This window comes from uncultured Streptomyces sp., assembly GCF_947488945.1.
Taxonomy (GTDB): Bacteria; Actinomycetota; Actinomycetes; order Streptomycetales; family Streptomycetaceae; genus Streptomyces.
The window spans coordinates 230,687-287,183 of sequence record NZ_CANLBS010000001.1; the positions used below are offsets into that span (position 1 = coordinate 230,687).

General features: G+C 72.6%; 50 protein-coding genes and 1 tRNA gene (2 of these 51 cut by a window edge). 25 read left to right on the forward strand and 26 right to left on the reverse strand.

Features of this window, described 5'->3' with window-relative positions:
* Positions 1 to 231: the end of a DUF6584 family protein gene (locus Q0994_RS00915; protein ID WP_299527588.1), read on the forward strand. The gene continues 282 nt to the left of window position 1, outside the view; only the last 231 of its 513 coding nucleotides appear in the window; its start codon lies off the left edge, out of view; its stop codon occupies positions 229 to 231.
* A gap of 86 nt (positions 232 to 317) precedes the next feature.
* On the opposite strand, the gene Q0994_RS00920 is transcribed toward Q0994_RS00915, so the two are convergent.
* Positions 318 to 701 carry a nuclear transport factor 2 family protein gene (locus tag Q0994_RS00920; RefSeq protein WP_299527590.1) on the reverse strand — a complete coding sequence of 128 codons (384 nt, stop codon included), beginning with the start codon at positions 699 to 701 and terminating at the stop codon, positions 318 to 320.
* Between the two features lie 136 nt (positions 702 to 837).
* Here Q0994_RS00920 and Q0994_RS00925 point away from each other — a divergent pair, with 136 nt between their 5' ends.
* Positions 838 to 1,734 (forward strand): LysR family transcriptional regulator, encoded by an 897-nt coding sequence (locus tag Q0994_RS00925; RefSeq protein WP_299527592.1) that lies wholly within the window; start codon positions 838 to 840, stop codon positions 1,732 to 1,734.
* A 37-nt stretch (positions 1,735 to 1,771) separates the two neighbouring features.
* Here the strand turns inward: Q0994_RS00925 and Q0994_RS00930 are convergent, their stop codons facing one another.
* Positions 1,772 to 2,095 (reverse strand): hypothetical protein, encoded by a 324-nt coding sequence (locus Q0994_RS00930; protein ID WP_299527594.1) that lies wholly within the window; start codon positions 2,093 to 2,095, stop codon positions 1,772 to 1,774.
* Between the two features lie 183 nt (positions 2,096 to 2,278).
* On the opposite strand from Q0994_RS00930, the gene Q0994_RS00935 reads away from it, so the two are divergent.
* Positions 2,279 to 3,118, forward strand: coding sequence for a helix-turn-helix transcriptional regulator (locus tag Q0994_RS00935; RefSeq protein WP_299527596.1), 840 nt, complete (start codon positions 2,279 to 2,281; stop codon positions 3,116 to 3,118).
* Positions 3,090 to 3,314 carry a DUF397 domain-containing protein gene (locus Q0994_RS00940; protein WP_299527598.1) on the forward strand — a complete coding sequence of 75 codons (225 nt, stop codon included), beginning with the start codon at positions 3,090 to 3,092 and terminating at the stop codon, positions 3,312 to 3,314. Before Q0994_RS00935 ends, Q0994_RS00940 begins: the two co-directional genes overlap by 29 nt.
* Before the next feature lie 56 nt (positions 3,315 to 3,370).
* On the opposite strand, the gene Q0994_RS00945 is transcribed toward Q0994_RS00940, so the two are convergent.
* The 5 genes from Q0994_RS00945 to Q0994_RS00965 form a co-directional block, all read right to left on the reverse strand.
* Positions 3,371 to 4,096, reverse strand: a complete 726-nt coding sequence (locus Q0994_RS00945) for an HNH endonuclease (protein ID WP_299527600.1) — start codon at positions 4,094 to 4,096, stop codon at positions 3,371 to 3,373.
* 29 nt (positions 4,097 to 4,125) lie between these two features.
* A complete protein-coding gene (locus Q0994_RS00950; protein WP_299527602.1) occupies positions 4,126 to 5,535 on the reverse strand; it encodes an ATP-binding protein in 1,410 nt (469 codons plus the stop codon).
* Between the two features lie 366 nt (positions 5,536 to 5,901).
* Positions 5,902 to 6,735: a sugar phosphate isomerase/epimerase gene (locus Q0994_RS00955; RefSeq protein ID WP_299527604.1), complete on the reverse strand. Its 834-nt coding sequence runs from the start codon at positions 6,733 to 6,735 to the stop codon at positions 5,902 to 5,904.
* Positions 6,732 to 7,874: a dihydrodipicolinate synthase family protein gene (locus Q0994_RS00960; protein ID WP_299527606.1), complete on the reverse strand. Its 1,143-nt coding sequence runs from the start codon at positions 7,872 to 7,874 to the stop codon at positions 6,732 to 6,734. The genes Q0994_RS00955 and Q0994_RS00960 overlap by 4 nt, the downstream gene beginning before the upstream one ends.
* The gene (locus Q0994_RS00965; RefSeq protein ID WP_299527608.1) at positions 7,871 to 9,022 is read right to left on the reverse strand and encodes a Gfo/Idh/MocA family protein; all 1,152 of its coding nucleotides are present in this window, start codon (positions 9,020 to 9,022) and stop codon (positions 7,871 to 7,873) included. The genes Q0994_RS00960 and Q0994_RS00965 overlap by 4 nt, the downstream gene beginning before the upstream one ends.
* Positions 9,023 to 9,151: 129 nt before the next feature.
* Between Q0994_RS00965 and Q0994_RS00970 the strand changes: the two genes are divergently transcribed.
* The 3 genes from Q0994_RS00970 to Q0994_RS00980 all read left to right on the forward strand — a co-directional run bounded on the left by Q0994_RS00970 (position 9,152) and on the right by Q0994_RS00980 (position 13,393).
* Positions 9,152 to 10,216: a LacI family DNA-binding transcriptional regulator gene (locus Q0994_RS00970; protein ID WP_299527610.1), complete on the forward strand. Its 1,065-nt coding sequence runs from the start codon at positions 9,152 to 9,154 to the stop codon at positions 10,214 to 10,216.
* Positions 10,217 to 10,408: 192 nt separating this feature from the next.
* On the forward strand, positions 10,409 to 11,197 hold the full coding sequence (locus Q0994_RS00975) for a sugar phosphate isomerase/epimerase (RefSeq protein WP_299527612.1): 789 nt from the start codon (positions 10,409 to 10,411) through the stop codon (positions 11,195 to 11,197).
* A gap of 357 nt (positions 11,198 to 11,554) precedes the next feature.
* On the forward strand, positions 11,555 to 13,393 hold the full coding sequence (locus Q0994_RS00980) for a glycoside hydrolase family 3 protein (protein ID WP_299527614.1): 1,839 nt from the start codon (positions 11,555 to 11,557) through the stop codon (positions 13,391 to 13,393).
* 70 nt (positions 13,394 to 13,463) lie between these two features.
* Here Q0994_RS00980 and Q0994_RS00985 read toward each other — a convergent pair whose 3' ends face one another.
* The 6 genes from Q0994_RS00985 to Q0994_RS01010 all read right to left on the reverse strand — a co-directional run bounded on the left by Q0994_RS00985 (position 13,464) and on the right by Q0994_RS01010 (position 19,536).
* Positions 13,464 to 14,951, reverse strand: coding sequence for a SulP family inorganic anion transporter (locus Q0994_RS00985; protein WP_299527616.1), 1,488 nt, complete (start codon positions 14,949 to 14,951; stop codon positions 13,464 to 13,466).
* A gap of 8 nt (positions 14,952 to 14,959) precedes the next feature.
* Positions 14,960 to 15,547: a carbonic anhydrase gene (locus tag Q0994_RS00990; protein WP_299527618.1), complete on the reverse strand. Its 588-nt coding sequence runs from the start codon at positions 15,545 to 15,547 to the stop codon at positions 14,960 to 14,962.
* Between the two features lie 147 nt (positions 15,548 to 15,694).
* Positions 15,695 to 16,099 carry a hypothetical protein gene (locus Q0994_RS00995; protein WP_299527620.1) on the reverse strand — a complete coding sequence of 135 codons (405 nt, stop codon included), beginning with the start codon at positions 16,097 to 16,099 and terminating at the stop codon, positions 15,695 to 15,697.
* Positions 16,100 to 16,277: 178 nt separating this feature from the next.
* Positions 16,278 to 17,279: a nucleotidyl transferase AbiEii/AbiGii toxin family protein gene (locus Q0994_RS01000; protein WP_299527622.1), complete on the reverse strand. Its 1,002-nt coding sequence runs from the start codon at positions 17,277 to 17,279 to the stop codon at positions 16,278 to 16,280.
* Positions 17,276 to 17,890, reverse strand: a complete 615-nt coding sequence (locus Q0994_RS01005) for a hypothetical protein (protein ID WP_299527624.1) — start codon at positions 17,888 to 17,890, stop codon at positions 17,276 to 17,278. Before Q0994_RS01005 ends, Q0994_RS01000 begins: the two co-directional genes overlap by 4 nt.
* Positions 17,891 to 18,054: 164 nt before the next feature.
* A complete protein-coding gene (locus Q0994_RS01010; protein WP_299527626.1) occupies positions 18,055 to 19,536 on the reverse strand; it encodes a S28 family serine protease in 1,482 nt (493 codons plus the stop codon).
* 213 nt (positions 19,537 to 19,749) lie between these two features.
* On the opposite strand from Q0994_RS01010, the gene Q0994_RS01015 reads away from it, so the two are divergent.
* Positions 19,750 to 20,199 (forward strand): hypothetical protein, encoded by a 450-nt coding sequence (locus Q0994_RS01015; RefSeq protein WP_299527628.1) that lies wholly within the window; start codon positions 19,750 to 19,752, stop codon positions 20,197 to 20,199.
* A 70-nt stretch (positions 20,200 to 20,269) separates the two neighbouring features.
* Here Q0994_RS01015 and Q0994_RS01020 read toward each other — a convergent pair whose 3' ends face one another.
* Complete coding sequence (locus Q0994_RS01020; protein ID WP_299528123.1) at positions 20,270 to 24,157, reverse strand: ABC transporter ATP-binding protein; 3,888 nt, start codon at positions 24,155 to 24,157, stop codon at positions 20,270 to 20,272.
* A gap of 304 nt (positions 24,158 to 24,461) precedes the next feature.
* Between Q0994_RS01020 and Q0994_RS01025 the strand changes: the two genes are divergently transcribed.
* Together Q0994_RS01025 and Q0994_RS01030 are read left to right on the forward strand one after the other, a co-directional pair.
* Entirely contained in the window at positions 24,462 to 24,836 is a 375-nt protein-coding gene (locus tag Q0994_RS01025; protein ID WP_299527630.1) for a hypothetical protein, read from the forward strand.
* A 24-nt stretch (positions 24,837 to 24,860) separates the two neighbouring features.
* Positions 24,861 to 25,268 carry an SRPBCC family protein gene (locus Q0994_RS01030; protein WP_299527632.1) on the forward strand — a complete coding sequence of 136 codons (408 nt, stop codon included), beginning with the start codon at positions 24,861 to 24,863 and terminating at the stop codon, positions 25,266 to 25,268.
* A 163-nt stretch (positions 25,269 to 25,431) separates the two neighbouring features.
* On the opposite strand, the gene Q0994_RS01035 is transcribed toward Q0994_RS01030, so the two are convergent.
* From Q0994_RS01035 to Q0994_RS01045, 3 genes are all read right to left on the reverse strand, one after another.
* On the reverse strand, positions 25,432 to 27,114 hold the full coding sequence (locus tag Q0994_RS01035; RefSeq protein WP_299527634.1) for a thiamine pyrophosphate-binding protein: 1,683 nt from the start codon (positions 27,112 to 27,114) through the stop codon (positions 25,432 to 25,434).
* Positions 27,111 to 28,082 carry an agmatinase gene (speB, locus tag Q0994_RS01040; RefSeq protein WP_299527636.1) on the reverse strand — a complete coding sequence of 324 codons (972 nt, stop codon included), beginning with the start codon at positions 28,080 to 28,082 and terminating at the stop codon, positions 27,111 to 27,113. The genes Q0994_RS01035 and speB overlap by 4 nt, the downstream gene beginning before the upstream one ends.
* A 295-nt stretch (positions 28,083 to 28,377) precedes the next feature.
* Positions 28,378 to 29,841 carry a sodium:solute symporter gene (locus Q0994_RS01045; RefSeq protein ID WP_299527638.1) on the reverse strand — a complete coding sequence of 488 codons (1,464 nt, stop codon included), beginning with the start codon at positions 29,839 to 29,841 and terminating at the stop codon, positions 28,378 to 28,380.
* Positions 29,842 to 30,094: 253 nt separating this feature from the next.
* Between Q0994_RS01045 and Q0994_RS01050 the strand changes: the two genes are divergently transcribed.
* The 5 genes from Q0994_RS01050 (at position 30,095) to Q0994_RS01070 (ending at position 36,522) form a co-directional block, all read left to right on the forward strand.
* Positions 30,095 to 31,555, forward strand: a complete 1,461-nt coding sequence (locus tag Q0994_RS01050; protein ID WP_299527640.1) for a PucR family transcriptional regulator — start codon at positions 30,095 to 30,097, stop codon at positions 31,553 to 31,555.
* A 406-nt stretch (positions 31,556 to 31,961) separates the two neighbouring features.
* The gene (locus tag Q0994_RS01055; RefSeq protein WP_299527642.1) at positions 31,962 to 33,161 is read left to right on the forward strand and encodes a M48 family metallopeptidase; all 1,200 of its coding nucleotides are present in this window, start codon (positions 31,962 to 31,964) and stop codon (positions 33,159 to 33,161) included.
* 181 nt (positions 33,162 to 33,342) lie between these two features.
* On the forward strand, positions 33,343 to 34,500 hold the full coding sequence (locus Q0994_RS01060) for an acyl-CoA dehydrogenase family protein (protein ID WP_299527644.1): 1,158 nt from the start codon (positions 33,343 to 33,345) through the stop codon (positions 34,498 to 34,500).
* Positions 34,501 to 34,519: 19 nt separating this feature from the next.
* Entirely contained in the window at positions 34,520 to 35,401 is an 882-nt protein-coding gene (locus Q0994_RS01065; RefSeq protein WP_299527646.1) for an acyl-CoA thioesterase II, read from the forward strand.
* 110 nt (positions 35,402 to 35,511) lie between these two features.
* Positions 35,512 to 36,522, forward strand: a complete 1,011-nt coding sequence (locus Q0994_RS01070) for a cation diffusion facilitator family transporter (RefSeq protein WP_299527648.1) — start codon at positions 35,512 to 35,514, stop codon at positions 36,520 to 36,522.
* A 45-nt stretch (positions 36,523 to 36,567) separates the two neighbouring features.
* On the opposite strand, the gene Q0994_RS01075 is transcribed toward Q0994_RS01070, so the two are convergent.
* The 4 genes from Q0994_RS01075 to Q0994_RS01090 all read right to left on the reverse strand — a co-directional run bounded on the left by Q0994_RS01075 (position 36,568) and on the right by Q0994_RS01090 (position 39,899).
* Positions 36,568 to 36,981, reverse strand: coding sequence for a MerR family transcriptional regulator (locus Q0994_RS01075; RefSeq protein WP_299527650.1), 414 nt, complete (start codon positions 36,979 to 36,981; stop codon positions 36,568 to 36,570).
* A 41-nt stretch (positions 36,982 to 37,022) separates the two neighbouring features.
* Positions 37,023 to 38,105, reverse strand: a complete 1,083-nt coding sequence (locus tag Q0994_RS01080; protein ID WP_299527652.1) for an NADP-dependent oxidoreductase — start codon at positions 38,103 to 38,105, stop codon at positions 37,023 to 37,025.
* 181 nt (positions 38,106 to 38,286) lie between these two features.
* Positions 38,287 to 39,066, reverse strand: coding sequence for a phosphatase (locus tag Q0994_RS01085; protein ID WP_299527654.1), 780 nt, complete (start codon positions 39,064 to 39,066; stop codon positions 38,287 to 38,289).
* Between the two features lie 212 nt (positions 39,067 to 39,278).
* Complete coding sequence (locus Q0994_RS01090; RefSeq protein WP_299527656.1) at positions 39,279 to 39,899, reverse strand: TetR/AcrR family transcriptional regulator; 621 nt, start codon at positions 39,897 to 39,899, stop codon at positions 39,279 to 39,281.
* 129 nt (positions 39,900 to 40,028) lie between these two features.
* Here Q0994_RS01090 and Q0994_RS01095 point away from each other — a divergent pair, with 129 nt between their 5' ends.
* The 6 genes from Q0994_RS01095 (at position 40,029) to glmS (ending at position 48,575) form a co-directional block, all read left to right on the forward strand.
* Complete coding sequence (locus tag Q0994_RS01095) at positions 40,029 to 41,636, forward strand: carboxyl transferase domain-containing protein (protein ID WP_299527658.1); 1,608 nt, start codon at positions 40,029 to 40,031, stop codon at positions 41,634 to 41,636.
* A 14-nt stretch (positions 41,637 to 41,650) separates the two neighbouring features.
* Positions 41,651 to 43,600, forward strand: a complete 1,950-nt coding sequence (locus Q0994_RS01100; protein ID WP_299527660.1) for a biotin carboxylase N-terminal domain-containing protein — start codon at positions 41,651 to 41,653, stop codon at positions 43,598 to 43,600.
* Positions 43,601 to 43,623: 23 nt separating this feature from the next.
* Positions 43,624 to 44,583: a hydroxymethylglutaryl-CoA lyase gene (locus Q0994_RS01105; RefSeq protein WP_299528125.1), complete on the forward strand. Its 960-nt coding sequence runs from the start codon at positions 43,624 to 43,626 to the stop codon at positions 44,581 to 44,583.
* Between the two features lie 2 nt (positions 44,584 to 44,585).
* On the forward strand, positions 44,586 to 45,752 hold the full coding sequence (locus Q0994_RS01110; RefSeq protein ID WP_299527662.1) for an acyl-CoA dehydrogenase family protein: 1,167 nt from the start codon (positions 44,586 to 44,588) through the stop codon (positions 45,750 to 45,752).
* Positions 45,753 to 46,351: 599 nt separating this feature from the next.
* A complete protein-coding gene (locus Q0994_RS01115) occupies positions 46,352 to 46,627 on the forward strand; it encodes a hypothetical protein (protein ID WP_299527663.1) in 276 nt (91 codons plus the stop codon).
* Between the two features lie 118 nt (positions 46,628 to 46,745).
* Positions 46,746 to 48,575 carry a glutamine--fructose-6-phosphate transaminase (isomerizing) gene (glmS, locus tag Q0994_RS01120; RefSeq protein ID WP_299527665.1) on the forward strand — a complete coding sequence of 610 codons (1,830 nt, stop codon included), beginning with the start codon at positions 46,746 to 46,748 and terminating at the stop codon, positions 48,573 to 48,575.
* 226 nt (positions 48,576 to 48,801) lie between these two features.
* Here the strand turns inward: glmS and Q0994_RS01125 are convergent, their stop codons facing one another.
* Complete coding sequence (locus Q0994_RS01125) at positions 48,802 to 49,326, reverse strand: universal stress protein (RefSeq protein ID WP_299527667.1); 525 nt, start codon at positions 49,324 to 49,326, stop codon at positions 48,802 to 48,804.
* Between the two features lie 568 nt (positions 49,327 to 49,894).
* A complete protein-coding gene (locus Q0994_RS01130) occupies positions 49,895 to 50,059 on the reverse strand; it encodes a hypothetical protein (protein WP_299527669.1) in 165 nt (54 codons plus the stop codon).
* A gap of 182 nt (positions 50,060 to 50,241) precedes the next feature.
* On the opposite strand from Q0994_RS01130, the gene Q0994_RS01135 reads away from it, so the two are divergent.
* From Q0994_RS01135 to Q0994_RS01150, 4 genes are all read left to right on the forward strand, one after another.
* Complete coding sequence (locus Q0994_RS01135; protein WP_299527671.1) at positions 50,242 to 51,450, forward strand: helix-turn-helix domain-containing protein; 1,209 nt, start codon at positions 50,242 to 50,244, stop codon at positions 51,448 to 51,450.
* 9 nt (positions 51,451 to 51,459) lie between these two features.
* Complete coding sequence (gene orn, locus Q0994_RS01140) at positions 51,460 to 52,065, forward strand: oligoribonuclease (RefSeq protein WP_299527673.1); 606 nt, start codon at positions 51,460 to 51,462, stop codon at positions 52,063 to 52,065.
* Positions 52,066 to 52,190: 125 nt separating this feature from the next.
* A tRNA-His gene (locus tag Q0994_RS01145) sits at positions 52,191 to 52,263 on the forward strand.
* A 261-nt stretch (positions 52,264 to 52,524) separates the two neighbouring features.
* Positions 52,525 to 53,187, forward strand: coding sequence for an HAD family hydrolase (locus Q0994_RS01150; protein ID WP_299527675.1), 663 nt, complete (start codon positions 52,525 to 52,527; stop codon positions 53,185 to 53,187).
* On the opposite strand, the gene Q0994_RS01155 is transcribed toward Q0994_RS01150, so the two are convergent.
* From Q0994_RS01155 to Q0994_RS01165, 3 genes are all read right to left on the reverse strand, one after another.
* Positions 53,168 to 54,391, reverse strand: coding sequence for a helix-turn-helix transcriptional regulator (locus Q0994_RS01155; protein WP_299527677.1), 1,224 nt, complete (start codon positions 54,389 to 54,391; stop codon positions 53,168 to 53,170). The genes Q0994_RS01150 and Q0994_RS01155 overlap by 20 nt on opposite strands.
* A 1,047-nt stretch (positions 54,392 to 55,438) precedes the next feature.
* Positions 55,439 to 55,810, reverse strand: a complete 372-nt coding sequence (locus Q0994_RS01160; RefSeq protein ID WP_299527679.1) for a hypothetical protein — start codon at positions 55,808 to 55,810, stop codon at positions 55,439 to 55,441.
* 90 nt (positions 55,811 to 55,900) lie between these two features.
* Positions 55,901 to 56,497, reverse strand: the 3' portion of a protein-coding gene (locus Q0994_RS01165; RefSeq protein WP_299527682.1) for an amidohydrolase family protein. Its footprint extends 687 nt past the window's final position; the window shows 597 of its 1,284 coding nt (coding positions 688-1,284); its start codon lies beyond the right edge, outside the window; the stop codon is at positions 55,901 to 55,903.

Below are 56,497 nucleotides of genomic sequence, written 5' to 3' on the forward strand. Positions count from 1 at the left end.
TCGGCGGCCCACTCCCCCTTCGCGGAGGCCCGGTTGGCGTCGCTGCGGACTGCTGCGGAGAAGCGTCTGGGCCGGTCGGTCGACTGGGACACGCTCGCGGCGGCGGGGCCGGAGGGGTCCGCGGTGACGGAGAACACGCCCGCTGAGGCACTGGGTTTCGTGGGATGCCTGGTGCTGGTGGTGGCGGCCGCGGCGATCTGGGTCAACGGGCTGGTCGACCTGTTCGACTGATCCGGGCCCTCGCACCGGGCGGCCCGATCGTGTCGCCGGACCGCCGGGCCGCCGGGCCGCCGGTACGCCTCCGCCACCGTCAGCTCTCAGCTCTTCGGCGGGGCGAACTCCGGCTGGTCGAGCACGCGGAGCCAGCTTCCGTCGGCCTGCCGCCGCACCACCTGGGCACGGGCCCCGGAACCGTCCTTCGGCGGGGTGGAGGTGAGGGCGAGGTCCCCGCTGATCAGCGTGGGCAGCGGTACCTCCGGCTCGAACCGGGGACCGCCGGCGAGCACCTTCTCCCACAGCACGCGGATAGCCTCCCGGCCGACGGTCTGTTCGCCCGGCGGGAACGCCAGCACGGCGTCCTCCTCGTAGAGCGCGGCCACCCCGGCGGCGTCACCGGCGTTGGACCGCTCGACGAACAGACGGGTGATGTCCTCCGGCGCCAGTGCCTTCTCGTACTTCTCGTACGCGTCGTACTCCGTCATGAAGTCCTCCATGGGTGGGGGGCGCGCGCCGCTCCCGGCGCGGGCCGGGTCGTCCGCCTCTCTGCACCGACCAGCCTGCGCCGCCCGTCATCAGAAGTCCAACAGATGCTCGGGATGGGAACTAGAATCAGGAGTCATGGAACTACGGCAGCTCGAATATTTCGTCGCCGTCGCCGAGGAGCGCAACTTCACCCGCGCGGCCGAACGCGTGCGGATCAGCCAGTCCGGCGTCAGCGCGCAGATCCGCCGACTGGAGCGCGAGCTCGGCGCGAACCTCTTCGACCGGTCGACGCGGGTCGTGGCCCTCACGTCTGCGGGCGAGGCCGCTCTCGCCCACGCCCGCTCGGTGCTCGCCGCCGCCGGTTCGGTCGGCCGCGCGGTGACCGACGTGACCGGTCTCGTGCAGGGCCGGCTGACGGTCGGGATGGTCGCCGGCTGCACCATCACGCCGTGGTTCGACGCGCTCGCCGCCTTCCACGCGGCGCACCCCGGCGTCGAACTCGCCCTGCGGGAGGACGACTCGACCCGCCTGGCGGACGACGTACGGTCCGGCGCGGTCGACCTGGCCCTCATCGGTGCGGCCTCGACCACACCCGAAGGGCTGGACTCGCTGACGATCGTCAGCGAGCGCCTGGTCGTCGCCGTCCCGCACGGGCACCCGCTGGCCCGGCTCCCGCACGTGACCCTGGACGACCTCTCCGCCCACCCGGTGATCTGCATGCCTCCGGGCACCGGCCTGCGGGCGGTCTTCGACCGGGCGTGCGCGGTACGCGACCTCCGCCCCCGCATCGCCGTGGAGGCGGGCGCGGCCGACGCGATCGCGGCCCTCGCGGTCCGGGGGCTGGGCGCGGCGGTGCTCAGCGAGTCGATGGCCCGCCACTACCGCGACCACCTCACCGCCCGCCCTCTCACCGACGCCGAAGAACCCGCCCTGCTGGCCCTGGTGTGGCGGGCGAGGCACAACCCGGCGGCGGAGGCACTGGTGGAGCGGGCACGGGAGGCGTTCGGGGTGGGGGCGGACGAGAGGGTCTGACGGGGGCCAGTCGACGGGGGTGCGGTGGCGGGGCCGCTCAGAGGTCCGCGGTGCCCCCGGCCGGCCGCATCGCCCGCCGGCTCCTGCTCTCCGCGATCCGCTTCACCAGCCGCAGGGACTCGGTGAGCCGACTGGCCAGGAAGTGCAGCTCGACCGGTCCGATGCCGCTGTCCTCGTCCAGCAAGTCGTCGGCATGATCCAGCAGGTGCTCCGCCATGCCCAACTGGACGCTCTCGAAGGCGTCGGCGACGCGCGACACCGGGCCCGTCCCGTCGGTGAGTACGTAACAGGGCTTGCCCTCCTCCCCCGTCCACGGCAGCAGACGGTAGTGACCGGCCCGTGCCGCGATGTCCTCGGTCATGCGACTGCCTCCCGGCCGGGCGATACGCGGATCAGCTCTCTCATGGGCGGTGCTCTCCTCGTGACGGCATCCACGAACGGATGCTTTCCGTAGCGATCTCCTCACAGCCTGAGGTCGTGGATGGCTACGCTGCCAGGGGGTCGGGGATGACAGCGGGTCCGTCAAGACGGGGAGTTGGAGCGCATGGGAACGAAGCCGGGGCCGCGCACGCCCAGAGAGAAGTACGGCGAGGAACTGCGGTTGCGGCGCATCGCGGCAGGGCTGACGCAGGAGGCCCTGAGCGAGACGGTCGTCTGCTCGCCGACCCTCGTCAGCCACTATGAGGCGGGGCGCCGGCTGCCGAACCCGGAGGATGCCCAGCGGATCGACCGGGCACTTGGAACCGACGGGTTCTTCGCGCGGTGGTTGCAGGATCTGGATCCCGCGTTCGCTCACTATTTCGCGAAAGTCGCGGAGCTGGAGAAAGAAGCTACGGAGATCCGCCAATACGGCGCGTCGCTCATCCCTGGAATGCTCCAGACCAAGGAGTACTCGCGCGCAGTGTTCCAGGCATACCGTCCGAACTATCACGCGGAAGAACTTGACGACCTGATTGTCAGCCGCGCCAAGCGAGGCCAGTTGCTCGACCGGCCGTCTACTCCGGTGGTGTGGACGCTTCTCGACGAGGCGGCGCTCAGGCGTTGTGTCGGCGGACGGCAGGTGATGGCGGAGCAACTGCTCAAGCTGGCAGAGATGGCTGATTCTGGCCGTCTACGCCTCCATGTGCTGACCCTCGCATCCGGTGCGCACGCACTTCTGGAAGGCATGCTCTATCTTCTCAATTTCGCGGACGCGGCGCCTCTGGCCTACGTAGAAGGACTTCGCACCGGGCGTTTGATCGATGACCCGACGCTGGTAGAGGCGTGCCACACGTCCTACAATCTCGCTCTGAGCGACGCAGCTCCACATCGGGAGTCGGTGGCGCTCGTCAGGGCCATCGCGGAGGAACACGACCATGCACAGCACCAAGCCCGCCATCGCTGACAGTTCGGCTTGGAGCGGGTGGCGCAAGTCCACCTACAGCGGCGGGGCCAATGGCGAGTGCCTGGAAGTCGCCCGCGGCCATGCCACCGTCCCCGTACGCGACAGCAAGGTCCCGGCCGGCCCGGCCGTGGTCTTCTCCGCCGAAGGCTGGTCGTCGTTCGTCACCGCGGTCAAGGACGGCCGTCTCTCCGCCTGACCGTCCGCCGCCCCGGTGGGTCAACCCCTCCCGGGGCAGGGCCCGTCGGGGCGGCCTCAGGAACGGGACAGGAACGCGGCTCGCAGATCGGAGTTCCGCAGCAGGCGCAGGGTCTCTTCCTCGCCGATGAACAGCAGGTCCGCGGCGGGATGCTCGGCCTGGTGGAACATCGCCGCCAGCACGTCGGCCAGCGGTCGGTTCCAGGCCACCCTGACGATCTTCGCGGCTTTGTCGCGCTGTCCCCGGTCGGTGGCGATGCGCCACAACTCCACCGACTCCTTGGCGGTCTCGTAAGCCGTTCTGCGCCCCTCTACGAGGACGCCTCGCGCGTTGAGTCCGAACACGGCTATGCACGCCTCGCCCCGGGGCGTCAGCCCCCGGTACGTACCGACCGGCAGAACCAGCCGCAGGTGGTCCAGCGGATCCTGGAGCGTGGGATCGAGAAGCAGCGGGCTGCCGTCCTCGTCGGACCGGGGGAAGCGGTTCCGTTTCTGGTTGCTGTTGCAGTGGGCGCAGGCCAGCAAGTGGTTGAGCCACTCGAAGGTACGCAGCGGGGCGAGGCTCTTGGGCTCGAAGTGGTCGATGTCCGTGCCCTGGCTGTCGCCGCAGTACATGCAGCGCTGGTGGCCGGGGGCCATGTCCGCGAGAGCGGTCAGCAGGCCGTCGCGTACCCGGCGGCGGACGGTGCTGTGGGCCCAGAGCCCCGCGGCTGCGGCCTTGCGGTCAGCGTCCGGGGCAGCCTCGATCTGCTCGGTGTACGCCGTGAGCCGGGCCGCCGTCATTGACGACAGCGGAACCCGTTCGAGTCGGATCACTCCGTCCCGCCGCCCTCTGCGTCCGGGGCCCCGTCCATCTCCTCGGCGATGCGGTGGAGATGGGCGGACACCTCGTGCACCCGCGCGGTCGGGGAGCTGGTGAGCCGGTCCTTGAGCTTCTTGTAGCGCTCGACCGTCCCGGGTGAGGTGTCGCCCCCGTACACCCGCGATTCCAGCGCGACCAGTTCGGCGCGGGCGTGCTCGGCCTGCTCGGAGTACGGGGTGTCCAGGCCGAAGAGGTCGGAGAGGACCGCGTCGTCACCGCTGCCGTAGACGACCCGCTCGTACAGGTCCTCGGACACGACCTCGGGCGCGGCGTCCTCCTCCACGCCCGGCAGGCGGATCAGGCCACCGGGGTCGGCCGCCTGGCAGATGTACGGGCTGTGGGTCGTCACGATGAACTGGATGTGGGGGAAGTGCTCGGTCAGCCAGGGCCCGATACGACGCTGCCAGGAGACGTGCAGGTGCGCGTCGATCTCGTCGATGATCACGACGCCCGGCACCTGGAGGGGACTCGGGCCGGCTTCGCCGTCCTTCCCGGTGAACGCGTCGTCGCCGAAAGCGTCGTGGATCTGCTTGAGCAGGTCGACCACGAGGGCGGCCACCGTACGGAACCCGTCGCTCATCTCCCGCAGGGGGAACCGGTGGCCGTCGCGGGTGACCCAGAGCCCTTCCGAGTCGACGTCCTCCACCCGGTAGCCGTCAGGCAGCAGGCCGTGGCCCAGGACCGACAGCGCGGCCCGCTTGAGCGCCGCGGCTCCTTCCCGGCCTTCGAGCGCTCTCAGGTGCTGCTCGATCAGCCAGGCGACGCCCTCCGCCAGCGAGGCGTCCTCGTGGAAGAGGCTCGCCTGCCGTGCCACCGGCCCCGAGGCCAGCATCAGGCGCTGCACCTCGCCCGAGCCTCCGGCCATGCGCCGGAACGGGCCGTACGCCGCGCAGAACCAGCCGACGGGGTTGTCCGCCCAGGGGCCGCGCTGTGCGGGGGTTGCGCTGGTGGTGTTGGGGTTCTGCCTGATGCCCTCCAACGCCGGCTGGGCGCTCTTGCGGCTGCTCCTCCCCTCGGCCGGCGCCGTCCAGCGCAGGCCCGCCCAGAAGTTGGTCTGCGTGCGCCCGGACGCGGTGAACTTGTCGGAGGTCGCGTCCCGGACGATTTTCGCCTGCGCCGTGCCTACGGCGGCACCGCGCGACATCCAGTTCTCGAAGCCCTGGACCAAGCCCCGCGCCGCGACCGGGCCGCTGAGCGCAAGGGCCAGCGCCCGGAGCAGCGTCGTCTTTCCCGAGCCGTTCCGCCCCGCGAGGACCGTCCAGCCGGCGTGGGAGCCGTCCGGGCGGGTCAGGGTCAGGTCTACGACGCGCGGACCGTGGAACGACTTGATGTTCTCGACGTACACGCGGGAGACGTACATGGGTGGGGTTCCGTCCGGTGGGAGGGAGGCGGCGGGCCGGAGTCGACCGAGTTTACGAGATCGGGCCCGCTCCGGGGCTCAGGAATCCCGCGTACGCGGGCAGAGATCCGCTCCCGCGTCGCCGCGCTCCCGCGCCCCGCACGCGAGACGCCCCGCCGGCCCCCTCCGTCGGCGGGACGTCTCGTGCGAAGAAGCGGAAGGGGGCCCGACACTGCGGCCGGACCCCGCTCGCTCTCCCCCTCCGTCGGGTCTTCCCGTTCCCCCCGGACCCCTCCCCGGAAGTCCCGACGCAGTGTGTGACAGGGCAGGACCCTCAAGGGTTGCATCCCTTGACGATCTCTTTACCTTCGATCGTCGCGGGGTGTCTCAGCAGGCGTGTTCGAGGTAGCGCGCGGCCACCTCGGCCAGTGCCTCGCCGCCGTCGCGGGCCCAGAGCTCCTCGTTGAAGATCTCGACCTCGATCGGGCCGTCGTAGCCGGTGGCCTCGACCATCGCCCGGAAGGACCGGAAGTCCACGCTGCCGTCGCCGAGCTGGCCCCGGCCCAGCAGGACGCCCGCCGGGAGCGGGGTGATCCAGTCGGCCAGTTGGAACGCGTGGATACGGCCGCCGGCTCCGGCGCGGGCGATCTGCGCGGGGGCCTGGTCGTCCCACCAGATGTGGTACGTGTCGACGCAGACACCGACCTGCTCGGCCGGGAACCGCTCGGCGATGTCGAGCGCCTGGGACAGCGTGGAGACCACGCAGCGGTCCGAGGCGAACATCGGGTGCAGCGGTTCGATGGCGAGCCGCACCCCGCGCTCGGCGGCGTACGGGACCAGCTCCGCGAGGGAGTCCGCGACGCGCTCGCGGGCGCCCGCGATGTCACGGTCCCGGGCGGGCAGTCCTCCGGAGACGAGGACCAGGGTGGCGGTGGACAGGCCCGCCGCCTCGTCGATCGCCGCCCGGTTGTCCGCCAGGGCGGCGGCGCGCTCGGCCGGGTCGACGGCGGTGAAGAAGCCGCCCCGGCAGAGGCTGGTGACGGTGATCCCGGCGTCGGCGAAGAGCCGGGCGGCGCGCTCGACGCCGTACTCCTGGACGGGCGCCCGCCACAGACCGGCCTGCCGGACTCCGGCCTTGACGCAGCCCTCGGCGAGCTCCTCCAGGGACCACTGCTTCACGGTCTCCTGGTTGATGGACAGACGGCTCAGGTCACCGCTCATCGGGTTCCTCCCTGGACGGTGAGCAGGGCGCGCATGCGGCTCGCGGCGAGTTCCGGATCGGGGAACAGGCCCAGGCGGTCCGCGAGTTCGTACGCCTTCGCCAGGTGCGGCAGCGAGCGGGCGGACTGAAGGCCGCCGACCATGGTGAAGTGGTCCTGGTGGCCGGCCAGCCAGGCGAGGAACACCACGCCCGTCTTGTAGAAGCGGGTGGGCGTGCGGAACAGGTGGCGGGACAGCTCGACCGTGGGGTCGAGCAGGTCGCGGAATCCCTGCACGTCGCCGGTGTCGAGGACGCGGACCGCGTGCGCGGCCAGCGGGCCGAGCGGGTCGAAGATGCCGAGCAGCGCGTGGCTGAAGCCCCGGTCGTCGCCGGCGATCAGCTCCGGGTAGTTGAAGTCGTCACCGGTGTAGCAGCGGACGCCCGAGGGCAGCCGCCGCCGTACGTCGATCTCGCGGGCCGCGTCGAGCAGCGAGATCTTGATGCCGTCGACCTTGTCCGGGTGCTCGGCGATGATCTTCAAGAAGGTGTCGGTGGCGACGTCCAGGTCGGACGAGCCCCAGTAACCTTCCAGCGCCGGGTCGAACATCGGGCCGAGCCAGTGCAGGACGACCGGCTCCGACGCCTGCCGGAGCAGGTGGGCGTACAACTCGGCGTAGTCCTCGGGGCCCCGCGCCGCGGCGGCGAGGGCGCGGGAGGCCATCAGGATGGCCTGCGCGCCGCTCCCCTCGACGAGCGCGAGCTGCTCCTCGTACGCGGCGCGGACCTCGGCCAGGGTGGCCGGGCCGGTGAGCTGGTCGGTGCCGACGCCGCAGGCGATCGCGCCGCCGACGGCCTTGGCCTCGGCCGCGGAACGGCGGATCAGCTCGGCGGCCCCCGCCCAGTCCAGGCCCATGCCGCGCTGGGCGGTGTCCATGGCCTCGGCGACGCCGAGGCCGTGCGACCAGAGGTGGCGGCGGAACGCGAGCGTCGCGTCCCAGTCCACGGCCGCCGGTTCATCGGGGCTGATGTCGGCGAACGGGTCGGCGACCACGTGCGCGGCGGAGAACACGGTGCGGGAGGCGAGCCGGGCGCCGCCGGGCGGCAGCGCGAGCGGTTCGGTGCGGGGCTCGTACGGCCCCTGCGGCAGGAGGATCGTCACAGGGTCAGCTCCGGGACGTCGAAGCGGCGGCCCTCGGCGGAGGACTTCAGGCCGAGTTCGGCGAGCTGGACACCGCGGGCGCCGGCCATCAGGTCCCAGGTGTACGGCTCGTCCAGAACGACGTGGCGCAGGAAGAGCTCCCACTGCGCCTTGAAGCCGTTGTCGAACTCGGCGTTGTCCGGGACTTCCTGCCACTGGTCGCGGAAGGACTCGGTGACCGGGAGGTCCGGGTTCCAGACGGGCTTGGGGGTGGCCGAGCGGTGCTGGACCCGGCAGTTGCGCAGGCCGGCCACGGCGGAGCCGTGCGTTCCGTCGACCTGGAACTCGACCAGTTCGTCGCGGTTGACGCGGACGGTCCAGGACGAGTTGATCTGGGCGACGGCGCCGCCCTCCAGCTCGAAGATCCCGTACGCGGCGTCGTCGGCGGTGGCCTGGTAGGGCTTGCCGTTCTCGTCCCAGCGCTGCGGGATGTGCGTCTGGACGTGCGCCTGGACGGTGTTGACCTTGCCGAACAGCTCGTGCAGGACGTACTCCCAGTGCGGGAACATGTCGACGACGATGCCGCCGCCGTCCTCGGCTCGGTAGTTCCAGGAGGGGCGCTGCGCTTCCTGCCAGTCGCCCTCGAAGACCCAGTAGCCGAACTCGCCGCGCACGGACAGGATGTCGCCGAAGAAGCCGCCGTCGATGAGGCGCTTCAGCTTCAGCAGGCCCGGCAGGAAGATCTTGTCCTGCACTACACCGTGCTTGATGCCGGCGTCCCGGGCGAGGCGGGCCAGCTCCAGGGCGCCCTCCACGTCCGTAGCGGTGGGCTTCTCGGTGTAGATGTGCTTGCCGGCCGCGACGGCCTTCTTGATCGCCTCGACGCGGGCCGAGGTGACCTGGGCGTCGAAGTAGATGTCGATGGTGTCGTCCGCGAGCACCGCGTCCAGGTCGGTCGACCACTCGGTCAGACCGTGGCGGGCGGCGAGCTCCTCCAGAGCGTGGGCGCGGCGGCCGATGAGGACCGGTTCGGGCCACAGCACGTCGCCGTCGCCGAGGTCGAGGCCGCCCTGCTCGCGGATCGCGAGGATCGAGCGCGCCAGGTGCTGCCGGTATCCCATGCGACCCGTCACGCCGTTCATGGCGATGCGCACTGTCCTGCGTGTCACGAGAATTCCCCTCCGTACTGCCGCGGCCGGTGCCGTAGCAAGCGCTTTCTATCGCTGGTGACGCTAGCCTGCCGACAGCGGCCCGGACAAGAGGGGGCCACGGATCGATTACTCCTCGGAAGGAGAGCGATGACAGTCACCCTGGCGGACGTGGCGGCTCGCGCCCGGGTGTCCCCCGCAACCGTGTCCCGTGTACTGAACGGCAATTACCCCGTCGCCGCGACGACCCGGGAACGGGTTCTGCGCGCGGTGGACGACCTCGACTACGTCCTGAACGGCCCGGCCAGTTCGCTCGCCGCCGCCACGTCGGACCTCGTCGGCATCCTGGTGAACGACATCGCCGACCCCTTCTTCGGCATCATGGCGGGCGCCGCGCAGGCCGAGATCGGCGGCTCCGGCATCACCGGACGCGCGGGCGGCGAGAAGCTCGCGGTGGTCTGCAACACCGGCGGCTCACCGGCCCGCGAACTCAACTACCTCACCCTCCTCCAGCGCCAGCGGGCCGCCGCCGTGGTGCTGACCGGGGGTGCGCTGGAGGACCGCCACCACCAGGCGGCGATGGCCGCGAAGCTGACGAAGCTCGCCGACGCCGGCACCCGCATCGTCTTCTGCGGCCGGCCCCCGCTGCCGGACAGCGAGGCCCTGGTCGCCTCCCTCGCCTTCGACAACCGGGGCGGCGCCCGGCGGCTCACCGAACACCTGCTCCACCTGGGGCACCGGCGGATCGGTTACGTGGCGGGGCCCGCCGAACGCACCACGACGCGGCACCGGCTGGAAGGCCACCGGGAGGCGCTGCGGGACGCCGGACTGTCCGAGGGCGCGGAGCAGTTCACCGTGCACGGCCCCTACGACCGGCGCTCCGGATTCGAGGCGACGCTCGAACTGCTGCGCCGCGAACCCGACGTGACCGCCGTCGTCGCCGCCAACGACACGGTGGCGCTGGGCGCCGCGGCGGCGGTGCGGGAACAGGGCCTGCGCATCCCCGAGGACATCTCGGTGGCGGGCTTCGACGACCTGCCGTTCTCCGTGGACGCCACGCCGGCCCTCACGACCGTGCGGCTGCCCCTGGCCGAGGCGGGGGCGCGGGCGGGCCGGCTCGCCATGGGTACGGAGACCGCGCCGCCCGGAGGCGTGGCCACCATCGCGGCCGAACTCATGGTGCGGGGGTCGACGGCCCCGCCGCGCAGGGGGTGAGCGGGGGCGCGGAGCGGTACGGCACGGGGCGCAGGGCTGTACGGCGCGCGCCGGGGGTTCCTGACACGATGCGTCGCATCGCTCCGCACCGACGGGGCAGTGGTTCTCAGGGCTGCGTCGCGGCACCGGGCGGATCAGCGCGTCCCGGGGCACCTTGTGCGGCCCGCTCGTACCGACGAAAGGACACATGCCGTGAAGCTCGCTTTCTCGACCCTCGGAGTACCGGGCCTGCCGGTGGCGGAGGTCGTACGGCTCGCCGCCGACCACGGTTACCAGGGGGTCGAGCTGCGCGCCCATCCCGAGGAGCCCGTCCACCCGGCGCTCACGGCGCTGGAGCGCGAAGAGGTGGTCGCGGAGTTCGCCAAGGGCGGGGTGGAGATCCTGACCGTGGCCGGATACGTCCGGGTCGCGGCGGAAGGCGAGGACGAGGCGGTCGTGGCCGAGCTCGCCTCGCTGGTCCAGCTCGCCCACGACCTGGGCGCGAGCTACGTCCGGGTGTTTCCCGGCGGCGGCGACCAGGACCCGGAGGCCGCCGACGCCGCTGCCGCCCGGCGGCTCGCGGCCGCCGCACCGCACGCCGCCGACCTGGGGGTGCGCATCCTGCTGGAGACCCACGACTCGCACCGGGCGGGCGCGGACGTGGCGCGGGTGGTCGGGGCGGTCGGCCACGCGCAGATCGGCGCGATCTGGGACATCATGCACACCTGGCTGGCGGGTGAGGAGCCGGAGACCACCCACGCCCTCCTGGCCCCGCACCTGGGCTACGTACAGGTGAAGGACATCGCCTCCGCCGAGGACACCGAGCCGCTGGGTCTGGGCGAGGGCGTGCTGCCGCTGGCCGCGTGCCTGGACACGCTGGACCCGGAGAGCTGGGTCTGCTGGGAGTACGAGAAGCGCTGGTACCCGCAGGCCTCCGACCTGCCGGGCATGCTGGACGCGGGCCGCGCGTACCTGCTGCGGCTGGGCGCGCCGAAGCAGTAGAGCGCGGACGCCGGGTACGGCGGCGGGGCCCCCTTACGAGGCGTGCGCACGAGGCGCGGCCACGGGGAACGTCTGCGGCCGTACCGGGACGCGGCTGCGGGAGGTACCGAGAGCGTCTCCCGGAGGTGTCGGGGGCGGTGCGTCCGCGGGAGGGCCGGGGGGCCGCCTGCGGCGCATCGGAGCACGCGGGCACGGAGCGCCGCACCGGCCCGCGCTCCGCCGCACCCGCACCATCCGTGACGCAGGACCGCCCCACCCGTGTCGCAGGTCTTCCCCGCCCATCCCCTTGACCGGTAGTAACTTTCCCTATATCCGTACCGTCTTGAAAGTTTCTTTCATTACCGGAAGGGGCTCCACGTGCATCACCCCACCTCCCGACGCGCTCTCCTCACCGCCACCGCGGTCGCCGCGGCGGCCGTCGCCACCGGGGGCGCGGTCCTCCCCGGCGCGGCGGCCGCCGAGGGCGCCGGGTCCGCCGGTGCGCCCGAGCGGAGCCTGCGCCGGATCATCGCGCGGATGAGCCTGGAGGAGAAGGTCGGCCAGCTCTTCGTCATGCGGGTCTACGGCCACTCCGCGACCGCCCCCGACCAGGCCGACATCGATCTGAACCTGGCCGAGATCGGGGTCCGTACCGCCGCCGAGATGATCGAGCGGTACCACGTCGGCGGGATCATCTACTTCACCTGGGCGCACAACACCCGTGACCCGCAGCAGATCGCCGAGTTGTCCAACGGCATCCAGCGCGCCGGGCTGGCGGGCCCGTCCCGGGTGCCGCTGCTGATCTCCACCGACCAGGAGCACGGCATCGTCTGCCGCGTCGGCGAACCCGCCACCCTGCTGCCCGGCGCGATGGCGCTGGGCGCGGGCGGTTCCCGGGAGGACGCCCGCCGCGCCGGGCAGATCGCCGGTGCGGAGCTGGCGGCACTCGGCATCAACCAGAACTACGCGCCGGACGCGGACGTCAACGTCAACCCCGCCAACCCGGTCATCGGCGTGCGCTCCTTCGGCTCCGAGCCGGACGCGGTCGCCGGTCTGGTCGCCGCCCAGGTGAAGGGGTACCAGAGCGCCAGAATCGCCTCCACCGCCAAGCACTTCCCCGGACACGGCGACACCAGCACCGACAGCCACACCGGGCTCCCGGTCATCCACCACACCCGCGCGCAGTGGAGCGAGCTGGACGCACCACCCTTCCGGGCCGCCGTCGCGGCGGGCATCGACTCGATCATGACCGCGCACATCGTGGTCCCCGCGCTCGACCCGTCCGAGGACCCGGCCACCCTGTCGCGGCCGATCCTCACCGGCATCCTGCGCGAGGAACTCGGGTACGACGGTGTGGTGGTGACCGACTCGCTGGGCATGGAGGGCGTCCGCACCAAGTACGGCGACGACCGGGTGCCGGTGCTGGCCCTGCACGCCGGCGTCGACCAGTTGCTGAACCCGCCCAGCCTCGACGTCGCGTGGAACGCGGTGCTGGAGGCCGTGCGGTCCGGGGAGCTGACGGAGGCCCGGCTCGACGAATCGATCCTGCGCATCCTGCGGCTGAAGTCGAAGCTCGGGCTGTTCCGGGACCCGTTCGTCACCGCCCGCGGCGTCGACCGCACGGTGGGGACGCGGGCCCACCTCGCCGCCGCCGACCGCATCGCGGAGCGCACCACCACGCTCCTCGACGACCCGGCGAAGCTGCTGCCGCTCTCGCGGCGCTCCCACCGGAACATCCTGGTGGTCGGCGCCGACCCGGCCTCCCCCTCCGGCACGACCGGACCGCCGACCACCACCCTGGCGGCGGCGTTCGGGGAACTGGGGTACGCGGCGACCGCGCTGTCCACCGGGACGGCGCCGACGTCCGCCCAGATCGCCGCTGCGGTGGCGGCGGCCGAGGGCAAGGACGCGGTGGTCGTGGGGACGTACAACGTCTCGGCGACCAGCTCGCAGCGGACCCTGGTCTCCGCGCTCGCGGCCACCGGGGTGCCGGTCGTGACGCTGGCGATCCGCAATCCGTACGACATCGCGCGGTTGGCGGGCACGGGGTACGCGGCGAGTCTGGCGTCCTACTCCTGGACCGACGTCGAACTGCGTGCCGCGGTGCGGGTGATCGCGGGACAGGCGTCCCCGCGCGGGCGGCTGCCGGTGCCGGTGCCGCGGGCGGACGACCCGGCGGCGGTGCTGTACCCGGTCGGGCACGGGCTCTCGTACTGACCGACGGGCGCCGTGCACCGGCCCGGCCCCCGCGCGTCCGGGCGCGCGGGGGCCGGGCCGGTGGCCGGTCTCAGCCGGACGCGCCGCTCGCCGAGGGGAGTTCGGTGAGCCGCACCGGGTCGGTCCCGGCCGCGCTGTGCCGCTCCGCCCAGTTCTCCATCGCCGTGCGGCAGGCGTGGTCCAGGTGGTGCAGACCGGTCAGATCCAGCTCCACGGGCCGGTCCCGGGGCAGCCCCTCCAGGCTGTCGAGGAGCCTCGGCAGCCGGAGGAACGTGGCGTTGCCCGTGACGTGCACCTGGATCGGGCCGGCTCCCTTGTCCATGACTTCCACCCTTATGTGCGAGGCGTCCCAGGCCGTCTTGACCACGGCCAGGGCGAGCCCGATCAGGACCCCTTCGAACATGTTGACCGTCACGATCGCCACGGCCGTGACCACGAGGACCATCGCCTCGCCCCGGTGCTCGCGCCACAGGGCCACGATCGTGCGCAGCGGTATCAGCTTGCCGCCGGCATGGATGAGGACCCCTGCCAGCGCGGGCAGCGGGATCAGGGCCAGCGCCGCGGGCAGCAGCGCCGCGAACAGCAGCAGCCACACTCCGTGCAGCACCCGCGACGCCTTGGTCTTCGCGCCCGCCTGCACATTGGTGGCGCTGCGCACGATGACCGCGGTCATCGGCAGCGCGCCGAGCAGTCCGCAGACGGTGTTTCCGGCTCCCTGCGCCATCAGCTCCTGGTCGTAGCGGGTGCGCGGCCCGTCGTGCAGCCGGTCCACCGCCGCGGCGCTGAACAGGCTCTCGGCGGAGGCGATCAGGGTGAAGGCCGCCACGGTCCCGAGCATGGCCGGGCCGAGGAGTTCGCCGAAGGCGTCCGCCCCGGGGAGCTGCACGGCGTCGAACAGGCCGCTCACCTCGACGGTGGCGACCGGCATGTCGAACACGAGTGCCGCGAGGGTGGCCAGGGCGACCGCCGCGAGTGCGCCCGGCACGGCCCGTACCCGGGCCGGCAGCCTCCTCCAGAGCACCATCAGGACGACGGCGCCCGCACCGAGGCTCAGCGAGGCCAGAGCGGCGGGGCTGCCGATGGCATCGGCAGCCGCCCCGGGAAGTCCGGTGATCTTGTCGGTCCCGGAGGCGGGGGCCTCCAGGCCGGCCGCCGCGTACAGCTGTCCGGCGACCAGGACCAGTCCGATGCCGGCCAGCATGCCCTCGACGACGGAGACCGAGATGGCGCGGAACCAGCGCCCCAGCTTCAGGGCGCCCATGGCGAGTTGCAGCACCCCGGTGGCGAGCACGATCACTCCGAGGGCGGCCACCCCGAAGGACCGCACGGCCTCGAAGACCAGCACGGTCAGTCCGGCCGCGGGGCCGGAGACCTGGAGGCTGCTGCCGCGCATCAGGCCCGTCACGATGCCGCCGACGATGCCGGTGATCAGGCCGAGTTCGGCCGGTACGCCGGAGGCGACGGCGACACCGACACACAGCGGGAGGGCGACCAGGAAGACGACGACGGAGGCGGTGAAGTCCTGGCGCAGGTGAGGGAAGGCGGTCCTGATCCTCATGGCCGGCCTCACAGCCCGCGGAAGGTGTCGGTGGCCGCGTCGTGGGCGAGGACGGTCCCGGTGTGGACCTCGTAGAACCAGCCGCGCAGCCGCAACCGGTCCGCCGCCAGCCGTTCGGCGACGCCGGGGTAGGAACGCAGGCGCAGCAACTGCGTCAGCACGTGGTTCTGCACCGCCTCGGCCACCGCAGGGTCGTCGGCGGCGCCCTCGGGACGGGTCGTGGCGTGGGCGAGCCAGTCGCGGACGGCGGGCACGGCCGTCAGGTCCTCGTCGCGCACCAGCGCTCCGACGGCACCGCAGTGCGAGTGGCCGCAGACCACCACGTCGCGGACGCCGAGCACCTCCAGCGCGTATTCGATCGTGGCGGCCTCCCCGGTGGGACGGGAGGCGTACGGCGGGACGACGTTTCCGGCGGTCCGCAGCTCGAAGAGTTCTCCGGGGCGGGCGCCGGTGATCAGGGCGGGAACGACCCGCGAGTCGGAGCAGGTGATGAACAGGACCTGGGGGGACTGGCCGTCGGCCAGTCGGGCGAACTCCTCGGAGCGCTCCGCGGACTGTGCGCCGAAAGAGCGGGCGTGGTCGATGAGGGGCTGCATCAGTGATTCCTCCTGGCGTGCCGCTCGGCGGCGCGTCGGTTGCATACGTGAACCGGGGCGGCGGCCCACGACGACATGGCCCTCTGGTCGGCGCACGCGGGCGTGCGGACGGGGCGTGGGGGATCGTCGGGGCGGCCGCGGAGCGGATCAGCAGCGGAACACCTGGAGCGCGGCCGCGTCCGGGCCGGCGGCGGATCTGGGCACCCCGTGCGCGTGACCCGGCGGGGCGACCGCGGCCGGCGGGTAGAGGACCCGGTCGACGTGCACCCCGGCGGCGCGGGCGGGCTCCTTGGGTGTGGCCCCCGCGGCGGCCCGGTGCCGGTCCGGGCGCAGCAGGCTGTTCGGGTCGCCGGGGCGCCCGGCGGTCCCGCAGGTGACGGACTCGTCCCCGGCCGCCTCGTGCGGATGGGCGGCGGGCGCGTCGGGGGCGGCGGCGGGCGTGGCCGCGGCGGAAGCGGCGATCGGCGCAAGGGTGGCGGGGGTTGGCAGATGCAGGGCGAACAGCAGGACCGTCAGGACCGAGATCACGAAGCGTGCCGTCGTACCGCGCACATCCGCCCCCTCCCCCGACTCCCCTGCACATTCACAGACGCTAACAGGCGCGAGATCCGGGCGCGTTAACCCTGGGTCAAGGGTACGAAACGGCGATGTGAAGGGAATGGGGATTTCGCGTGATCACACCATCGAGTGACACTCGTGCGAGTGAGGCATAAAAACCGACGAGCCGGTTTCATACCTCCTCGTCCGCCGGGTCGTCCGCGAAGGTCGGCGCGAGCGCCGTCCGCAAGCGATCGACGAACTCCTGCTCGCGCCCGGTGAACTCCGGGTACTCGTCGGCGAAGTGCCGCCACTCGACGTGGTGCAGCGCCTCGTCCAGGTCCCTGCCGAGCAGCCGCCACCGTCCGGGGGCGGCCGGTTCGCCGCCCGACCGGAACACCTCCTGGAGCAGCGCGTTCGGCAGGGCGCACCGCTCGGCCAGCAGCACCGCGTCGTACAGGTCCTTGCCCTGCGCGTACATGTCGTTGACCACCCACATCACCTTCCAGGCAAGCGAGAGCGCGGGGGTGGCCCCGTGGAGGGTGCCGCCGGTGGGCAGGCCGACCCGCTCGGGAGGCTGCGGAAGCGACTCCCCGAAGACGAAGTCCAGTTGGATCCAGCCGCCCGGGGAGTCGGGGGAGGTCCAGGGCAGCATCATGCGACGGCCCGGCACCCGTTCGTACGTCCAGATGTCCTCGCACACCGCCCCGGCGGGGTCGATCCGCACGCCCTCGGTGAGCCCCGCCGACCACTCACCCGCTGCCGCCGCGACCCCGGCCAGCAGCTCGGCGGTGCGCTCCTCCTCCATCCGCCAGCTGTCCGGCACCACCACGAAGTCCAGGTCACCCGGTTCCCGGGCTCGGTCGCCGAACCACAGGGCCATCAGCACGCTGCCGCGCAGCACCAGCGCCTGTGCCCACGGCGACGCTGCCACCCCGTCGCGTACGGCGGCCAGCGCGGACGCCCGCGCGGTCTGCCACGCCCGGGTCTCCTCCGGGGTGGGGAAAACCGGGTCGGAGGCGCGGAAGGCGTCGGGGAACTGCTTGAGCGCCGGGTCGAACACCGCCTTCTGGACCGCCGCGGCGTCCCTCACCCGCAACATCGTCGCCGGGAGGGCCGATCTGCCGACCGGCAGACCGAGCACCCGCGCCTGACCGTCCGCCACACCCTCTGCCGGCCGGTGTTCCGTGTTCACGACGTCTCCAACCACCCCTCGTCCAGTGCCGGACCGCTGTCCAGCAGCACGTACTCCCGCTCCACCTCGATCACTTCGTAGTGCGCCAGATCCGCGAGGAGGGCGTCCAGTTCCCGCCCCGCCCGTTCGGCGCCCACGCCGTGGCATCGCTGCGTGACGAACCGCTCCTCCCGCCCGTCGGGCCGCCGCCGGCGCGCGTTCCACGAAACGTGGGCCCCGTGCCGTACGGCCACGGCCGCCAGCTCCTCGCGGTCCTGGTCCACGTCGAGCAGCAGCTTCACGTGGTGTTCGAAGTGCCGCCCGCCGTCACCACCGGTCTCTGCGAACGCCGCCGGGACCTCCTCGCACCGCTGCGGCACCTCGGCCGACCAGGGCGCACACTCGATCTTGACCCGTGACACCGCGAACCCGGCCCCCGCCAACGCCGCCGCGAACGCGCGCACGGCCGTGCGTTGTTCACCGTAGGACGGCGTGGCTCCGCGCAGGGTGAGCATCGGCTGCGAGACAGTACGCCCGCGTGCCAGCGCGATGTGGGTGAACTTCACTCCGTCCTGGAGTGCCGCCCATCGCTCCAGCCTGCGCAGTTCTCTTCCGTCGCACAGTACGGTCATATGACTCTCGTACACCGGCTCAGCATGCCGCACCGCGGTCGGGCCGGGCACCCGGATATCGTGCGGGCCCCACACGCCCGTGCCCGCCGGCTCCGGGTGCGGAGCCGGCGGGCACGGGCCGAGCCGTACGCGACGAGGGGCCGGGGCCCGTCGGCGGCGTCAGGTCACGGGCGCAAGGTGCGCTCGCGGTTGAGCTGGGCGTCCTGCTTGTCCAGGCGCTTGTCGTACGGGGCCAGGGCCTTGGCCTTGGCCGGGTCGGCCGCGACGGCGGCCGGGGCGACGCCCGCCCAGCGCAGGATGGTGGCGGTCGCCTCGGCGCTCTCGTCCGCGACGAGACCGGCGACGTTGGCACCGTGGTTGGCGCCGGGCGCGGTGTAGACGTAGGAGTCGCGGGCGCCCTTGCCGATCCGGAAGCGCTCGGCGCCCCACGGGTCGTTCTCGCCGTAGACGTACATCATGCGGTCGGCGTGGTGGGTGACCCAGGTGTCCACGTCCAGCATGGCGAACGGCTGGAAGGTCATCGGGATGGACCGGGGCACGAAGTTGCGCGGAGGCTGGTAGCCGTAGCGGCTGAGGTCGCCGAGCCAGGGCTGCTTGATGTCGGGCGAGCCGAGCTGGGTACCGGCCTGGTAGTAGTACGGCGTGTACCGCTCAAGTCCTTGGTCGGCGTAGGCGGAGAAGCCGGAGATGCCGTCGACCGAGTCCCAGATCTCCTGGTCGGTGGCGGCCTCGGCGTCGGCCGGCAGCGCCGCGCAGTCGGCGACCTTGCTGTACTGCCAGAACGCCCAGACGTAGTCCATCACCACGGCCTCGTAGGCCCGGTCGAGCGAGCCGACGGTGGTGAAGGTGTAGCCGTTCTCGGCCGCGTACGCCTCGTACTTCGCCTCCAGCGGCGCGCGGCGGATCAGCGCCTCGCGCTGCACTCCGTTGAGCCGGTCCCGGCAGTCCTTCGTGCCGACCTTCGCGAAGAACCGGTCGTAGGCCGAGTCCTCCTTGTTCCACACGTCGTTGGGGGCGACGTAGGCGACCACGCCGTCCATGTCCTTCGGGTAGAACCGCTCGTAGTAGGTGGCCGTCATGCCGCCCTTGGAGCCGCCGGTGGAGAGCCAGTTGCGGTCGTAGATCTTCTTCAGCGCGGTGAACACGCGGTGCTGGTCGCTCGCGGCCTGCCAGATGTCGAGCTTCGACCAGTCGGCGGGCTCCGGGCGGGAGGGGGTGAAGAAGCGGTACTCCAGCGAGACCTGGTTGCCGTCGACGATCCGGGTCGGCTCGCTCCGGCCGGCGCTGGTGGAGACGTTGTAGCCGCCGGTGTAGAAGACCGTGGGCCGCGAGGTGTCCTTGTGCAGCAGGGTGATCCGCTGCTGGAAGGTGCCCCTGGACGGCTTGCGGTGGTCGATCGGCTGGGTGTATTCGAGGACGAAGAAGCGGTATCCGGAGACCGGCTTCTCCTCGATCAGGCTCATTCCCGGGATGGCCAGGATCCGGTCCTTGATGTCCTCGGTGCTCGCGTTCGCGGCGGACGTGGTCCCGCCGGCCTGCTCGACGGCGGGGATCGCGGCGGTGGCCGCCCCTGCCGAGGTCCCCGTCGCCCCGACCGCGCCTATGAGCATCGCGAGCGACAGCACACCTCTGAGCGCCTTGCGCATACAGCCTCCCCTGGATTCACAGCGTTCGCGGTGAACCTAGCGGGGTGAACACACGTCACGCCAGACCCGGTTGTGCCTCCGAGTCGCACCCGGAAGCACCGGCGGCCCGTCGGCTCCCCTCGCGCCGGACCCCTGACGGAGCGTGCGGATACTCGGGCGGACCTGAGTATCCGGGCCCTGCCGGGCGGACGGAGGGGCCGCGAGGCTGGGGGCATGCGAACCGAATCCGAGAACTCCCTCTTCCGCCTGACCGCTTCTCTCATGCCGACGGGCGCCGCCCTCGCCGCCTGGGCGGTCTGGCTGGGCTGGGACCAGCAGCGCGACCTGCACGCCGACGGCTCGACGACCGGCCCGTACGCCCCCTGGCAGGTGGCCGGGCTCGTACTGACCCTGCTGGCCGCGGTCTACGCGTCGGCGTCCCGGGGCCGTGTGGTGGCCGCGGTGCTGGGCACCACCGCCGGACTGGCCGCGGCGTCCTTCTACGACTGGTCGGACGACGACAGCGGCCTCTTCGTGATCGGCGTGGCCATGGTGGCGGGCACCGCCCTCTCTGCGACCTCGCTCGTGGCGCCCCTGATCGCCCGTTGGCGGGACCGGGGCAACCACCGGCCCACCGGTGCGGCCCGTTGGTACCGGATGCCCGGCGAACCCACCGGTTCCTGAACCCCCGTCAGGGCTCCGGTGGGCAGGGCCCGCCGGAGCGCCGCCGTCGCCGCCGCGGCGGTCACGGTCCTCAGCGCACGGCGGCCGGTTCGTCCTCGCCTATGAAGGTGCGCCACAGCCGGGCGTAGTGCCCGTCCTTGGCCAGCAGCGCGGCGTGCGTACCGTCCTCCACCACCCGGCCGTGGTCCATCACCACGACCCGGTCGGCGCGGGCGGCCGTGGTCAGCCGGTGGGCGACCACCAGCGTGGTGCGGCGGCCGGCGATCCGGTCGGTCGCCCGGTTGACCAGCGCCTCGCTGGCGAGGTCGAGGGATGCGGTCGCCTCGTCGAGCAACAGCACGTCGGGGCCGACCAGTTCGGCGCGGGCGAGCGCGATGAGCTGGCGCTGGCCGGCCGAGAGGTTGCGGCCCCGTTCGGCGACCTCGTGCAGGTAGCCGCCGTCCAGCGTGGCGATCATGTCGTGCGCGCCGACCGCGCGGGCCGCCGCCTCCACGTCGGCGTCGGGCGCGTCCGGCCGCCCGTAGGCGATGGCGTCCCGGACCGTGCCGGGGAACAGGTAGGCCTCCTGCGGGACGACGCCGAGGCGGTGCCGGTACGCGGTCATGTCGAGGTCCCGCAGGTCGGCGCCGTCGGCGGTGACCCGACCGGACGTCGGATCGTAGAAGCGCGCGACGAGCTTCACCAGCGTGGACTTGCCGGCTCCGGTCTCGCCGACGAACGCCACGGTCTGTCCCGCCGGAATGCGCAGGTCGACGCCGGACAGGGCCTCCTCCTCGTCCCCGTAGGCGAAGGAGACGTTCTCGAAGGCGATCTCGCCGCGCAGCGAGGTCACCTCCCGGGGGTGCTCGGCCGGGACCGTCGAGGTGGGCTCGCGCAGCAACTGCTGGATGCGGCCGAGGGAGACGGTGGCCTGCTGGTAGCCGTCGAAGACCTGGGAGAGCTGCTGGACGGGGGCGAAGAACAGATCGATGTAGAGCAGGTAGGCGACCAGCGCGCCGGTGGTGAGCGTGCCGTCGTCGACCCGTCCGGCGCCGACGATCATCACCGCGGCGGCGGCGACCGAGGAGAGCAACTGGACGAAGGGGAAGTAGATCGAGATCAGCCACTGGCCCCGGACGCGCGCCTCGCGGTAGTGGTCGCTGCGGGCCGCGAACCGGGCCGCCCCGTCGCGCTCCCGGCCGAAGGCCTGGACGATCCGCAGCCCGGAGACGGACTCCTGGAGATCGCCGTTGACCGCGCTGATGCGCTCACGCGCCAGCTCGTACGCCCGCACGCTCTTGCGACGGAAGACGACGGTGCCGACGATCAGCACCGGCAGGGTGGCGAAGACGACGAGGGCGAGCTGCACGTCGAGGACGAGCAGCGCCGCCATGATCCCGAAGAACGTGACGACCGAGACGAACGCGGTGACCAGGCCGGTCTGAAGGAACGTGGACAGCGCGTCCACGTCCGTCGTCATCCGGGTCATGATCTTGCCGGTGAGCTCGCGCTCGTAGAAGTCGAGGCCCAGGCGCTGGAGCTGGGCGAAGATCTTGAGCCGCAGCGAGTAGAGGACCCGCTCGCCGGTGCGGCCCGTCATCCGGGTCTCGCCGATCTGCGCCGCCCACTGGACCAGCACGACGAGGAGGGCGAGCCCGGAGGCCGCCCAGACCGCCCCGATCGACACCTGGGTGACGCCCTCGTCGATGCCGTGCCGGATCAGCACCGGCAGCAGCAGGCCCATGCCCGCGTCCACGGCGACCAGTCCGAGGCTCACCATCAGCACCAGCCCGAAGCCGCGCAGCAGCCGCCGCAGGCCGTAGGAGTCCTCCGGCAGAACCGCCCGCTCCTCGTCCACGGCGGGTGTGTCGGTGGCCGGCGGCAGTGCGGCGACCTGGGCGAGCAGTTCCGGGGTGGCGGGCATCCCGGCCGCCGTGGTGTCGCGCTCCTCCTCGGTGCGGATCCACAGCTCGGGCGTGATCCCGCGCTCGGCGTCGAACTCCGCCTCCAGCTCGTCCTGGACCGACCGGTCGTCCTCGGGCACCGCCCCGCCGGGCGGCGGACGGTGGCCGGGCGAGGTGCCGCCGAGCTCGTCGGGGTCGGTGAGCAGCCGGCGGTAGAGGGCGGAACGCGCCTCCAGCTCCTCGTGGGTGCCGACGTCGGAGAGCCGGCCGTCGTCGAGGACCGCGATCCGGTCGGCGAGGCCGAGCGTGGACCGCCGGTGGGCGATCAGCAGCGTGGTGCGCCCCGCCATGACGTGCGTGAGGGCCTCGTGGATCTCGTGCTCGACCCGGGCGTCCACGGCGGAGGTGGCGTCGTCCAGGACGAGCAGCCGGGGGTCGGTGAGGATCGCCCGGGCGAGCGCGATGCGCTGGCGCTGACCGCCGGAGAGCGTCAGCCCGTGCTCGCCGACCTTGGTGTCGTAGCCGAGCGGCAGCTCGGCGATGAAGCGGTCGGCCTGCGCGGCGCGGGCGGCGCGCTCGATCTGCTCCTGGGTGGCGTCGGGATGCCCGTAGGCGATGTTGTCGCGGATGGACTCGGAGAACAGGAAGCTGTCCTCCGGTACGAGGCCGATGGCCGCCCGCAGCGACCGCTGGGTCAGCTCGCGCACGTCGTGGCCGCCGACCAGGACGGCCCCGTGCGTCACGTCGTAGAAGCGCGGCACCAGGAGGGAGACGGTGGACTTGCCGCTGCCGGACGCGCCGACGAGGGCGACGGTCTCGCCGGGCTCGATGGTGAGCGAGAAGCCCTGGAGGACGGGGCGCAGGGCGGGCTCGGGCTCGGCGGCGGTCTCTGCGCCCGCGGTGCCGTCACCGGGCGTGCCGGTCGCGGTACCGGTGGGCTCGGCGCCGGCGGCGGGGGCGGTCGCGGGGGCGGTGGGGGCAGCGGCGGTTCCGGTACGGGTGGCTCCGGTGCGGGTGACGTAGCCGAAGCTCACGTCGTCGAACTCGATGCCGGCCGGGGCGTCGGCGGGCAGGTCCTTGGTGCCGTCGCTCATGGTGGGCTCGGTGTCGATCAGCTCCAGTACCCGCTCCACGCCCGCCCTGGCCTGCTGGCCCACGGTCAGCACCATGGCGAGCATCCGGACCGGGCCGACGAGCTGGGCCAGATAGGTCGAGAAGGCGACGAACGTACCGAGCGTGATCTCGCCGCGGGTCGCCAGCCAGCCGCCGAGCGCCAGCATCGCGACCTGCCCGAGGGCGGGAACGGCCTGGAGCGCGGGGGTGTAGCGCGAGTTCAGCCGGACGGTGCGCAGACGCCCCGCGAAGAGCCGGCGGCCGACCGTCCGCAGCTTGCCGGTCTCCTGCTCCTCCTGCCCGAAGCCCTTCACGACGCGGACGCCGGTCACGGCGCCGTCGACCACCCCGGCGACGGCGGCGGCCTGGCTCTGCGCGTACCAGGTGGCGGGGAAGAGCCGGGTCCTGGAGCGGCGCGCGATGAACCAGAGCGCGGGCGCTACGGCCACCGCGACCAGTGTCAGCAGCGGCGACAGCCAGGCCATGACGACCAGGGAGACGAGGAAGAGCAGGACGTTCCCGATGGTCATCGGGAGCATGAACAGGAGTCCCTGGATGAGCTGGAGGTCGCTGGTGGCGCGTCCGACGACCTGGCCGGTGGACAGCTCGTCCTGGCGCCGCCCGTCCAGCTTCGTGATCGTCGAGTACATCTCGGTACGCAGGTCGTGCTGCACGTCGAGGGCGAGCCGGCCCCCGTAGTAGCGGCGGACGAACGTCGCGAGGTAGACGACGACCGCTCCCCCTATCAGCAGTCCGGTCCAGACGGCGAGGGAACGGGTGTGCTCGGTGACGACGTCATCGATGATCACTTTGGTGATCAGCGGGATGAGCGCCGTGACGCCCATCCCCACAAGTGAGGACCCGAGGGCCAGCACCACATTGCGCCGGTAGCGCCAGGCGTACCCGGACAGTCTCCGCGCCCAGCCCTGCCGCCCCGCGCCCTCTTGTTCCGCGCCCTGCACCGGTGCCTCCCGTTCGCCCTGCGTGTCGCCGTGCCGCGTCGCCGCGCCCGGTCGTCGCACATCGCGTGCGTCGCCCTGCGTGGCCGTTCCACCGTGTTCGCCGGCGGACGGCCTGCTCCGCCGCACCGCTCCAACGCCCTGGGCTGCGGATTTCATCCCGCCGCAACAATTACGGGACCGAGGACCTAGGCCCCCTCACCCGTTCGGATGAAACAGAGGGTGAGGGGGTAGGCCGGGTTTCCACTCCATGTCACTCTGGGTAATCAGTCCACGGAACAGAAAGTGAAGCGAGGGGGGCAGGTTCATGTCGGACGACAAGCCGAGGTCGGACGCGTACCGCAGCGGTCAGGTGTACGCGGTGCTGGAGGTGCTGCGGAGGTTGGGCGGGGTGCCCGGGGGCCCTCGGTTCGGGGACGAGGACGTGCGTCGGAACGCCTCCCGGAGGCCGCTGCACGTGATGGCGGAGCCCTTCCTGATGCTCGGCAAGTGCTACGGCTGGGCCCGGCGCAAGGACAGGGTGGCCGCCGACACGCTGCTGCGGTCGCTGCCCGATCTGATGCCCCTGGCCACCAAGGGAGATCCGTTCCCCGGAAGCCTCACCGACGACCAGCAGGCCGGATTCCTCCAAGGACGGCTCGACCAACTGGAGGCGATAGCCGAAAAGACGGGTGTGCGCTGACTCCCGTCTCCTACGCTCGACCTCATGGAGAGCAATGCGCCGGCCACACGCCACATCAGCACCCATATCGACCGCTCCGTGGAGGAGGTGTACAAGTACGCGTCGGACCCGGCCCGCCTGCCCGAGTGGGCGGCGGGGCTCAGCGGGTCCATCGAAAAGGTGGACGGGAAGTGGATCGCGCAGTCACCGATGGGGCGGGTCGTGGTCGACTTCGCGCCGGAGAACGCGTGGGGCGTGCTGGACCACTACGTCACGCTGGAATCCGGCCAGACCTTCTACAACCCGGTGCGGGTGATCGCGGACGGCGAGGGAGCGGAAGTCGTCTTCACGCTGCGGCGTCAGCCGGAGATGACCGACGCGGAGTTCCAGCGCGACACGGACGCGATCACCGCCGATCTGGCCGCGCTCAAGACCTTGCTGGAGCGCGGATAGCCGCTCCGCCGTCCGGCGGCACGGAGCGCGCCGGGAGACGCCGGTGCCCCGGACCCTCCCACCGGTCGGGAGGGTCCGGGGCACCGTCGGGGGCACTCGTGAGCGGTCGTCCGCCCGCGTGCGGGTGCGGGGCCGGCCCCGCACCGGTCCCGGCCCCGGTAGCTCAGAGGTGCGTCGGCGCGAACATCTTCAGCAGCGCCGGGAGCACCACGACCGAGGGTCCGGGCGCGGCCAGCGCCTTGGAGAGGTCCGCGGCGAGGGTCTCGGGCGAGGTACGGACGGCCGGGACGCCGAAGGACTCGGCCAGGGCGACGAAGTCCGGGCGGGACAGTTCGGTGCCGGTGGCCTCGCCGAAGGCGTCCGTCATGTACTCGCGCAGGATGCCGTAGCCGCCGTCGTCCACGATCAGCCAGGTGACCGGGAGGTCGTACTGGCGGGCGGTGGCGAGTTCGGCGATCGAGTACATCGCGCCGCCGTCGCCGGTGACCGCGAGCACCGGCTTCGTCGGGTCGGCGGCGGCGGCTCCGAGCGCCGCCGGGAAGGCGTAGCCGAGACCGCCGGCGCCCTGCCCGGAGTGCATGGTGTTGGGCTGCCGGGCGTCGAAGGCGGACCAGGCCCAGTAGGCCAGGATCGTCATGTCCCAGAAGCTGGGCGCCTCGTCCGGGAGGGCTTCGCGGACGGAGGCGAGGACGTCCTGCTCCAGCGTGAGGTCCTGACCGTCGATCCGGGCGCGCACCTTCTCCAGCAGGGTGCGCACCCGCTCGGCGGCTGTGGGGTCCTCGCGTTCCCCGACGGCCTCCAGGAGGTCGGCCAGGGCCTCCCGGGCATCGGAGTGGATGCCGAGTGCGGGGTGGTTGGACTCCAGCTTCCCGGCGTCGGCCTCGATCTGGATGACCCGGCCGCGGGGGCGGAAGGTGTGGTAGTTCGACGACAGTTCGCCGAGGCCCGAGCCGACGACCAGCAGTACGTCGGCGTCTTCCAGCAGCTCCGTGGTGTATCGGTCCTCCAGCCAGGACCGGAGCGACAGCGGGTGTTCCCAGGGGAAGGCGCCCTTGCCGCCGAAGGTGGTGACCACGGGCGCGTCGAGCTTCTCGGCGAGCGCGAGCAGCTTGCCGCTCGCGTCGGAGCGCACGACTCCTCCGCCGGCGATGATCGCGGGCCGCTCCGCACGGGAGAGAAGGTCGGCGGCGGCGACGATCAGCTCCGGGCGCGGGTAGAGCTCGCGCGGGGAGGCGTCCATCGCGCTGACGACGGGCAGCGTCGTCTCCGCGAGGAGCACGTCCTGCGGGATCTCCACCCAGACGGGGCCGTGCGGCGCGGTCAGCGCGGATTCCCAGGCGGCGGCGATGGCCGAGGGGATCTGCGAGGCGGTCCGCACCGTGTGGACCGACTTCACGACGTCACGGAAGGAGGCCTTCTGGTCGCGCAGTTCATGCAGGTAGCCGTGGCGTCCGCCGCCGAGTCCGGCGACGGGGATCTGGCTGGAGATCGCCAGCACGGGCGCGGAGGCGGCCGCGGACTCCTGGAGGGCGGCGAGCGAGGTGAGCGCGCCGGGACCGGTGGACAGGAGGAGCGGTGCCACCTCGCCGGTGATGCGGCCGTAGGCGTCGGCGGCGAAGCCGGCGTTGTTCTCGACGCGGAGTCCGACGTACGAGAGGGAGGAGCGGCGCAGTGCGTCGAACATGCCGAGGGCGTGCTGGCCGGGAAGGCCGAAGACGGTGGTGGCGCCGAGTCCCTGGAGGGTCTCGGTGACGAGGTCACCGCCGTTGCGGCCGGCGGGCGGGTTCAGCGCCGCCTCGGCCTGGGCCGGGGTGAGGCCGGGGCGGTCGTCGTGGTCGTGGCTCACTGCTTCCGCGCCTCCGCGATCTGCCGGGACATGATGGTCGTCAGTTCGTACGCGGTGTGGGAGGCCGCGACGGACGTGATCTCCGCGTGATCGTACGCCGGGGCGACCTCCACGAGGTCGGCGGAGACGAGGTGGCAGGAGGACAGGCCGCGCACGATCTCCAGAAGTTCGCGGGAGGTCAGGCCGCCGGCCTCGGGGGTGCCGGTGCCGGGCGCGTGTGCCGGGTCGAGGACGTCGATGTCGATGGAGATGTACAGCGGGCGGTCACCGATGCGTTGGCGGAGCTGGTCGGTGATCTCGTCGACGCCGCGGCGCATCACGTCGGCGGAGGTGACGATGCCGAAGCCGAGCTTGGCGTCGTCGGTGAGGTCCTGCTTGCCGTAGAGCGGGCCGCGGGTGCCGACGTGGGAGAGGGCGGAGGTGTCGAGGATGCCCTCTTCGACGGCCCGGCGGAACGGCGTGCCGTGGGTGTACTCGGCGCCGAAGTAGGTGTCCCAGGTGTCCAGGTGCGCGTCGAAGTGGAGCAGGGCGACGGGTCCGTGCTTCTTGGCGACGGACCGCAGCAGCGGGAGGGCGATGGTGTGGTCGCCGCCGAGGGTCATCAGACGGGCGCCGGTGGAGAGGAGTTCGTCGGCGGCGGCCTCGATGGTCTCCACGGCCTCGTTGATGTTGAACGGGTTGGCGGCGATGTCGCCGGCGTCCGCGACCTGCGCCAGGGCGAACGGCGCGGCGTCCTGCGCCGGGTTGTACGGGCGCAGGAGGCGGGACGCCTCGCGGATGGCGTTGCCGCCGAAGCGGGCGCCGGGACGGTAGGAGACGCCGGTGTCGAAGGGCACGCCGACCACGGCGACGTCGGCGGTGCCGACCTCGTCCAGCCGCGGCAGCCGCGCGAACGTCGCGGGCCCGGCGTAGCGCGGCACCCGGGACGAGTCGACCGGACCGCGCGGGGTTTCGTTGCTGCTGCTCATGGGGGGCGCCTTCTTTCTGGTCGTACCAAAAATGCGGGTGGAACGGGTGGTGCGGATGTCACGGACAGAGCGGGTGGGGCGGGTGTCACGGGTGGAGCGAGTGGTGCGGATGTCACGGATGAGGCGGGTGGAGCTGGTGATGCGGGTGCAGCAGGTGACGCGGATGCTCCGGCGGGCCGTGGTCGGGGCCGGGGCCATGGTCGGGGCCGGGGCCATGGCGGGCCCCAGGACCAGGGCCGGGGCCGTACGGCGGCCTCGATGGCCGTGGCCGCCGCACGGTCGTCCCGACTCGGCGTCAGGCGGGGACGGGTGCCTCCGGCTGGTCGGTCTCCGGTGCGCGGCCGGCGAGCCGTTCGCGCCAGGCGGCCAGTACCTTGGCGTCGGTCGGCCGGGTGGCCAACGAGACGATCACGTACACCACGAGGGAGGCGAGCAGCCCGTAGTAGATGGGCTCGTTGGCAAGGATGCCGTAGACGGCCATCAGGACGACGACCGAGATCCCGCCGACGCCGACGGCGGCCAGCGCGCCGGTCGCCGTGCCCCGGCGCCACAGCAGTCCGCCGAGGATCGGGACGAGCAGGCCGGCGACGAGCAGGTTGTAGGCCACGGTCAGGGCCTCCACCACGTCGTTGAGCGCGATGGCGATGACGACGACGGCGATGCCCATGATCAGGATGAAGATCCGGTTGCCCTTCACCTCGTCGTGTCCCTCGCCGTCGCCCTTCCCGGCCACGCCCCGCAGCCGGGACCAGATGTCGTTGTTGGCCACGGTGGCGCAGGCGATCAGCGCGCCGGAGGAGGTGGACATCACGGCGGCGAGCGCGGCGGCCAGGACCAGCCCGCGCACACCGACCGGAAGCTCGTCCTTGACGATGGTGGCGAACGCGGCGTCGGCGCTCGGCAGATTCGGGTACAGCACCTTGGCGGCGGTGCCGATGACGGCTCCGGCGATCGCGTAGACCAGGCAGTACGTGCCGGCGACGGTGCCGCCCCAGCGGGCCGTGCGGTCGCTGCGCGCGGTGAACACCCGCTGCCAGATGTCCTGGCCGATGAGCATGCCGAAGGTGTAGATGAGCACGTAGGTGAAGATCGTCTCGCCGCCGATGCCGAGCGGGTCGAAGTACTCGGTGGGGAGCTTCGCCTTCATCTCGCTGAAGCCGCCGGCCTTCACGACCGCGATCGGCAGCAGGAGCAGCAGGACGCCGATGGTCTTCACCACGAACTGCACCATGTCGGTGATCGTGATCGACCACATGCCGCCGAGCGTCGAGTAGGCCACGACGATGGCACCGCCGAGGATGATCGCCACGGTCCGGTTCACATCGAAGAGGACGTCGAAGATGGTGGCGTACGCGATGGTCGAGGTCACCGCCAGCATGAGGGTGTAGGCCCACATCACGACGCCGGAGATGAGTCCGGCCCGGCCGCCGTAGCGGAGGTCGAGCATCTCGGAGACCGTGTAGACCTTCAGCCGGGCGATGCGCGCCGAGAAGAAGACGGACAGGGCCAGCAGCCCGAGGCCGATGGTGATGACCATCCAGGCGCCGGAGAGGCCGTACTGGTAGCCGAGGCCGACACCACCGATCGTGGAGGCGCCGCCGAGGACGATGGCCGCCATCGTCCCGGAGTACATCGCGGGGCCGAGACGGCGTCCCGCCACCAGGAACTCGCTCTTGGACTTGGCGCGGCGCATGCCCCACCAGCCCATGGCGAGCATCCCGGCCAGATAGACCACGATCACGGCGTAGTCGACGGCCATGGGCTTCCCTTCCTCTCTGTCGGCCGGAACGGCGGTGGCGGCGGCGCGTCCCCGTTCGTCGGGGGCGCGGACCTCATCGCTGGTCTCCCGGTCGGTCCGTGCACAGATCGTGCGGCCCGCGGGGCGGGGACCCCCGGGCGGAACGCTGCCGCACGACGGTGTGGGGCACGCACCCCAGACCGTAGGTGGCCGATAAGCAACGCTGAAGTGTACGTTTCATCCACTCTTGCCGTACGAAATGGACGGATCATCCATGCCCACCCTCCCCGAGGGGCCTCCCACGCCCCCCGTGCCCCTCCAGGCTCTGCTCGCCCGGGAGGAATTGGGGCTGCGCCTGATCGCGGGCCCGGACGAGGCGTCGCTCCAGTGGGTGCACGTCACGGAGATGGCGGACCCGTATCCGTATCTGCTCGGCGGGGAGCTCGTCCTCAGCGCGGGTGTCCTGCTCACCGACCCGGCGACCTATGTGTCGCGTCTGGTGGAGGCCGGGGCGGCGGCGCTCGGCTTCGGGCTGCGTCCGGTGCACGAGACGGTGCCGCCGGAACTCGTCGCCGCGTGCGAGCGCCTGGGGCTGCCGTTGCTGGAGGTGCCGCCGGGCACCACGTTCGCCGCGACCGGCCGGGCGATCTGGAAGCTGATGGCCGACGCCCGCCACCTCGAACTGCGCCGGGTGACCCGCGCGCAGCAGGCGCTCGCCACGGCCGCCGCCCGCCCCGACCCGGTCCCGGCGGTCCTGCACCAGTTGGCGACCCATCTGGAGGGCAGGGCGGCGCTGCTGACCAAAGCCGGCGCGGAGGTGCACGCCACCGGCCCCCGGCAGACACCCGCCGTGACGGCCGCCCTGCTGCGGCTGGCACGCGTCGTCGCCCCGCTAGAACCCCCGCAGGAACGCCGCGCCCCGGCGTCGGCGACGGACACGGTCGACGGAGTGCGCCTGGCGGCGTACGCCCTCGGCGGCGGACAGGGCCTCGTCCTCGCGCTCGCCACCGGTGCACGCGATCCCGGCGCCCACACCATGACGGGGATGGCCGTGGTCCTCCTCTCCCTGCTGGCCGCGCCGCACCAGGGGACCGGCGCCGCCGACCGTTCGACCGCGCTCGTCCGCCTGCTGCTGGGGGCCGGCCCCGAAGCGGTGGCACCACTCCTCGGGGACGGCGGCCCGTGGACGGTGGTGCACGCCCGCCGCACGGGGGGCGCCGGCACCGACCCCCTGCACGCCAACGCTCTCGGCTCCGCCCTCGCCTCCCCGCTGGTCGACGCCGGCGGTCCGGACGGTGGCCCCGTACGCGTCCTGCTCACCCGCCCCGACCGGCTCGCCCCGCAGCCGGGCTGGACGCTCGGCGCCTCCGCGCCCACCGCCCCCGGCGACCTGACCACCGCGGACGCTCTCGCCGCCCACGCCCTCACCCGCGCCCAGGCGACCCGCGCACCGCTGGTCCGGCACCGCGACGAACCCGGCCTCGCCGGACTGGTCCCCCGCGAGGCCGCCGAGGCGCACGCCCGCGCACTGCTCGCCCCGTTGACCGACACCCTGGCCGAGACCCTGCGCTGCTGGCTCTCCCTGCACGGAAACTGGGACCGCACGGCGACGGCCCTCGCCGTCCACCGCAACACCGTCCGCCAGCGCGTCGCCCGCTGCGCCGAGTTGCTCCGGGCGGACCTGGACGACATGGACGTACGCACGGAGTTGTGGTTCGCGCTGGGACAGCGATGACACCGCCGGCCCGCACCCTGGCCGCACGCCGCCGGTCCCGCGCCCGGCCGCACTCCGCCGGCACCGTGCCCCGGTCGCACACCGAAGTGCCCGCGCCCGGCCCGCCGCAGCCGAAGTGCCGCCCGGCCGCAGGCCGAACGGCCGCTCCCCGCACGCGCGACCCGCTCAGAGCTTGAGCACGCCCCGCCGGACCCAGCCGCCCCCGAGGGCGCCCCGCCCCGGCCGCCGCACCCCTGTCCCCGCCCGGTACGCTGCGACGCCGCCGCGGCCGGGTGCCCGGCGGGCATGCGGCCCCCGGGGAGGGGCCTTCATCGAGGGGGTGGGGTTGCCCATGGGTGACGTGAGGGAAATTGACGTCCGTCCGTGTCCGGAGTGCGGCGCCGAAGTGCGCGCGGACACACGGTTCGTGACGTGGTGCGAAGCATGCGACTGGAACGTCGATCCGGGAAAGCCGGACGAAGCGCCGGGGCGCATGGAGGCGTTCCGGCGGAGGCTCGCGAAGTCGTACGGCGAGAAGCTGTACGCCGAGGTGGCGGCGGGCGGGAGCCTCGCGCCGCACCGCGATCCCGCGGGTGTGTTCGCGCTCGTTCTCGCGCTGGCCGTCCACGGGTTCACCGCCGCCGTCGCGCTCGGCGGACTGCTGCTGATCACGGTCGCCGGCGGTGTCGCCTTCTGCGTCCTGGGGGTGGTCCTGCTGCTCCTGGCGTGGGTCCTGCGGCCGAGGATGGCCCGGCTGCCCGAGGACCTGCCCGTGCTGCGCCGCGCGGACGCGCCGGAACTGTTCGCGCTGGTCGACGAGGTGGCGGCGCTGACCGGCACGACGGGGGTGAGGGCCGTCGTGGTCGACGGCGACTTCAACGCCTCGGTGTCCACCTACGGAATCCGCCGCCACCGCGTGCTGTCCTTGGGGCTCGGGGCCTGGGAGAGCCTTACCCCGCAGGAACGGATCGCACTGCTCGGACACGAACTCGGCCACTTCGCCAACGGCGACCTCCGCCACGGGCTCGTCGTCTCGAACGCCCTGAGGTCACTGGACACCTGGCGCTACCTGGTGGCGGCCCAGTCCCGGCCGCAGACGCTCATGGACTGGCTGCTCAACCTCCTGTACCTGCCGCCCCGCCTCGTGGTCAACGGCCTGCTGGCACTGCTCGACCGGCTGACGCTGCGCTCCGCCCAGCGGGCCGAGTACCTCGCGGACACCTTAGCCGCACGGGTCGGCTCCACCGCGTCCGCCGTCGCCCTGATGGACAAGCTGCTGGTGTGGGAGTCCGGCGAGGGGTGGCTGAGGCGCGAGGTGAACGCCGTCCGCACGAAGGGGAGCCGGGCCGCCGGCCGCGACACGAACGCCGACGAGCTCTGGGAGGGGCTGGCCGCGCACATGGCCTCCGTGCCCGACCGGGAGCGCGAGCGCCTTCGCCGGGTGGGCGCCCTGCGCGGTCACAGCGTGGACTCCAGCCACCCGCCGACGCACCTGCGCCGCGCCTGCCTGCTGGCCGTGCCCCCGACCGGGGCCGTCCTGAACCCCACCGACGAGCGGCTGGCCGCCGTCTCCACCGAGCTTTCCACCGCCCGTGCCACCGTGACGCGCATGATCGTCCGGGGCTGAACGGGGCGGTCGCCCCGAGTACTCCCGGCTCCGCATCCCAACGTGCCCCGCATCACCCTGGACAGCTCCATGACCGACGGGTAACTTCGAACAAGGAGACTGAGCAAGCGCTTAGACATGCCCGGTGCCCGCCCGGAACTCCGGGCGTGGCCGGAGCCGAAGCCGATCAAGGAGGCACCCCGTGCGCCGTACGGTATTCAACGAGGACCACGAGGCGTTCCGGGAGACCATCCGCGCCTTCATCGCGGCAGAGGTCAGTCCCGTCTACGACGAGTGGTTCGCGGCCGGCCAGGTGCCCCGCGACTTCTACTACAAGCTCGCGGAGCTGGGGATCTTCGGCATCGAGGTGCCCGAGGAGTTCGGCGGCGCCGGCGAGGAGTCCTTCAAGTTCGAGGCCATCGTCTATGAGGAGACCGCGCGCGCGGCCGTCTCGTTCGGCGGCTCCGGCGTGCACGTGCTGCTCTGCCTCCCGTATCTCAAGGCGTACGCCACCCAGGAGCAGAAGAAGCGCTGGCTGCCGGACTTCGTCTCCGGCAAGACGATGTACGCCATCGCCATGACGGAGCCCGGCACCGGTTCCGACCTGGCGGGGATGAAGACCACCGCGAAGCTGTCCGAGGACGGCACCCACTACGTGCTGAACGGCTCGAAGACGTTCATCACCGGTGGCGTGCACGCCGACCGCGTGATCGTCTGCGCCCGCACGGACGCCCCCAAGCCGGACGACCGCCGGCACGGCATCTCGCTGCTCGTCGTCGACACCAAGGCCGAGGGGTACTCCGTCGGCCGCAAGCTCGACAAGCTCGGCCTGCGCACCTCCGACACCGCCGAACTGTCCTTCGTGGACGTCAAGGTGCCCGTCGAGGACCTGCTCGGCGAGGAGAACAAGGGCTTCTCCTACCTCGGCCAGAACCTCCCGCAGGAACGTCTCGGCATCGCGGTCGGCGCGTACGCCCAGGCCGCCGCCGCGGTCCGGTTCGCCCAGCAGTACACCCAGGACCGTACGGTCTTCGGCAAGACGGTCGCGTCCTTCCAGAACACCAAGTTCGAACTGGCCGCCTGCAAGGCGGAGGTGGACGCCGCCGAGGCCGTGGTCGACCGCGCGATCGAGGCGCACGACGCCGGTGAGCTGACCGCCGCCGACGCCGCGTCGGTGAAGCTCTTCTGCACCGAGGTCGCCCACCGCGTGATCGACAAGTGCCTCCAGCTGCACGGCGGTTACGGCTACATGAACGAGTACCCGATCGCCCGCCTGTACGCCGACAACCGCGTGAACCGCATCTACGGCGGCACCAGCGAGGTCATGAAATCCATCATCGCCAAGTCCATGGGCCTGTGAGGACGGCTACGTTCTTCCCATGAGCGAAGCACTCGATTCCCTGCTCGATCTGCTCGACCTGGAGCAGATCGAGCAGGACATCTTCCGGGGCACCAGCCGTTCCGCGGTCGTGCCCCGCGTGTTCGGCGGCCAGGTCGCGGCGCAGGCACTGGTCGCCGCGGGCCGTACGGTTCCCGGCGACCGGGGCGCGCACTCGCTCCATTCGTACTTCCTGCGGATGGGCGACCCCGGCGCGCCGATCGTCTACACGGTCGACCGCATCCGGGACGGCGGCTCCTTCACCACCCGCCGGGTGGTCGCGGTCCAGCACGGGCAGCCGATCTTCCACCTGTCGGCGTCGTTCCAGACGCACGAGGACGGGCTGGAGCACCAGGCCCCCATGCCGGACGCCCCGGACCCGCTGACTCTGCCGACGGCGGAGGAGATGCTGCCCCGGTACGCGGACCGGTTCACGGATCCCGCCATGGTGGACCGGCTGATCGAGGCGCGGTCCGCGGTCGACCTCCGGTATGTGCACAAGCCGCCGTTCGCCACCGCGGGCGAGCCGCGCGAGCCGCGTTCGCAGGTGTGGTTCCGCACCCGCGGCAAGCTCGCCGACGATCCGCTGCTGCACGTCTGCATGGCCACGTACGTCTCCGACATGACGCTGCTGGACTCGGTGCTGCTGGCCCATGGGCGCGGCGGCTGGTCGGTGGGGGACGTGGTCGGGGCGAGCCTGGACCACGCGATGTGGTTCCACCGGCCCTTCCGGGCGGACGAGTGGCTGCTGTACGACCAGGAGTCGCCGTCGTCCTCCGGCGGGCGCGGTCTCGGCCAGGCCCGGATCTACACCGAGGACGGCCGCCTGGCGATCACCGTCATCCAGGAGGGACTGGTCAGGGTCCCGCGCGCCCGCCGCTGAGCCGCTTGGCCCGGCGCCCGCCGGACCCGCGGCTCACCCGGAGCACCGCCCGGCCGCGCCGTCGCCCCCGTCCGGACATACTCCCGGGCAAGTCGGTCATACTCCCCCTCATGGGAGCGGACGAGACGGACAGCACGGCGAACCCGGACGGCGGGCGGGAGCGGAAGAAGGGAGACGGCGGCGGCGGGGAGTCCACCTTCACCGTCATCGTCGCGGCACTCGCCAACCTGGGCATCGCCGTGGCGAAGGCCGTCGCGGGCCTCGTCAGCGGGTCCAGTGCGATGCTCTCGGAGGCCGCCCACTCGGTGGCCGACACCGTCACCGAGGTCATGCTGCTGACCGCCCTGAAGCGGAGCGACAAGCCCGCCGACGAGGAGCACCCGCTGGGCTACGGCCCCGAGCGGTACATCTGGGCGATGCTGGCCTCGGTCGCGACGTTCGTCGGCGGCGCGGTCTTCTCCCTCTACGACGGGATCCACACGCTGGTCCGGGGCGAGGAACTGGGCGACCCCCTGGTCTCGTACATTGTGCTGGCCGTGGCCTTCCTGCTGGAGGGCTACTCGCTGCGCACCGGCGTCAAGCAGGTGCGTCGGGAGGCCGCCCGGCTGGAGGCGTCGACCGGCTACTACCTCCGCAACACCCCGGACACGGCGGTCAAGGCGGTCGTGATGGAGGACTCGGCGGCCCTGGTCGGCCTGGTCCTCGCGGCCGGCGGGCTGCTCGGCGGCCAGTTGACCGGTTCCGGGGTGTGGGACGGGATCGCGTCGATCCTCATCGGCGTACTGCTGGTGTACGTGGCCTGGGTGCTGGGCCGTTCCAACGCGCAGCTCCTGATCGGCCGGCCGCTGCCGCCCGCCATGCGGGCCTCGGTGCGGGAGGAACTGCTGTCGGTGTCGGAGATCGTCGAGGTGCTGGAGCTGACGACGCTGATCCAGGGGCCGACGGAGATCCTGATCGCCGCGAAGGTCGACTTCCGGGACCTGGCCCGCGCCGACCGGATCGAGTGGGCCTGCGAGCAGGCCGAGGCCCGGCTGCGGGAGCGCTTCCCGTCGGTCCGGCGGGTCTACCTGGACCCCACGCCGGGGCGCGGACAGCGGCGGCCCGCGCCGGACGGCGGCTGAACCCGTCCCGCGTGCACCGGCCCCCGTCCACCGCTCACACGTCCGCTACGTCTCTCCGGTGGCGGGCTCCGCCCCCGCCGGACCCGCCCGCCCGGCGGCCGGGGCGCCCACCTTGCGGGCCAGGGTCTGCCGGAGGTCGGTGAGGCGGGCGATCTCGGCGTCCAGGGCGGCCAGCCGCTGCCCGACGACACCCGGGGAGCCCGGCTCGGTCGCGGTACAGACGACCGGGCCGCCCGAGGCCAGCAGGTGGAGGCGATCGGCGCAGGCGCGTACGTCCTCGACGGTGAGGCCGGAGGCCAGCAGTTCCCGGACGAGGCGGACCCGCGCCACGTCCTCGGCCCCGTACTCCCGTTGCCCGGAGGAGGTGCGGGCGGGCGGGGCGAGCAGCCCGCGCTGTTCGTAGAAGCGCAACGCGCGGGGCGTCGTCCCCGCCGACGCCGCCGCGTCCCCGATCCGCATCCCGCACCACCCCCTGCCCGGCCCGCCGGGCACGGCGCCCGTCAGGAGAACACTTCCACCACGGCACCGCCGAAATGCCGCCCCCGCAGGAGTTCCTCGAACGCGCGCGGAGCGTTGCCCAGTCCCGCGACGGCGGTGTACGGGAAGGTGATCCGGCCGGAACGCAGCCACGCGCCGAACCGCCGGTTCCACTCCGCGCCGACGTCGGGGTGGTCGCCGCCCGTGTAACCGCGCACCGACAGCCCCTTGACGATCATCCGGTACGTGTCGATCTCCGCCGGGGCGCTGCCACCGCCGCGGCCGGCCGCCAACTGGCCGGAGAGCGCGCCGACCAGGGCGAACCGGGCACCGGGGCGGGCGACCGCGACCGCCGCCGTCAGCTGCTCGCCGCCGACCAGGTCCAGCAGGACGTCGATCCCGTCGGGCGCGGCCTCGGCGAGGCGGCGGGTGAAGTCCTCCGGCCCGCGGAGCACCACGGCGTCGTAGCCGAGCTCGGCCACCAGCCGTTCGGCCTTCGCGGGCGAGCCGGTGGTACCGATGACCGTGCCCGCCCCCAGCAGCCGGGCGATCTGGCCCGCGAGGACGCCCACCGCGCCCGCGGCGCCGGTGACCAGCACCGTGTCGCCCGGCCGGACCTCGGCGAGCCGGGTCAGCGCCCCGTACGCCGAGGAGCCCTGGGCGAGGTGGGCGACCGGGTCGGGCAGTACGTCCCCGAGGGCGGCGGCGTCACCGGCGGGCAGAACGGCGTACTCCCGCCAGCCGAGCAGATGGGTCACCGGGTCGCCGGGTCGCAACCGGCTTCCGGCGGGCGCGGCGACGACCTCCCCGACGGCGGGCCCGATGACGGTGTCGCCGGCCCGCAGCGGGGGCAGCGGCACCCCGTCGTTCTCCGCGCCCATCAGCGTACGGAGCCCCGCGAAGAGGGCGAAGTGGCTGTTGCGGACGAGCAGTTGTCCCGGTCCGGGCTGCGGGAGCGGGGTCTCCACGACGGTGAGGTGCCGGGCCTCGGGCAGCCCCTCGGGCGTCGCGGCGAGGCGAATCTCGCGGGAGGTGCGGGGCAGGCCGGGAGCGGCAAGGCTTGCGGGCGGTCCGGGCGGGCCGGACGGGTCGGGCGCTGCGGGCATGCGGGGCTCCTGGGGTGGAGACGGTGGCCGACGCGCCGGGACACGGTACGGCCGGAGGAGCCCGGAAACTAACCCCTGACCCGCGGGTCAGGGTCAAGAGGGAACGCCGTACCGGCCGGAAGACCCCGGCACCATCGTCCCGAGCCGCCCCGCACGGCCGGGAGCCGGGCGCAACCGCCCTCTACAGCAGTCCCGCCGCGTTCAGCAGGTAGTCCGTCATCGGGTCGTAGAACCGCGGGTCGAGGACGTGGTCGTCCAGCGGGACGGTGACCTGGAGGGTGCCCTCGGCCTCGCCGAGGAACAGGGCGGGGTCGTTGCAGTCGGCGTACCCGATGGAGTCGAGGCCCCGCTGTCCGGCGCAGCCCGCCCAGCCGTGGTCGGCGAGGACCAGGTCGGGCTGGGGACTGCCTTCGCGTTCCAGGCCGTCCAGGATCGCGGCCATCGGCGCGGGCGAGTGGGTGTGCCAGAGCGTCGCGCCGCGTTCCAGCATGGCCACGTCGGCGAACTGGAGCACCAGGCCCTCGTCGGCGGTGAGACCGCCCGGGATGCGGACGATCTCGCAGCCCGCCCGGCGCAGCGCGTCGGCCGTCTTGCGGTGCACGTCGAGCAGACCGCCGGGGTGGCCGGTGGCGAACAGGACCCGCTGGGCGCCCTCGGCCGCCTTGCGCAGCCGGTCGGCCATCCGGTCGAGGGCGTCGACGGTCAGCTCGGGGTCGATGGTGTCCTGGCCGTGCCGGTGGCCGGGGTCGTCGTTGACGCCGCATCTCTCGGCCATGACCGCGAGGACGTCCTGCTCGTCGGTCCACCGGTCGCCGAGCTCCAGCCCGAGCCAGTAGTGCCGGTCGCCGTTGGCAAGGCTGCGGTAGTGGGCGAGGTTGTTGTCCCGGGGGGTGGCCACGTCGCCCGCGATGCGCGTACGGACGAGATGGTCGACGAGTGCGGCACGGCTCGGTATCGGCATGCCACCCATTGTGCCGTCCGGGCCGCCCGCCGGGCCCGTCGTCTTGCACGGTGGACCGGGGGTGTGCGCGGAGGCCGGGGCTTGCGTGGAGGGGCCGGGTGCACGCGTACCGCGGCGCGGGCCGGGCCGTGGACACGGGAGGCGGTCACATGGAGGGCGGGAACGGGGGCGCGGCGCCGGGGCTATGGCGCGTACGGCTTTGGGGCGGGCGGTTACCGGGGCTCTGCCGCCGCCGCGAAGGCCCCGCGGGCCAGCCGGTGCAGCAGGGCCGCGGTCGACGCGCGGTCCGGGAGCGCCTCGGGGCGGGTGAGGCGGGGGGTGGAGTTGAGCAGGCCGAAGACGGCGTGCACGGTGACGCGGGCCTCGGCCTCGGTGAGCGCCGGGTAGCGGGCGCGCACCACACCGACCCAGACCTCGACGTACTGGCGCTGGAGCCGGCGCACCCGCTTGCGGTCGTCCTCGCGCAGCCGGTCCAGCTCGCGGTCGTGCAGAGTGATCAGCGGCCGGTCGTCGAGGGCGAAGTCGATGTGGCCCTCGATCAGGGCGTCCAGCACCGCTTCCGGCGAGCCGCCGGCTCCGTCCCCGGTCCGCGACACGCGGAGCCGTCCGCCCTCCAGCAGCCGCTCGCTGATGCCCACCAGCAGTTCGGCGAGCATCGCGTCCTTGCCGGGGAAGTGCCGGTAGAGCCCGGGGCCGCTGATGCCGACCGCTGCCCCTATCTCGTCCACGCCGACGCCGTGGAACCCGCGCTCGGCGAAGAGGCGTGCGGCCTCCCGGAGGATCTGCTCCCGGCGGGCGGGTGCGGCGACGCGGGCCGTGGCATGGGTGCTCATGAGGATTCATTCTAGACAGGGCCGTTAGCGCTCGTTAACCTGAAGTGCGTTAACGCTCATTAACCAGGCTCGACGACCGATCCCCGGTGATCTCCGGTCACCGGCGGCGGGGCAAGGGGGCTCGACACGATGCAGCAGGCACCGGTGCTGACGAGCGCGGCCGATCCCGCCTCCGAGGCCTGGCGGGCCAACGAGGCGGCGCATCTCGCACTCACCGACGAGTTGCGGGCGCGGCTCGCGTCCGTCCGGCTGGGCGGGGGTGAGAAGGCCCGTGCCCGGCACGTGGCACGGGGCAAGCTGCTGCCGCGGGAGCGGGTGGACGCCCTGCTGGACCCGGGCTCTCCCTTCCTGGAGCTGGCGCCGCTGGCCGCCGAGGGGCTGTACGGCGGCGCGGCCCCGGCGGCCGGGGTGATCGCCGGGATCGGCCGGGTCTCCGGCCGGGAGTGCGTGATCGTCGCCAACGACGCCACGGTCAAGGGCGGCACGTATTACCCGATGACGGTGAAGAAGCACCTGCGGGCCCAGGAGGTGGCGCTGGAGAACCGTCTCCCCTGCCTGTATCTCGTGGACTCGGGCGGGGCGTTCCTGCCGATGCAGGACGAGGTGTTCCCGGACCGGGACCACTTCGGGCGGATCTTCTTCAACCAGGCCCGGATGTCCGCGGCCGGCGTCCCGCAGATCGCGGCGGTGCTGGGTTCCTGCACGGCGGGCGGGGCGTACGTCCCGGCGATGAGCGACGAGGCCGTGATCGTGCGCGGCCAGGGCACCATCTTCCTCGGCGGTCCGCCACTGGTGAAGGCGGCGACCGGCGAGGTCGTGACGGCCGAGGAACTGGGCGGCGGCGAGGTGCACTCCCGGATCTCCGGGGTCACCGACCACCTCGCGGAGGACGACGCGCACGCCCTGCGGATCGTCCGCACCATCGTCTCCACCCTGCCCGCCCGCGGCCCGCTGCCCTGGACCGTCCGGCCCGCGGAGGAACCGAAGGCCGATCCGGCCGGCCTGTACGGCGCGGTACCGGTCGATCCCCGGACGCCGTACGACGTGCGCGAGGTGATCGCCCGGCTGGTGGACGGATCGCGGTTCGCCGAGTTCAAGGCGGAGTACGGCCAGACGCTGGTCACCGGCTTCGCGCACCTGTACGGCCACCCGGTCGGGATCGTCGCCAACAACGGCATCCTCTTCTCGGAGTCCGCGCAGAAGGGGGCCCATTTCATCGAGCTGTGCGACCAGCGCGGCATCCCGCTCGTCTTCCTGCAGAACATCTCCGGCTTCATGGTCGGCCGCGACTACGAGGCGGGCGGCATCGCCAAGCACGGCGCGAAGATGGTCACGGCCGTCGCCACCACCCGCGTGCCGAAGCTGACCGTGGTGGTTGGCGGCTCGTACGGCGCGGGCAACTACTCGATGTGCGGCCGGGCCTACTCCCCCCGCTTCCTGTGGATGTGGCCCAACGCGAAGATCTCCGTGATGGGCGGCGAGCAGGCCGCCTCGGTGCTGGCCACCGTCAAGCGGGACCAGCTCGGCGACGACTGGCCGGCCGCCGACGAGGAGGCGTTCAAGGACCCGATCCGCGCCCAGTACGAGCAGCAGGGCAACGCCTACTACGCCACCGCCCGGCTCTGGGACGACGGCGTGATCGACCCGCTCGACACTCGCCAGGTCCTCGGGCTGGCCCTGACCGCGTGTGCCAACGCGCCGCTGGGCGAGCCCGGCTTCGGCGTCTTCCGGATGTGAGGGTGAGGACTTCCATGTTCAGCACTGTTCTGGTCGCCAACCGCGGCGAGATCGCCGTACGGGTGGTGAGGACCCTGCGCGCGCTCGCCGTCCGGTCGGTCGCCGTGTACAGCGACGCGGACGCCGGCGCCCGGCACGTACGGGAGGCCGACACCGCGGTGCGGATCGGGCCGGCGCCCGCCGCGCACAGCTACCTGTCGGTCCCGGCGCTGCTGGAGGCGGCCCGCCGCACCGGCGCCGAGGCCGTCCACCCGGGATACGGGTTCCTCGCCGAGAACGCCGGGTTCGCGCGGGCCTGTGCCGAGGCGGGGCTGGTCTTCATCGGGCCGCCCGCCCCCGCCATCGCGCTGATGGGCGACAAGATCCGGGCCAAGGAGACCGTCGCGGCGGCCGGTGTCCCGGTGGTCCCCGGCTCCTCGGGCAGCGGCCTGACCGACGGGCAGCTCGTCGGGGCGGCCCGCGCCATCGGCATGCCGGTGCTGCTCAAGCCGTCCGCGGGCGGCGGCGGCAAGGGCATGCGGCTGGTGCACGACGAGGCGCTGCTCGCGGACGAGATCGCGGCGGCCCGGCGGGAGGCGACGGCGTCCTTCGGCGACGACACCCTGCTGGTGGAGCGGTGGATCGAGCGGCCGCGCCACATCGAGATCCAGGTGCTGGCCGACGGGCACGGCGGCGTGGTGCACCTCGGGGAGCGCGAGTGCTCGCTGCAGCGCCGCCACCAGAAGATCGTCGAGGAGGCTCCGTCCGTCCTGCTGGACCCGGCGACCCGGGCGGCGATGGGCGAGGCGGCGGTGCGCGCGGCGCGCTCCTGCGGGTACACCGGCGCGGGCACGGTCGAGTTCATCGTGCCGGGCGGCGACCCGTCCGCCTACTGCTTCATGGAGATGAACACCCGCCTCCAGGTCGAGCACCCGGTCACCGAACTGGTCACCGGGATCGACCTGGTGGAGTGGCAACTACGGGTCGCGGCCGGGGAGCGGCTGCCGTTCGCGCAGGAGGACATCTCCTTCAGCGGGCACGCGGTGGAGGCGCGGGTGTGCGCCGAGGATCCGGTCCGCGGCTTCCTGCCGTCCGGCGGCACGGTCCTCGCGCTGCGTGAGCCGTCCGGCGACGGCGTGCGGACCGACTCCGGGCTGAGCGAGGGCGCGGAGGTCGGCAGCCTGTACGACCCGATGCTGTCGAAGGTGATCGCCCACGGGCCGGACCGGGAGACCGCGCTGCGGCGGCTGCGGGCGGCCCTCGCGGACACCGTGATCCTCGGCGTGCCGACCAACGCGGGCTTCCTGCGCCGCCTGCTGGCGCACCCCGCGGTCGTGGCCGGCGAACTGGACACCGGCCTGGTGGAACGCGAGGCGGACGGCCTGGTCGACCCCGAGGTGCCCGAGGAGGTGTACGCGGCGGCGGCCGCGGTGCGCGGGGACGCGCTGGCGCCGGTCCCGGACGCCTCCGGGTGGACCGACCCGTTCTCCGTACCGAACGGCTGGCGCACCGGCGGCGTCCCCGTCCTCCCGTCCTTTCCGCTGCGGGTGCCGGGGCGGGAGCCGGTGGTGCGGCAGGCGCCGCCCGGAGCGGTGGTCGCGCCGGACGGGGTGAGCGTCGCGCTCGACGGCCTGACCCACCGGTTCCACCGGTCCGGGGCCTGGCTCGGCCGGGACGGCGACACCTGGCACGTCCAGGACCACGACCCGGTGGCCGCCGCGCTCGGCGGGGCGGCCCGCGCCGGGGCCGACACGCTGGCCGCCCCGATGCCGGGCACGGTCACGGTGGTGAAGGTGGCCGTCGGGGACGACGTGGAGGCCGGCCAGAGCCTGCTGGTGGTGGAGGCGATGAAGATGGAGCACGTCATCTCCGCCCCGCACGCCGGAACCGTCACCGAACTCGACGTCACGGCGGGCGCCACCGTCGCCATGGACCAGATCCTGGCCGTGGTGACGCCCGCGGCCGCCTCCGGGGAGCACGCATGAGCGACGGACCGCGCGACCTGCCCATGACCGTCCCCGCGCCGGACCTGCCCGCGCGGGTCCGCATCCACGAGGTGGGACCGCGGGACGGGTTGCAGAACGAGAAGACCACCGTCCCGACGGAGGTGAAGGCGGAGTTCGTCCACCGGCTGGCGGCGGCCGGCCTCACCACGATCGAGGCGACCAGCTTCGTGCATCCGAAGTGGGTGCCCCAACTGGCCGACGCGGAGCGGCTGTACCCGCTGCTCGGCGACATCGGCGGGGTCTCGCTGCCCGTCCTGGTGCCGAACGAGCGCGGCCTGGACCGGGCGCTGGCGCTCGGCGCCCGGTCCGTCGCGGTGTTCGGCTCGGCCACCGAGACGTTCGCCGCCCGCAACCTGAACCGGACCGTCGACGAGTCGCTCCTGATGTTCGAGCCGGTCGTGGCCCGCGCCAAGGACGCCGGGGCGCACGTGCGCGGCTACCTCTCCATGTGCTTCGGCGACCCTTGGGAGGGTGCGGTCCCCCTGGCGCGGGTGGTCCGCGTCGCCAAGGCGCTGAAGGACCTCGGCTGCGACGAGCTGTCCCTCGGCGACACCATCGGCGTCGCCACCCCCGGCCACGTACGGGCCCTGCTCACCGCCCTCACGGAGGCGGGCGTGCCGGTCTCCGTGATCGGCGTGCACTTCCACGACACCTACGGTCAGGCGCTCTCCAACACGCTGGCGGCGCTCCAGCAGGGGGTGACCACCGTCGACGCGTCGGCGGGCGGCCTCGGCGGCTGCCCGTACGCGAAGAGCGCGACCGGCAATCTCGCCACCGAGGATCTCGTGTGGATGCTCGACGGTCTCGGCATCGGGACCGGAGTCGACCTCGCCGCGCTCACCGCCACCAGCGTGTGGCTCGCCGGGGAACTGGGGCGGCCGAGCCCGTCCCGCACCGTTCGCGCCCTCGCGGGGAGCACCGACCCGGCGCCCCCGCGGACCCCGTCCCACGAGGAGCACTGACCATGGCCCTGGACCACCGGCTGACCGCCGAGCACGAGGAACTGCGGCGCACCGTCGAGGCGTTCGCCCACGACGTGGTCGCCCCGAAGATCGGCGACTACTACGAGCGCCACGAGTTCCCGTACGAGATCGTGCGCGAGATGGGCCGGATGGGCCTGTTCGGGCTGCCGTTCCCGGAGGAGTACGGCGGCATGGGCGGCGACTACCTGGCCCTCGGGATCGCCCTGGAGGAGCTGGCCCGGGTCGACTCCTCGGTGGCGATCACCCTGGAGGCCGGCGTCTCGCTGGGCGCCATGCCGGTCCACCTGTTCGGCACCGAGGAGCAGAAGCGTCAGTGGCTGCCGAAGCTCTGTGCGGGCGAGGCGCTGGGCGCGTTCGGACTCACCGAGCCGGACGGCGGCTCCGACGCCGGCGGCACCCGCACGACGGCGGTCCTGGACGAGGCCACCGACGAGTGGATCGTCAACGGCTCCAAGTGCTTCATCACCAACTCGGGCACGGACATCACGGAGTTGGTGACCGTCACGGCGGTGACCGGCCGCAAGGAGAACGGCTCCCCGCGCATCTCCGCGATCATCGTTCCCGCCGGCACGCCCGGTTTCACGGTCGCCGCCCCGTACTCCAAGGTCGGCTGGAACGCCTCCGACACCCGCGAACTGTCCTTCTCGGACGTCCGGGTCCCCCGCGCCAACCTGCTGGGCGAGGAGGGCCGCGGCTACGCCCAGTTCCTGCGCATCCTCGACGAGGGCCGCATCGCGATCTCCGCGCTGGCCACCGGCCTCGCCCAGGGCTGCGTGGACGAGTCGGTGAAGTACGCGGGCCAGCGGCACGCCTTCGGCCGCCCGATCGGCGCCAACCAGGCCATCCAGTTCAAGATCGCCGACATGGAGACCCGCGCCCACATGGCCCGGATCGGCTGGCGCGACGCGGCCTCCCGGCTGGTGGCGGGCGAGCCGTTCAAGAAGGAGGCGGCCATCGCGAAGCTGTACTCCTCGACCGTGGCCGTCGACAACGCCCGCGACGCCACCCAGATCCACGGCGGTTACGGCTTCATGAACGAGTACCCGGTCGCCCGCATGTGGCGCGACTCCAAGATCCTGGAGATCGGCGAGGGCACCAGCGAGGTGCAACGCATGCTGATCGCGAGGGAGTTGGGGCTCCCGGCCTGACGGCCCCACGGGGGCGTCCGGCGGCGTCCCGCGCCCCGGACGCCCCCGACCGGGCGGCACCACACCGTCCAGTCACCGGCCACGGGCCGCCGCCGGGCCGCACCGCGGCCGTTCACCGCCCGACTCCCGGCCGCTTTGACCCTCACGCTCCCTCGCGGGTCCCCCTCGCGCTGCCGCCGCCCTCGCCCCGGTGGCCTGAACCGCGTGCGCACCGCTCCGGGACCGGCCGAGGAACCGACCGCGCCGTACGCCCCCCGCGTTTTCGCGGACCTCCCGGATCGTCGTCGCGCGCGAGCGGCGTGACCGGTGGGACCGGTGGGAGCGACGCCCCCAGGCGCATCCGGCCGGTGCGGGGCCGTCCCGGAGACCTTCCCGGAGACCTTTTCGGCCTTCACGGACACGGACCCCCGCCACCGCCCGGACGGTGCCGCGGACGGGAGGCCCGCACGGCGGAGTCCGCCGCCGACCCACCGGGCGGTCCCGGCGCACGCCGCCCACACGCACGGGTTCCCTCTTGATCGCCCTACATTTCTCCCAGCGTTTGCCCGATTCCGGGCAGATTTCTTGCACAACCCGCCGCCACCACGCAGTATCAACGGGTGCTGGAACGCCGTACGTCTCACGACGACCTCATCGACCACCTCGTACGCTCCACCGCGCTCCCGCGCGGTGAGGCGGCCCGGGTGATCCTCGACGTGCTGGCGTACTTCGACGAGACGACCGAGGCCTTCGTCCGCCGGCGCCACCGCGAGCTGCAGTCCGGCGGCCTGGTCAACGCGGAGATCTTCGAGCGGATCGCGGACGAACTGCCGCACCGGGCGGTGGCGCCGCCGGAGCTCTCGCTCCGGCAGCTGCGCCGCATCGTCTACGGCTGACCGTCCGCCGCCGCCGGCGGGGCCGGGCGTCCTCGACCGGGCGTCCTCGACCGGGCGGACGCCCGGGAACAGGGCGGGCACACCTCATTTCTTGTACGTCGATGGAGGGGCAGAATCCATGTGCGGAATCGTCGGGTATATCGGTAAGCGCGATGTCGCGCCGCTGCTGCTGGAAGGACTCCAGCGGCTGGAGTACCGGGGGTACGACTCGGCCGGCATCGTCGTCACCCAGAAGCCCGCGGCGGGCAAGCCCGCGGTGCTGAAGATGGTGAAGGCCAAGGGCCGGGTCCGTGAGCTGGAGGCCCGCATCCCCAAGCGGTTCGCGGGCACCACCGGCATCGCCCACACCCGCTGGGCCACGCACGGCGCGCCGAGCGACGAGAACGCCCACCCGCACATGGACGCCGAGAACAAGGTCGCGGTCGTCCACAACGGCATCATCGACAACGCCACCGAGCTGCGGGCCAAGCTCGTCGCCGACGGTGTCGTCTTCCTCTCCGAGACCGACACCGAGGTGCTGGTCCACCTGGTCGCCCGCGCCCAGGCGGAGACCCTGGAGGAGAAGGTCCGCGAGGCACTGCGCTCGGTCGAGGGCACCTACGGCATCGCGGTCATGCACGCCGACTTCAACGACCGGATCGTGGTGGCCCGCAACGGCTCGCCGGTGGTCCTCGGCATCGGTGAGAAGGAGATGTTCGTCGCCTCCGACGTCGCCGCTCTCGTCGCCCACACCCGCCAGGTCGTGACGCTGGACGACGGCGAGATGGCCACCCTGAAGGCCGACGACTTCCGTACGTACACCACGGAGGGCTCGACCACGACGGCCACGCCGACCACCGTGGAGTGGGAGGCCGAGTCGTACGACATGGGCGGCCACGACACGTACATGCACAAGGAGATCTCCGAGCAGGCCGACGCCGTGGACCGCGCGCTGCGCGGCCGGATCGACGACCGGTTCTCCACCGTGCACCTCGGCGGCCTCAACCTCGACGCCCGCGAGGCGCGCGGGGTGCGCCGGATCAAGATCCTCGGCTGCGGCACCTCCTACCACGCGGGCCAGATCGGCGCGCAGCTCATCGAGGAGCTGGCCCGCATCCCCGCGGACGCCGAGCCCGCCTCGGAGTTCCGCTACCGCAACCCGGTGGTCGACCCCGACACCCTGTACGTCGCGGTGTCGCAGTCCGGCGAGACCTACGACGTGCTCGCCGCCGTCCAGGAGCTCAAGCGCAAGGGCGCCCGGGTGCTGGGCATCGTCAACGTGGTCGGCTCCGCCATCGCCCGCGAGGCGGACGGCGGCACCTATGTGCACGCCGGCCCCGAGGTCTGCGTCGTCTCCACCAAGTGCTTCACCAACACGGTGGTCTCCTTCGCACTGCTCGCCCTGCACCTCGGCCGCATCCGGGACCTGTCGGTCGCGGACGGCAAGCGGATCATCGACGGGCTGCGCAGGCTGCCCGCGCAGATCAGCGAGATCCTGGCGGGCGAGGACGAGATCAAGCGGCTCGCCGCCGAGTACGCGGACGCCAAGTCGATGATGTTCATCGGCCGGGTGCGCGGCTACCCGGTGGCCCGCGAGGCGTCGCTGAAGCTCAAGGAGGTCTCGTACATCCATGCGGAGGCCTACCCGGCCTCGGAGCTGAAGCACGGACCGCTGGCGCTGATCGAGCCCGCGATGCCGACCGTGGCGATCGTGCCGGACGACGACCTGCTGGAGAAGAACCGGGCGGCGCTGGAGGAGATCAAGGCCCGCCGGGGCCGCATCCTGGCGGTCGCCCACCAGGTGCAGGAGAAGGCGGACCACACCATCGTCGTCCCGAAGAACGAGGACGAGCTGGACCCGATCCTGATGGGCATCCCGCTCCAGCTCTTCGCCTACCACACGGCGCTGGCGCTGGGCCGGGACATCGACAAGCCGCGGAACCTCGCGAAGTCCGTCACGGTCGAGTAGCCCGGCCGCCGGGGCCGTGTCCCGGCACCGACGAGCGGGTGCTGCCCCTGGGGACGGGGGGCAGCACCCGCTCCGGCAGTCGCGGGGCGGGGGTCGCGCGGCGCACCCTCGTGTGTCGCGCGGCGTGCCCGATCCGGTTCAAGAATACGCCTGCTGACGGGTCGTCAGTCCGCACGTGCGGCGCGGCCACACGCGCGGCGGAGCGGGAGCGGGGTCGGGTCGGGGGTCAGGGGATGACGACGACCGGCCGCTGGGCGCGGCGGGCGAGACGGCCGGCGACCGAGCCGAAGATGCGGCCGACGATGCCGTGCGTGGAGCCCACCACGATGGCGTCGGCGGCGTACTCCCGGCCGACCTCCTCCAACTCGTGGCAGATGTCCCCGCCGCGCTCCACCAGCACCCACGGCACCTCGGAGAGGTAGTCCGCGCAAGCCAGTTCGAGGCCCAGCACCTCGGTGCGGTGGTCGGGCACGTCGACGAAGACGGGCGGCTCGCAGCCCGCCCAGACGGTGGTCGGCAGACGGTTGGCGACGTGGACGATGATCAGACCCGAGCCGGACCTCAGCGCCATGCCGATGGCATAGGCGAGGGCGCGCTCGCTGGACGTGGAGCCGTCGAAGCCGACGACCACCCCGTGCCGGAAGGCCGGATCACAGGAATGGCGTGCGTCTTCCGCCGTCAGCGGTTCCGACGACAGGGGGTCGGCGACCTGCTTGCGGTCTGCGGGTTCGGGAATTTCGTGACCGGCCATCGGTGTCTCGGCGAAGAGAGTCCTCGTGAGGAGGGAACGGCTAGGGGAAACACGTCAACGAGCAGGGGGACTGTTGTCCGGGAATCATCTTTCCGACCCCCTACCCCCAAGGGTACGGCGGCAAGCCTCTCCTGCCCATATCGCCGTGAAGCGTGGGCGACGCTGGAGGGAGCATGCCCCAGCGCGAGGCGTATGGCAATGCCGGTTGGGCATTACACCGAGCGACCGCGCCCCGCTCGCGCCCCCGCGCCCCGTTTTTCCGTACGGGGTGGTACGGACCATGGGGACACCCGGACGCACCTCGGGACGGTCCGGACCGCTCCGAGTTGGCCACCGCGCCACGCCGGCGGGGCCTTCGCGGACGGAGCCGGCCCGCGCCGTGCCCCCGGCCACTCCCGCGCGCCCCCGCCGCGTCCACGCCACATCACCGGCAGCACCCCTGCCGTACGGGCTCCGCGCCCTTTCGTGAGGTCCGCCGGGGGGCGCACCGGGGCGGACGGAGAGCGAGGGGAAGTGCGCCGGAGCGTGACCGGATCAGGCGCACGCAACCGCTGATTTTCAGCCAACTTCACATCTGCGCCGAAACCTTGGCGATACGGCCCGCATTCGCCAGTGCCACCTGCCAGGAAGAGACCGCGCGGTACGCTTTTACCCGACACGGACGGGCCATGATCGCCGCGCGCACTTCCCTGTGCCGCTCACGCGTGGAACGCTTCGTGATCGAACGCTTCACGCCAAGTTGCCTTGTCGACATAGTGCCGGTGGGGGAACGTGTCATTTCGGGACGGTCGGACGCAGTAGATTCGATCTTGAAGATCGAGGACTGGGGACTCGTGCAGGACCGAGGGGACACGTGCAGGAGCGACAGGCCCGTAGGGACCAGGGAGACGCGAACACCGAGGGGGGCTTAGCGTCATGAGCCAGGACTCCGCAGCCGCGACGGAGGCCGCACGGAAACTGACCGGCCGACGGCGCCGGGAAGTCGTCGCCGTGCTGCTGTTCAGCGGCGGCCCGATCTTCGAGAGCTCGATCCCGCTCTCCGTCTTCGGGATCGACCGGCAGGACGCCGGGGTTCCCCGCTACCGCCTGCTGGTGTGCGGGGGCGAGGAAGGACCGCTGCGCACCACCGGCGGGCTCGAACTCACCGCGCCCTACGGCCTGGAGGCGATCAGCAGGGCCGGCACCGTGGTGGTGCCCGCCTGGCGGTCCATCACCTCCCCGCCCCCGGTGGAGGCGTTGGACGCGCTGCGCCGCGCCCACGAGGAGGGCGCCCGCATCATCGGCCTGTGCACCGGGGCCTTCGTGCTCGCGGCCGCCGGGCTGCTGGACGGCCGCCCCGCCACCACCCACTGGATGTACGCGCCGACGCTCGCCAAGCGCTACCCCTCGGTGCACGTCGATCCGCGCGAGCTGTTCGTCGACGACGGGGACGTCCTCACCTCGGCCGGCACCGCCGCCGGGATCGACCTCTGCCTGCACGTCGTACGCACCGACCACGGCACGGAGGCCGCCGGGGCGCTCGCGCGCCGGCTGGTCGTCCCGCCCCGGCGCAGCGGCGGGCAGGAACGCTACCTCGACAGGTCTTTACCCGAGGAGATCGGTTCGGACCCGCTCGCCGAGGTGGTGGCCTGGGCGCTGGAGCACCTGCACGAGCAGTTCGACGTGGAAACGCTGGCGGCCCGCGCCTACATGAGCCGGCGCACCTTCGACCGGCGGTTCCGCTCCCTCACCGGCAGCGCCCCGCTGCAGTGGCTGATCACCCAGCGGGTGCTCCAGGCACAGCGGCTGCTGGAGACGTCGGACTACTCGGTGGACGAGGTCGCGGGTCGCTGCGGCTTCCGGTCGCCGGTCGCGCTGCGCGGGCACTTCCGCCGCCAGCTCGGCTCCTCCCCCGCCGCGTACCGGGCCGCCTACCGGGCCCGTCGTCCGGGGGCGGTGCCGGAGTCCGAGGTGCCGGTGCCCGCCCAGGGCGCGGCGGCGGTGCGGCGTCCTGCGGGGCTGGTGTCCGCCGCCTCGCAGGCGCTCTCGGGTCTGCCGGACCGGGCCGCCGGGGGCCCGGCGGGGGGTGCGGACGCCTATGCGGGCGGACGCCCGGCACTGCCGGGTCAGCGCAGCGCCCCGTAGGGTGGGCGCATGAACGACCGCATGGTGTGGATCGACTGCGAGATGACCGGGCTCTCGTTGGCGGACGACGCACTCATCGAGGTGGCCGCACTGGTCACCGACTCGGAACTGAACGTGCTCGGCGAAGGGGTGGACATCGTGATCCGCCCGCCGGACGCGGCCCTGGAGACCATGCCCGAGGTGGTGCGGCGGATGCACACCACCTCGGGTCTCCTCGACGAGCTGGCCGGGGGCACCACCCTGGCCGACGCCGAGGCCCAGGTCCTCGCGTACGTGCGCGAACACGTGAAGGAGCCGGGCAAGGCCCCGCTGTGCGGAAACTCGGTCGGCACCGACCGCGGCTTCCTCGCGCGGGACATGCAGGCCCTGGAGGGTTACCTGCACTACCGGATCGTCGATGTGTCCTCGGTCAAGGAACTGGCCCGGCGCTGGTACCCGAGGGCGTACTTCAACAGTCCGGACAAGAACGGCAACCACCGGGCGCTGGCCGACATCCGCGAGTCCATCGCGGAGCTGCGCTACTACCGGGAGGCGATCTTCGTACCGCAGCCCGGCCCGGACTCGGACCGCGCCAAGGAGATCGCGGCCCGGCACGTGCTGCCCGCCGGCGACTGACGGAACACCCGCAGGTCACGGGCCCGGAAGGGCCCGTGGACAGCGCCCGGGAAACACGTGCGCGAGCACCCCCTCGGACCCTGTACACTTTTTCTCGGCCGGTAAGAAAACCACCGGCCAGCGTGGTGGGTATAGCTCAGATGGTAGAGCACCTGGTTGTGGTCCAGGATGTCGCGGGTTCAAGTCCCGTTACTCACCCTTGATGATCAAGGCCCGATCTGTGAAAACAGGTCGGGCCTTGATCGTTCCTGGAACAGGCGGGAACACGGGAGCCCCGCACCGCACGGCAGGACCTGCGGGCCCTGCTGGGTTCGGGGCCGGCGGGCACGGACGCGTCGTCGAGTCCCCGGTCCGTCCGGGACCGCCGCCGCGCGGTGCCCCTCGCACGCGCTCAGGGGGGGCCGGGCGCCCCGGCAGGAGGGGCAGCCGTTCCGCCGGGCCTTGCATAGGATCGTCGGCATGATTCGCGCTGTGGTGTTCGATGTCGGTGAGTGCCTGGTGGACGAAACCCGCGAGTACGGGACGTGGGCGGACTGGCTTCACGTGCCCCGCCACACCTTCGCCGCCATGTTCGGCGCCGTCATTGCTCAGGGCCGCGACTACCGGGACGTGTTTCAGGAGTTCCGGCCGGGCTTCGACCTCTACGCAGAGCGCGATGCGCGTGCTGACGCGGGTCAGCCCGAGCACTTCGGGGAGTCCGACCTGTACCCCGACGTCCGCGACTCCCTCAAGGCTCTGCGCGCCGACGGACTGTGGCTGGGCATCGCGGGCAACCAGACCGTGCGCGCCGGCGGGATTCTGAGAAGCCTGTTCACCAACGACGTGGACCTCATCGGTACGTCGGACGACTGGGGCGCGAGCAAGCCCGACCCACTCTTCTTCGAGCGCGTCGCCCAGGTCGTCCCGGCCGAGCCGGGCGAGATCCTCTACGTCGGCGACCGCATCGACAACGACCTCCGCCCGGCCGTCGCCGCGGGCATGCACACCGCCCTCGTCCACCGTGGCCCGTGGGCCACTATTCAGTGGCACGACGAGGAGGCGAAGAGGCTCCCCACCTTCCGGGTGGAGAGCCTCCTCGAACTGTCGCCGCTGGTGGCGCGGTTCAACGGGCGAGAGCGCTGACCGTGGTGCTCCAGCCGTAGAGGCGCTCGTCGAGGTCTCGCACGCACTGCTGATGCTGGTACGGGGCCAGGGCCCGGCGGACCTCCCGGACCCGGTCCATGCCCGTGGCGTACCAGGTGGCCCCCAACTGGTCGAGAGCCTGGCAGGCATAGGCGGACGCCGCGTCCGGCTGCCCGGCGGCGGCCTCGACGGCGGCGAGGTCGCCGAGGATGACGGACCGCTGCTTGTCCTCAGAAGCGGGCAACTGCTCCAGGACTTGCTGGAGCGTGGCGCGCGCCTGTGGCAGGTGCCCGGCTTTCAACTGCGTGTTGCCTTTGAACGCGGAGAGCCGGACCGAACTGAACCAGTCGAGCCACGCCGGGGACTCGTGCTCGCTGCCCGCAGCCAGTACGTCCTCGCCGTGAGCGATCAGATTCAGGGCCGTCCGGGTGTTTCCGCAGCGGGTCTCGCACTCGGCTTCGACGGCGTCCAACCACGCGAGGAGCTCGGCCCCGGCCGGGCCGCGCCGGGCGTAGGTCCGAGCGGCCACCATTCGCTCGTCGGCATCGTCGCGCCGGCCGACCCAGGCGGGGATGAACGCGGTGTGCGCGAGGATCGCCGCCCCCATCAGCGCATCGTCCGCCTCGCCCGCAGCCTGCAAGGCCCGCAACCAGGTCTGGGCCGCTCGGTCCGGCTCTCGCAGATCGAAGAACTCGATACGCCCGGCCAGCAGCCACGTCTCGGCGAGGGACTCGGCCACCGTGATACGGGTTTGCCCTGCGGTCTCGGGCAGCAGCGCGCATCCCAGGGTGGCATGCGCGACGGCCGCCGGGTGCAGAGTGGCCGGCGCGACGGACCAGTAAAGCCTACGGTGCGAGCGGGTCACAGCAGCAAAGTCGGCGGCGACGGAGGCTGGCTGCATCGCGGCGGCCGCCTGCGAGGGGACCGCGGCCAGGCCCACGGCCGCAACCGTTGCACCGACGAGGCGCCGCCGAACGGGGTCCATGCCTGCCGGCGGCGTGAACCCCAGCGCATCGAGATCCTGGCCGAGCACGCGGGTGAGAGCTTGCTGCATATCGGGGTGCGGCCACGGCGGAGCAGCGGCCTCCCAGCGGCGCACCTGGCGGACTCCGACGCCCAGCACGTCGGCGAGTGCCTGCTGGGAATGGTAGCCGGCCGCCAACCGGGCGGACTTCAAGCGGGTGTTGCTGAACGTCGGTGGCACGCTGATCCTCCTGTGAGACTCATCCCGCCCAGTGTCACGGCACACCCTCTCAGTAACCACACTTCACCCGAAGCGGCGGACGAAAGTCCTCTTTTGTGCGCACAAGAGTCCCCTGCAAGCCCTCGTTTTGCGTGCCATGCACGGCAATGCTCATTACTCGTCACCGAAACCGAGGAGCCGCGATGCGTACACCGAACAGGACCGTTCCCGCCCCCGCCACATGGGCCGCGATCCGCGTTCCCCGGAGCGTCGGCCTGTCCGCCATCGGCATCCTTGGTGCTCGATCCGGCCCGGTCCTCGACCAAGACGGAGCCCTCCACTGGTTCATCAGCCCTGCGAACGTTCCCACCTGGGATGTCCCCGGCACCCGGCCGCTCGATGTCGTCGGGTACCTCGCACTGCCGCCGTCTTGCCGCGTGTCGGGTCCCGGCCCTCACTGGAGAGTCAGCCCCGGAGGCGGTGTCTGGACGACTGATGCCGCCGCACTCCAGGCCGCACTGGAAGACGCGGCCAACGCGCGGGCGATGTAGGCACGGTGAGCGCGCCGTACACCACCCCGGAGTGCCGCGTCGCCAAGACGCAGGACTGGCCCAAAGCGCACGCATACTGCCACGGACCGGGGACCACCACCGTCTGCGGCACCGTGGCGATGCGGTGGAGATGCGCCTGCGACTGCCATACCAGCGCCCAGCCCGAGGAGGGCAACCGATGACCGAACGCCCCACTCCTGCTCCCGAACGCTCGCCGACCCCTGCCGAGTGGCGCCGCCTCGCTGAGAAGGACCCCACATTGGCCAACCTGATCTGGCTTCAGGAGTCCCGGTCTCGGCGGTTGGGGCAGGGACGCTGAACGCCCGCCGGCACCTGCTGGCCGTCGGCGGTCCGGGAGCGGACGGACCTCTCGCACTGCGCCGCTCTGTTCATCACCTTGATGGTCAGCCCCCGACCGGGAACCCGGCCGGGGGCTGATCTGTTCGCGTCTCCGGCCGGAACCGGCTCGCACCGTGCGGAGGCCCGGTACGGACGGACGGCGGCCCAGCGACTCCCCTCAGCGGCCGGGGCGACCGTGCCGGTCGGGCGGTGTGCCGAGGGCCGCGGGCCGGGGCCACCAGGGCAGGACGGCGGCGGGGGCCGGACCGGCGGGCTCGGCGGGCTCCTGGGCGGCCGTCTCGGGGGGCAGCCCGAGCAGCAGTCGGGCGGCGTCGGGGGCGCCCGGTGCCGCGAACAGCGCGCAGCCGAGCCGGAGCCCCAGCCGGCCGGACGACGGTAGGGCTTCGCCGGGTTCGGCGGGCTCCTCCTCCGGCTGCGTGCGGGCCACCGGTGCGAGCCCGTCCTGCGGGGCGGACGTGTCGTGCGTGGCGTGCGGGGCGAACGTGTCGTGCGTGTCGTGCGGGACGAGTGTTTCGGCACGAGGGGTCATGCACCCAGCGTGCGAGCGGCCGCTGGAGGGCGGTTGGAGCCCCCGTCGAGGAACCCGCAACCCGGCACGGAACCCCCCGCGGGTCCGTGCTCAGCCCGCTCGCGGCAGGGGCGGGGGGTTCGGCTGCCGGGCCGCCGGGACGATCCGCACGAGGCGGTCCGCGCGTTCCGGGGGCGGGTCGGGGGGACCGGCCGCCGGGGGGACCTCGATGCCGCGGGCGACCACCAGGCAGGGCGCTCGCAGCGCCTCCAGGTCCGTCAGCGGGTCACCGTCGACGGCTATCAGGTCGGCCCGCAGCCCGCGGGCCAGCCGCCCCGTCACCCCGCCGAGCCCGAGGGCGTCGGCGGCGCGCGAGGTGGCGGCGTGCAGGACCTCGGGCAGCGGCAGGCCGAGCCGGGCCAGGCCGATCAGCCCGTCCACGAACGCGGCGTGCGGCGCGCCGTCGGTGCCCGAGTCCGTGCCGGCGATCAGCCCGACGCCCGCGGCGTACAGCAGGGGCACGGCGGGCAGCGGCGCGGGGGACCGGCCGTCCCAGCGTTCGGTGAGGCGGCGGCTGACCGTGGGACAGACGTGGATCCCCTCGGCGGCGATGAGCCCGACGAGCGGCAGGTCCGGTTCCACCGTCCCGTCCGGGGAGACGAAACTGCAGTGTTCGATGGTGTGGACACCGGCCCGGACCGCCTGCGC

Bases quoted from the DNA above. Each gene is read 5' to 3' on its own strand.
- Q0994_RS01015 (WP_299527628.1), top strand. From the start codon at position 19,750: ATGCGAACCGAATCCGAGAACTCCCTCTTCCGCCTGACCGCTTCTCTC.
- Q0994_RS00925 (WP_299527592.1), top strand. From the start codon at position 838: ATGGAACTACGGCAGCTCGAATATTTCGTCGCCGTCGCCGAGGAGCGC.
- Q0994_RS00985 (WP_299527616.1), bottom strand. From the start codon at position 14,951: ATGAGGATCAGGACCGCCTTCCCTCACCTGCGCCAGGACTTCACCGCC.
- Q0994_RS01030 (WP_299527632.1), top strand. From the start codon at position 24,861: ATGGAGAGCAATGCGCCGGCCACACGCCACATCAGCACCCATATCGAC.
- speB (WP_299527636.1), bottom strand. From the start codon at position 28,082: ATGAGCAGCAGCAACGAAACCCCGCGCGGTCCGGTCGACTCGTCCCGG.
- Q0994_RS01105 (WP_299528125.1), top strand. From the start codon at position 43,624: ATGACCGTCCCCGCGCCGGACCTGCCCGCGCGGGTCCGCATCCACGAG.
- Q0994_RS00955 (WP_299527604.1), bottom strand. From the start codon at position 6,735: ATGAGCGGTGACCTGAGCCGTCTGTCCATCAACCAGGAGACCGTGAAG.
- Q0994_RS01045 (WP_299527638.1), bottom strand. From the start codon at position 29,841: ATGGCCGTCGACTACGCCGTGATCGTGGTCTATCTGGCCGGGATGCTC.
- Q0994_RS01160 (WP_299527679.1), bottom strand. From the start codon at position 55,810: ATGACCCCTCGTGCCGAAACACTCGTCCCGCACGACACGCACGACACG.
- Q0994_RS00940 (WP_299527598.1), top strand. From the start codon at position 3,090: ATGCACAGCACCAAGCCCGCCATCGCTGACAGTTCGGCTTGGAGCGGG.
- Q0994_RS01090 (WP_299527656.1), bottom strand. From the start codon at position 39,899: ATGAGCACCCATGCCACGGCCCGCGTCGCCGCACCCGCCCGCCGGGAG.
- Q0994_RS01075 (WP_299527650.1), bottom strand. From the start codon at position 36,981: ATGCGGATCGGGGACGCGGCGGCGTCGGCGGGGACGACGCCCCGCGCG.
- Q0994_RS00930 (WP_299527594.1), bottom strand. From the start codon at position 2,095: ATGACCGAGGACATCGCGGCACGGGCCGGTCACTACCGTCTGCTGCCG.
- orn (WP_299527673.1), top strand. From the start codon at position 51,460: ATGAACGACCGCATGGTGTGGATCGACTGCGAGATGACCGGGCTCTCG.
- Q0994_RS00920 (WP_299527590.1), bottom strand. From the start codon at position 701: ATGACGGAGTACGACGCGTACGAGAAGTACGAGAAGGCACTGGCGCCG.
- Q0994_RS00950 (WP_299527602.1), bottom strand. From the start codon at position 5,535: ATGTACGTCTCCCGCGTGTACGTCGAGAACATCAAGTCGTTCCACGGT.
- Q0994_RS01005 (WP_299527624.1), bottom strand. From the start codon at position 17,890: ATGACCGTACTGTGCGACGGAAGAGAACTGCGCAGGCTGGAGCGATGG.
- Q0994_RS01125 (WP_299527667.1), bottom strand. From the start codon at position 49,326: ATGGCCGGTCACGAAATTCCCGAACCCGCAGACCGCAAGCAGGTCGCC.
- Q0994_RS00945 (WP_299527600.1), bottom strand. From the start codon at position 4,096: ATGACGGCGGCCCGGCTCACGGCGTACACCGAGCAGATCGAGGCTGCC.
- Q0994_RS01150 (WP_299527675.1), top strand. From the start codon at position 52,525: ATGATTCGCGCTGTGGTGTTCGATGTCGGTGAGTGCCTGGTGGACGAA.
- Q0994_RS01110 (WP_299527662.1), top strand. From the start codon at position 44,586: ATGGCCCTGGACCACCGGCTGACCGCCGAGCACGAGGAACTGCGGCGC.
- Q0994_RS00935 (WP_299527596.1), top strand. From the start codon at position 2,279: ATGGGAACGAAGCCGGGGCCGCGCACGCCCAGAGAGAAGTACGGCGAG.
- Q0994_RS00970 (WP_299527610.1), top strand. From the start codon at position 9,152: ATGACAGTCACCCTGGCGGACGTGGCGGCTCGCGCCCGGGTGTCCCCC.
- Q0994_RS01080 (WP_299527652.1), bottom strand. From the start codon at position 38,105: ATGCCCGCAGCGCCCGACCCGTCCGGCCCGCCCGGACCGCCCGCAAGC.
- Q0994_RS01135 (WP_299527671.1), top strand. From the start codon at position 50,242: ATGAGCCAGGACTCCGCAGCCGCGACGGAGGCCGCACGGAAACTGACC.
- Q0994_RS01050 (WP_299527640.1), top strand. From the start codon at position 30,095: ATGCCCACCCTCCCCGAGGGGCCTCCCACGCCCCCCGTGCCCCTCCAG.
- glmS (WP_299527665.1), top strand. From the start codon at position 46,746: ATGTGCGGAATCGTCGGGTATATCGGTAAGCGCGATGTCGCGCCGCTG.
- Q0994_RS01070 (WP_299527648.1), top strand. From the start codon at position 35,512: ATGGGAGCGGACGAGACGGACAGCACGGCGAACCCGGACGGCGGGCGG.
- Q0994_RS01085 (WP_299527654.1), bottom strand. From the start codon at position 39,066: ATGCCGATACCGAGCCGTGCCGCACTCGTCGACCATCTCGTCCGTACG.
- Q0994_RS00990 (WP_299527618.1), bottom strand. From the start codon at position 15,547: ATGCAGCCCCTCATCGACCACGCCCGCTCTTTCGGCGCACAGTCCGCG.
- Q0994_RS01065 (WP_299527646.1), top strand. From the start codon at position 34,520: ATGAGCGAAGCACTCGATTCCCTGCTCGATCTGCTCGACCTGGAGCAG.
- Q0994_RS01095 (WP_299527658.1), top strand. From the start codon at position 40,029: ATGCAGCAGGCACCGGTGCTGACGAGCGCGGCCGATCCCGCCTCCGAG.
- Q0994_RS01025 (WP_299527630.1), top strand. From the start codon at position 24,462: ATGTCGGACGACAAGCCGAGGTCGGACGCGTACCGCAGCGGTCAGGTG.
- Q0994_RS01100 (WP_299527660.1), top strand. From the start codon at position 41,651: ATGTTCAGCACTGTTCTGGTCGCCAACCGCGGCGAGATCGCCGTACGG.
- Q0994_RS01010 (WP_299527626.1), bottom strand. From the start codon at position 19,536: ATGCGCAAGGCGCTCAGAGGTGTGCTGTCGCTCGCGATGCTCATAGGC.